The organism is Pseudoalteromonas sp. 5Ae-yellow, from assembly GCF_014077565.1.
Lineage (GTDB): Bacteria > Pseudomonadota > Gammaproteobacteria > Enterobacterales > Alteromonadaceae > Pseudoalteromonas.
Genome location: NZ_JACGWD010000023.1, coordinates 1 through 51,701, shown reverse-complemented (window position 1 = coordinate 51,701; position 51,701 = coordinate 1). Strand labels below are relative to the sequence as shown.

At 39.7% G+C, this 51,701-nt stretch carries 46 protein-coding genes and 1 pseudogene; 28 read left to right on the top strand and 19 right to left on the bottom strand.

Annotated elements, in window-relative coordinates; translation table 11 throughout:
- Window positions 1-161: 161 nt before the first annotated feature.
- From H4J63_RS08485 to H4J63_RS08465, 5 genes and pseudogenes are all read right to left on the bottom strand, one after another.
- A pseudogene (locus H4J63_RS08485) lies at window positions 162-2,002 on the bottom strand (methyl-accepting chemotaxis protein).
- Between the two features lie 177 nt (window positions 2,003-2,179).
- Window positions 2,180-3,460: a glutamate-1-semialdehyde 2,1-aminomutase gene (hemL, locus tag H4J63_RS08480; RefSeq protein WP_165744316.1), complete on the bottom strand. Its 1,281-nt coding sequence runs from the start codon at window positions 3,458-3,460 to the stop codon at window positions 2,180-2,182.
- 33 nt (window positions 3,461-3,493) lie between these two features.
- The gene (locus H4J63_RS08475; RefSeq protein WP_007584862.1) at window positions 3,494-4,510 is read right to left on the bottom strand and encodes an aspartate carbamoyltransferase; all 1,017 of its coding nucleotides are present in this window, start codon (window positions 4,508-4,510) and stop codon (window positions 3,494-3,496) included.
- Window positions 4,511-4,624: 114 nt separating this feature from the next.
- A complete protein-coding gene (locus H4J63_RS08470; RefSeq protein ID WP_007584864.1) occupies window positions 4,625-5,059 on the bottom strand; it encodes a CopD family protein in 435 nt (144 codons plus the stop codon).
- Window positions 5,060-5,074: 15 nt separating this feature from the next.
- Entirely contained in the window at window positions 5,075-6,757 is a 1,683-nt protein-coding gene (locus H4J63_RS08465) for a chloride channel protein (RefSeq protein ID WP_007584866.1), read from the bottom strand.
- 322 nt (window positions 6,758-7,079) lie between these two features.
- Between H4J63_RS08465 and erpA the strand changes: the two genes are divergently transcribed.
- Window positions 7,080-7,418: an iron-sulfur cluster insertion protein ErpA gene (gene erpA, locus H4J63_RS08460; RefSeq protein ID WP_002958911.1), complete on the top strand. Its 339-nt coding sequence runs from the start codon at window positions 7,080-7,082 to the stop codon at window positions 7,416-7,418.
- Between the two features lie 49 nt (window positions 7,419-7,467).
- On the opposite strand, the gene H4J63_RS08455 is transcribed toward erpA, so the two are convergent.
- Window positions 7,468-7,656 (bottom strand): hypothetical protein, encoded by a 189-nt coding sequence (locus tag H4J63_RS08455; protein ID WP_010555198.1) that lies wholly within the window; start codon window positions 7,654-7,656, stop codon window positions 7,468-7,470.
- 452 nt (window positions 7,657-8,108) lie between these two features.
- Between H4J63_RS08455 and H4J63_RS08450 the strand changes: the two genes are divergently transcribed.
- A complete protein-coding gene (locus H4J63_RS08450) occupies window positions 8,109-8,348 on the top strand; it encodes a helix-turn-helix domain-containing protein (RefSeq protein WP_007584874.1) in 240 nt (79 codons plus the stop codon).
- A 70-nt stretch (window positions 8,349-8,418) separates the two neighbouring features.
- Here H4J63_RS08450 and H4J63_RS08445 read toward each other — a convergent pair whose 3' ends face one another.
- Genes H4J63_RS08445 through H4J63_RS08430 form a run of 4 tightly spaced genes read right to left on the bottom strand, consistent with a single transcriptional unit; the run spans window position 8,419 to window position 12,175 of the window.
- Window positions 8,419-9,798 carry an AmpG family muropeptide MFS transporter gene (locus H4J63_RS08445; RefSeq protein WP_182195960.1) on the bottom strand — a complete coding sequence of 460 codons (1,380 nt, stop codon included), beginning with the start codon at window positions 9,796-9,798 and terminating at the stop codon, window positions 8,419-8,421.
- Between the two features lie 50 nt (window positions 9,799-9,848).
- Entirely contained in the window at window positions 9,849-10,469 is a 621-nt protein-coding gene (locus tag H4J63_RS08440) for a peptidylprolyl isomerase (RefSeq protein WP_010555196.1), read from the bottom strand.
- 2 nt (window positions 10,470-10,471) lie between these two features.
- Window positions 10,472-11,032 (bottom strand): YajG family lipoprotein, encoded by a 561-nt coding sequence (locus tag H4J63_RS08435; RefSeq protein WP_182195959.1) that lies wholly within the window; start codon window positions 11,030-11,032, stop codon window positions 10,472-10,474.
- Complete coding sequence (locus H4J63_RS08430; protein ID WP_024598287.1) at window positions 11,033-12,175, bottom strand: methyltransferase; 1,143 nt, start codon at window positions 12,173-12,175, stop codon at window positions 11,033-11,035. It abuts the gene before it with no gap.
- 42 nt (window positions 12,176-12,217) lie between these two features.
- On the opposite strand from H4J63_RS08430, the gene H4J63_RS08425 reads away from it, so the two are divergent.
- The 17 genes from H4J63_RS08425 to cyoE all read left to right on the top strand — a co-directional run bounded on the left by H4J63_RS08425 (window position 12,218) and on the right by cyoE (window position 28,772).
- On the top strand, window positions 12,218-12,844 hold the full coding sequence (locus tag H4J63_RS08425) for an alpha-ketoglutarate-dependent dioxygenase AlkB (RefSeq protein WP_182195957.1): 627 nt from the start codon (window positions 12,218-12,220) through the stop codon (window positions 12,842-12,844).
- Between the two features lie 46 nt (window positions 12,845-12,890).
- The gene (locus H4J63_RS08420) at window positions 12,891-13,202 is read left to right on the top strand and encodes a BolA family transcriptional regulator (protein ID WP_165721276.1); all 312 of its coding nucleotides are present in this window, start codon (window positions 12,891-12,893) and stop codon (window positions 13,200-13,202) included.
- A gap of 107 nt (window positions 13,203-13,309) precedes the next feature.
- Window positions 13,310-14,503 (top strand): enoyl-ACP reductase FabV, encoded by a 1,194-nt coding sequence (gene fabV, locus H4J63_RS08415; RefSeq protein ID WP_007584887.1) that lies wholly within the window; start codon window positions 13,310-13,312, stop codon window positions 14,501-14,503.
- 362 nt (window positions 14,504-14,865) lie between these two features.
- The gene (locus tag H4J63_RS08410) at window positions 14,866-16,209 is read left to right on the top strand and encodes a Na(+)-translocating NADH-quinone reductase subunit A (protein ID WP_024596562.1); all 1,344 of its coding nucleotides are present in this window, start codon (window positions 14,866-14,868) and stop codon (window positions 16,207-16,209) included.
- A 4-nt stretch (window positions 16,210-16,213) separates the two neighbouring features.
- Entirely contained in the window at window positions 16,214-17,416 is a 1,203-nt protein-coding gene (locus H4J63_RS08405; protein WP_002958899.1) for an NADH:ubiquinone reductase (Na(+)-transporting) subunit B, read from the top strand.
- On the top strand, window positions 17,409-18,161 hold the full coding sequence (locus H4J63_RS08400) for a Na(+)-translocating NADH-quinone reductase subunit C (protein ID WP_002958898.1): 753 nt from the start codon (window positions 17,409-17,411) through the stop codon (window positions 18,159-18,161). Before H4J63_RS08405 ends, H4J63_RS08400 begins: the two co-directional genes overlap by 8 nt.
- A complete protein-coding gene (locus tag H4J63_RS08395) occupies window positions 18,161-18,793 on the top strand; it encodes an NADH:ubiquinone reductase (Na(+)-transporting) subunit D (RefSeq protein ID WP_002958897.1) in 633 nt (210 codons plus the stop codon). Before H4J63_RS08400 ends, H4J63_RS08395 begins: the two co-directional genes overlap by 1 nt.
- A 10-nt stretch (window positions 18,794-18,803) precedes the next feature.
- Entirely contained in the window at window positions 18,804-19,412 is a 609-nt protein-coding gene (gene nqrE, locus H4J63_RS08390) for an NADH:ubiquinone reductase (Na(+)-transporting) subunit E (RefSeq protein ID WP_002958896.1), read from the top strand.
- A gap of 18 nt (window positions 19,413-19,430) precedes the next feature.
- On the top strand, window positions 19,431-20,660 hold the full coding sequence (gene nqrF / locus H4J63_RS08385; RefSeq protein WP_002958895.1) for an NADH:ubiquinone reductase (Na(+)-transporting) subunit F: 1,230 nt from the start codon (window positions 19,431-19,433) through the stop codon (window positions 20,658-20,660).
- A gap of 109 nt (window positions 20,661-20,769) precedes the next feature.
- Complete coding sequence (locus H4J63_RS08380; RefSeq protein ID WP_024604966.1) at window positions 20,770-21,801, top strand: FAD:protein FMN transferase; 1,032 nt, start codon at window positions 20,770-20,772, stop codon at window positions 21,799-21,801.
- 101 nt (window positions 21,802-21,902) lie between these two features.
- The gene (gene nqrM, locus H4J63_RS08375; RefSeq protein ID WP_007376137.1) at window positions 21,903-22,115 is read left to right on the top strand and encodes a (Na+)-NQR maturation NqrM; all 213 of its coding nucleotides are present in this window, start codon (window positions 21,903-21,905) and stop codon (window positions 22,113-22,115) included.
- Between the two features lie 1,080 nt (window positions 22,116-23,195).
- Window positions 23,196-23,615 (top strand): hypothetical protein, encoded by a 420-nt coding sequence (locus H4J63_RS08370; protein WP_002958097.1) that lies wholly within the window; start codon window positions 23,196-23,198, stop codon window positions 23,613-23,615.
- Window positions 23,616-23,933: 318 nt separating this feature from the next.
- Window positions 23,934-24,893 (top strand): ubiquinol oxidase subunit II, encoded by a 960-nt coding sequence (gene cyoA / locus H4J63_RS08365; RefSeq protein WP_024603771.1) that lies wholly within the window; start codon window positions 23,934-23,936, stop codon window positions 24,891-24,893.
- Window positions 24,894-24,895: 2 nt separating this feature from the next.
- Window positions 24,896-26,884, top strand: coding sequence for a cytochrome o ubiquinol oxidase subunit I (gene cyoB, locus H4J63_RS08360; RefSeq protein WP_149594194.1), 1,989 nt, complete (start codon window positions 24,896-24,898; stop codon window positions 26,882-26,884).
- Window positions 26,881-27,522, top strand: a complete 642-nt coding sequence (gene cyoC, locus H4J63_RS08355) for a cytochrome o ubiquinol oxidase subunit III (RefSeq protein WP_149615280.1) — start codon at window positions 26,881-26,883, stop codon at window positions 27,520-27,522. The genes cyoB and cyoC overlap by 4 nt, the downstream gene beginning before the upstream one ends.
- Window positions 27,522-27,878 (top strand): cytochrome o ubiquinol oxidase subunit IV, encoded by a 357-nt coding sequence (cyoD, locus tag H4J63_RS08350; RefSeq protein WP_024603769.1) that lies wholly within the window; start codon window positions 27,522-27,524, stop codon window positions 27,876-27,878. Before cyoC ends, cyoD begins: the two co-directional genes overlap by 1 nt.
- A 9-nt stretch (window positions 27,879-27,887) precedes the next feature.
- Window positions 27,888-28,772 carry a heme o synthase gene (cyoE, locus tag H4J63_RS08345; RefSeq protein ID WP_182195955.1) on the top strand — a complete coding sequence of 295 codons (885 nt, stop codon included), beginning with the start codon at window positions 27,888-27,890 and terminating at the stop codon, window positions 28,770-28,772.
- A 101-nt stretch (window positions 28,773-28,873) separates the two neighbouring features.
- Here the strand turns inward: cyoE and H4J63_RS08340 are convergent, their stop codons facing one another.
- From H4J63_RS08340 to H4J63_RS08325, 4 genes are all read right to left on the bottom strand, one after another.
- Complete coding sequence (locus tag H4J63_RS08340) at window positions 28,874-29,539, bottom strand: hypothetical protein (RefSeq protein WP_182195953.1); 666 nt, start codon at window positions 29,537-29,539, stop codon at window positions 28,874-28,876.
- Between the two features lie 158 nt (window positions 29,540-29,697).
- Window positions 29,698-31,680, bottom strand: coding sequence for a phytase (locus H4J63_RS08335; protein ID WP_182195950.1), 1,983 nt, complete (start codon window positions 31,678-31,680; stop codon window positions 29,698-29,700).
- 11 nt (window positions 31,681-31,691) lie between these two features.
- Window positions 31,692-32,666, bottom strand: coding sequence for a metallophosphoesterase (locus tag H4J63_RS08330; protein ID WP_182195948.1), 975 nt, complete (start codon window positions 32,664-32,666; stop codon window positions 31,692-31,694).
- Between the two features lie 61 nt (window positions 32,667-32,727).
- Window positions 32,728-35,031, bottom strand: a complete 2,304-nt coding sequence (locus H4J63_RS08325; protein ID WP_182195945.1) for a TonB-dependent siderophore receptor — start codon at window positions 35,029-35,031, stop codon at window positions 32,728-32,730.
- Window positions 35,032-35,328: 297 nt separating this feature from the next.
- Here H4J63_RS08325 and H4J63_RS08320 point away from each other — a divergent pair, with 297 nt between their 5' ends.
- A complete protein-coding gene (locus tag H4J63_RS08320; protein WP_024605135.1) occupies window positions 35,329-36,249 on the top strand; it encodes a GGDEF domain-containing protein in 921 nt (306 codons plus the stop codon).
- Window positions 36,233-37,234: an AraC family transcriptional regulator gene (locus tag H4J63_RS08315; RefSeq protein WP_182195942.1), complete on the top strand. Its 1,002-nt coding sequence runs from the start codon at window positions 36,233-36,235 to the stop codon at window positions 37,232-37,234. The genes H4J63_RS08320 and H4J63_RS08315 overlap by 17 nt, the downstream gene beginning before the upstream one ends.
- Window position 37,235: 1 nt before the next feature.
- Here the strand turns inward: H4J63_RS08315 and H4J63_RS08310 are convergent, their stop codons facing one another.
- From H4J63_RS08310 to ettA, 4 genes are all read right to left on the bottom strand, one after another.
- The gene (locus H4J63_RS08310) at window positions 37,236-37,739 is read right to left on the bottom strand and encodes a TlpA disulfide reductase family protein (protein ID WP_138489503.1); all 504 of its coding nucleotides are present in this window, start codon (window positions 37,737-37,739) and stop codon (window positions 37,236-37,238) included.
- A gap of 62 nt (window positions 37,740-37,801) precedes the next feature.
- Window positions 37,802-38,710: a histone deacetylase gene (locus H4J63_RS08305; RefSeq protein ID WP_182195940.1), complete on the bottom strand. Its 909-nt coding sequence runs from the start codon at window positions 38,708-38,710 to the stop codon at window positions 37,802-37,804.
- Window positions 38,711-38,763: 53 nt separating this feature from the next.
- A complete protein-coding gene (locus tag H4J63_RS08300; RefSeq protein WP_182195937.1) occupies window positions 38,764-39,132 on the bottom strand; it encodes a PilZ domain-containing protein in 369 nt (122 codons plus the stop codon).
- Window positions 39,133-39,278: 146 nt separating this feature from the next.
- The gene (ettA, locus tag H4J63_RS08295) at window positions 39,279-40,952 is read right to left on the bottom strand and encodes an energy-dependent translational throttle protein EttA (protein ID WP_182195935.1); all 1,674 of its coding nucleotides are present in this window, start codon (window positions 40,950-40,952) and stop codon (window positions 39,279-39,281) included.
- Window positions 40,953-41,174: 222 nt separating this feature from the next.
- On the opposite strand from ettA, the gene metA reads away from it, so the two are divergent.
- From metA to H4J63_RS08260, 7 genes are all read left to right on the top strand, one after another.
- On the top strand, window positions 41,175-42,122 hold the full coding sequence (metA, locus tag H4J63_RS08290; RefSeq protein WP_182195932.1) for a homoserine O-succinyltransferase: 948 nt from the start codon (window positions 41,175-41,177) through the stop codon (window positions 42,120-42,122).
- Entirely contained in the window at window positions 42,112-43,185 is a 1,074-nt protein-coding gene (locus H4J63_RS08285; protein ID WP_024605362.1) for a homocysteine S-methyltransferase family protein, read from the top strand. Before metA ends, H4J63_RS08285 begins: the two co-directional genes overlap by 11 nt.
- 9 nt (window positions 43,186-43,194) lie before the next feature.
- Window positions 43,195-45,825: a methionine synthase gene (metH, locus tag H4J63_RS08280; RefSeq protein ID WP_182195929.1), complete on the top strand. Its 2,631-nt coding sequence runs from the start codon at window positions 43,195-43,197 to the stop codon at window positions 45,823-45,825.
- Window positions 45,826-45,978: 153 nt separating this feature from the next.
- On the top strand, window positions 45,979-47,328 hold the full coding sequence (locus tag H4J63_RS08275) for a Fic family protein (protein ID WP_010555175.1): 1,350 nt from the start codon (window positions 45,979-45,981) through the stop codon (window positions 47,326-47,328).
- 27 nt (window positions 47,329-47,355) lie between these two features.
- The gene (locus H4J63_RS08270; protein ID WP_182195926.1) at window positions 47,356-48,129 is read left to right on the top strand and encodes a hypothetical protein; all 774 of its coding nucleotides are present in this window, start codon (window positions 47,356-47,358) and stop codon (window positions 48,127-48,129) included.
- A 187-nt stretch (window positions 48,130-48,316) separates the two neighbouring features.
- On the top strand, window positions 48,317-48,814 hold the full coding sequence (locus tag H4J63_RS08265; protein ID WP_182195923.1) for a (2Fe-2S)-binding protein: 498 nt from the start codon (window positions 48,317-48,319) through the stop codon (window positions 48,812-48,814).
- Window positions 48,811-51,072 carry a xanthine dehydrogenase family protein molybdopterin-binding subunit gene (locus tag H4J63_RS08260; RefSeq protein WP_182195921.1) on the top strand — a complete coding sequence of 754 codons (2,262 nt, stop codon included), beginning with the start codon at window positions 48,811-48,813 and terminating at the stop codon, window positions 51,070-51,072. The genes H4J63_RS08265 and H4J63_RS08260 overlap by 4 nt, the downstream gene beginning before the upstream one ends.
- A gap of 69 nt (window positions 51,073-51,141) precedes the next feature.
- Here H4J63_RS08260 and H4J63_RS08255 read toward each other — a convergent pair whose 3' ends face one another.
- The gene (locus H4J63_RS08255; RefSeq protein WP_007581220.1) at window positions 51,142-51,339 is read right to left on the bottom strand and encodes a CsbD family protein; all 198 of its coding nucleotides are present in this window, start codon (window positions 51,337-51,339) and stop codon (window positions 51,142-51,144) included.
- Window positions 51,340-51,701: the final 362 nt, after the last annotated feature.

Genomic DNA, 51,701 nt, shown 5'->3' with positions numbered 1-51,701 from the left:
ATGAGTATGTTCGTTAATCATAATGTGCCCTCAAACAAGATTTGAAGATCTGATCATGACATTGAGATTTAGTTCAAAAAAATCCCCGCTAATTTCTTAGCAGGGATTTGTGTATAAGAGACAGCTTATTTAGCGGCTTTGTTGTGAGTTGTAGTTAACGCTTAAGATTTAAAAAACTGCATTGATTTGGTTAAATCATTAGATAAGCGACTTAGCTGCTGTGCATCTTGCAGCGTTGATTGAGCTGATGTTAGCGTTTGATCTGCTAAATTACTCACCTCTTGCGAATCATTCAATGCTTGTGTTGTCGCATTTGACTGCTGTTTAACACGCTCTGCAATAACTTCACCTTGATGTTTAATGTCGCCCATACTTTGCTCTGCACTTTGCAATACTTCATTGGTTTGATTGGCTGCTTTTACCGATTGCTCCATTTTTTCAACACTTGAACGCATTTTTTGCTGAGTGTCGTCAGATGCTTGTTGTAAGGAGCTAATAATTTGGTGAATTTCTTGTGTTTGTGTTTGTGTACGCTGAGCAAGAGTTCTTACTTCATCAGCTACAACGGCAAAGCCTCGGCCATGCTCGCCAGCTCGTGCAGCTTCAATAGCGGCATTGAGTGCAAGCAAGTTTGTTTGATCGGCTATTTCACTAATGCCTTTACTAACTTTGCTAATTTCTTGGCTATCTTGCGCTAGCTTATCGAGTGCTTGTTGGCTCTCTGCAAATTCAATTTGTAGATCTTGCATATATTTAGCAAGCTCCATTGTATTGTCTGAACCTTGTTTTACATGGGCAGCAGCATCTTGCGCGGTAAGCGTTGCTTGATGGGCTGACTCTTCAACTGCAAGTGCGTTTTGAGCCATTTCGCTTAGTGCATTATAAATGGCATTTACTCGAGTTTGCTGTTTTGAAACATCATTGCTTGTTTGGCTACTCGCATGCGATAGCGATTTAGTTGCGCCGCATAGCTCTTCTGTACTTGCTTTAACGTCAAATAATAAGTGTGAAAATGCATTAAGTAATGCGTTGTAGCGCGATGCAATAATACCCATTTCATCATTGGTGCTTGAATCAATCGTTGCATTTAAGTCGCCATTCGCGGCTCTATTTGCCGCATCAGCAAAGCGATTAATGGTATCAACAACCGCAAAATAAAAACCAATCATTAAATAAAATGCAAATAACAAACTAATCAATGAAGCGGCTAAAACAAGATTTCGAGTCCACTGTTGAGTTTGCAGTTTTGCTTCAATAAGGCTCTCAAGCGTTGGAATGCTCTTACTAACAAGTTGATTAATACTGCTGTGAACATTGTTTGTTAGCTTATTAAATTCTGCTTGAGTTAATAAAATATCGTCAGGCTCAAGTAGTTTTTCATCTATTGCTTTTTTGAATGCACCAACAGCACTGTGTAAATTAGTTAACGAAGGCATGAGCGCCTTATTTACTGATTTATCTGCATTGGTGGTGACATTAAGTATTTTATCGAGTTGTTTTTCGTACAAAGGAAGTGATTTACTAAAATTTGAAAGCGCTATAAAGGTATCGGGCGTAAAACGATTACTTGCCAAAACAGTGTTTGCGCTTTGCGCTGTCGAGTTTATTTGCATTATAAGTGCAGGAATCGGCGTGACTAAAGAGCGGTTTACATAAGCACTTGCTAATTGACTATCTAAGGCAAGGTTTGACTGAATAGAAACAAGTTCGAGTACTTCATTTTCTTGATCGTCTTTTATATCAAAACCGAGTGAGCGAGCTATTTTTATATTTTGATTTGCTTCCCCCTGCATTTGATTTGAGAGTATTGACCTGTAGCCTTTTAAGCCTTGTTGCTGCATTTTTGAAACAGCGATACTTTCACTTAATAATGAGACTAAAAAAACAAACTAAGTGCAAGAGGAACGAGTAAAATTCCAAACATTAAGCTGATTTTAGTTTTGTATTTTAAATTTGCCATTAGCTGGATAGCGGGAAAAGAAAATTGGCGTAATCCTGACATAAGGCTCTCTTGTATTTTTGTAATTAGGGTAAAGGTGAATAGACCTTGTTATGCTTAATTATCATTCATTTATAGTACTTTACAAATAAAAAAAGCCCTTTCGGGCTTTTTTCAATCTTTAGTCTTAATTACATACTGTAAAAACAAGCGTTTATAAAATATAAAAGTAATTTTAACTTAAAGTTTAGCAAACGAGCGTTCCGCTGCAGCTATTGTGTCTTTTACTTCTTGTTCAGTATGCGCAGCACATACAAAACCAGCCTCAAATGCTGATGGAGCAAGGTACACGCCTTCTTCAAGCATAAGGTGGAAAAAACGTTTGAAGCGCTCTAGGTCGCATTCAGTCGCTTGTTTGTATGTCGTTACTTTTTCAGCATCAGTAAAAAAGAATCCATACATGCCGCCAGCATAATTAGTTGTTAATGCAATGCCTGCTTTTTTAGCGCCAGCTTCAAAGCCTTCACAAATTGCTTTAGACGTTGCTTCTAACTTATCGTGTAGACCTGGCTCACATAATAGCTCAAGTGATTTTAAACCTGCAGCCATCGCAATAGGGTTACCAGAAAGAGTACCCGCTTGGTAAACAGGGCCCACAGGCGCAATGTAATCCATTATTTCGGTTTTACCACCAAACGCGCCAACGGGCATGCCGCCGCCAATGACTTTACCTAAACACGTAAGGTCTGGTTTAATGTTGTAATAAGCTTGAGCGCCGCCAAGTGCAACACGAAAACCCGTCATTACTTCATCAAAAATAAGTACTGATTTATATTCGTCACACACATCACGCAAACCTTCTAAAAAGCCAGGTACTGGTGGAATGCAGTTCATGTTACCGGCTACTGGCTCTACAATAATACAGGCAATTTCGTCAGCGTATTTTGCAAAAATAGCTTTTACTTCATCTAGGTTATTAAACGACACAGTAAGTGTATGCTTAGCAAAGTCCTCAGGAATACCAGGAGAATTAGGTACGCCCATTGTTAGTGCACCAGAGCCTGCCTTAACTAATAACGAGTCAGCATGGCCGTGGTAACAACCTTCAAATTTTAATATTTTATCGCGGCCGGTAAAGCCACGTGCTAAACGAATTGCACTCATCGTTGCTTCAGTGCCTGAGCTAACCATGCGTACTTTTTCGATTGATGGAACCAGCTCTTTTACTTTTTCAGCCATTAATATTTCGGCTTCAGTTGGCGCACCATAGCTAAGGCCATTTTCTACGGCTTCGTGCACGGCTTGTTTAATTGCAGGGTGGTTATGGCCCATGATCATAGGCCCCCAAGAGCCAACATAATCAATGTAACGATTACCGTCGGCATCAAATGTAAACGCGCCTTCTGCTTTTGTAATAAATAGCGGTGTACCGCCTACACCATTAAAAGCACGAACTGGCGAGTTTACGCCACCTGGAATAGAGGCTTGAGCGCGTTCAAATAAGTCTTGGCTAATTGTCATGAAAAATCCTATAAATTGTCACTTAAAGAGGGTTTAGCTGTCGCGTTTGCGGCTAAACCAAGGTACGTCCACTTCATACTTATCGACTTTATTTTCTACGCCGAGTGTTAAAGCAAACAGTGCCATACGAATTAATACGCCATTTTGTACTTGGCGGAATATTGCTAAATTGTCGTTACTGTTTAAGTCGTTATCAAGCTCGTTGGCTTCTAAGCGGCTATCACGTGGTAACGGATGCATTAATACAGAGTTAGGTTTGCAATGAGCGCTGTAAATAGATTGGCTAATTCTAAAACCGCCACGGTATTTATTTGCTTCTTCTTGCGAAGGAAAACGCTCTTCTTGAATACGTGTTTGGTAAACAATATCGGCTGCTAAATTACCTTCCATTTTGTTTACTAGCTCAATTTTGTGTCCCGCATTTTCTACGGCATCTAAAATGCTCGTTGGCATTTGTAGGCCATCAGGTGCGACCATCGAAAATTTTACGTTTTTATAATGGCACAATAGCTTTGATAGAGAATGCACTGTGCGACCATATTTTAAATCACCCACAAGCGCTATATGCATGCCATCAATATTTTGATCAAAACGGTGTAATTCACGCTCAATGGTTAATAAATCAAGTAATGCTTGAGTCGGGTGCTCATTTGGACCGTCGCCGCCATTAATAACTGGCACAGTACAGCCATCAGCAAATTCACTTACTGAGCCTGCGTCAGGGTGACGCATAGCAACAGCATCGGCGTAAGCTGAAATAACGCGCGCGGTATCGTAAAGTGATTCACCTTTTGCAAGCGCTGAGCTTTGCATACCTGTAGTTTCACGTACACCACCGCCTAGTAAGTTAAAGGCTGTACCAAAGCTAACTCGAGTACGAGTGCTTGGTTCAAAAAACAAATTAGCTAAAATAGCGCCTTTAAGCACTGTTGTTTGCTTTTGTTTTTTAGCATAAGGCTCCATTTTTTTAGCTACTGCAAAAATACGTTCAATACAGTCTCTGTCTAGCTGATTTACAGACAGTATATGTTCGCCTTGGAAACTTAACATGGGGTAATTCCTAATCAATCAAATGGGCGCGATAATCCATAAATGGAGCACGCAATCGCGCGTGTTATAGCAAGTATTGTAAATTGCAGCGCAGTTTAACATGCACCGAAACGCTTATAAATTAGGTTTTATTACCGCAAGTGCCACTATGATGAGCAGCGCAATAACAGGGAGCTCATTAAAAATACGGTAAAAGCGGTCTGTTTTAGTGTTTCGGTCATGTTTAAAGTCACTCAATAACTTAAAACAGTAGCCGTGGTATAGGTATAAAATAATTACCAGTACAAGTTTGTAATGTAGCCACATACTGTATTTAAACCAATCACGACCATATTCAACAATGGTTAATACACCAAATACAGCCGTTAAAACAGCAAATGGGGTTACGAAATAAAGTAGCCTGCGCTCCATAACTTTAAGCATAGAGTTACATGATCTTTCTTCGCTCATTGCGTGATATACAAATAATCGAGGCAAGTAAAAAATACCAGCAAACCACGCAATCATAAAAAATATGTGGAGTGTTTTATAAATCAATAATGCGCTCATAATAGTCCTTATTGCTTAAAGTAAGCTGTTACGAATGGTTAAAATATGATGAATTTGATCCCAGCGTAATAGCCCCATAATTTGTTGATTATCTAAAAGGTTATAAACGTAAAGCGCGCCACTTCTTTTATCTTTTAGTATATCGAATGCATCGGCTAGGGTGGCTTGGCTGCTGATGCCCTGCAAGCTAATGTAATTTATATTTATTGCTTCATCAGACATTAGCGTTAAATCGTATTCAGCGAGGCGATAGCCATTTTCTTCGTCAAAAACAATCAAGGGTGTTTGGCTATCCATGGCATCAAGCGTATTTTTTATTTGCTCTTTATCGTCTGAGTAAAGCAATTTAAAGTCTTCATCCATATCATCCATTATTCCCACTTTTTGTAATGCTTCGGTAGCGGGAGATACATGGTACGGCAATCCCTGAAAATCTAATTGCTGCAAAAATATGGAGCGATTTCCAAAAAATTGTAATGCAGTTACATATGCAGTGGTTATAACTATCATCGCAGGAACGATTATTTCAGGTGATGATGTAAGCTCCATTACTGTTGTTAATGCAGCAAGTGGTGCATGCAGTGTAGCCGCTAATAATCCAGCCATACCTAAAACCCCATACGTGCCCGCAATATCAGTACCCGGGCTAATATATTGAGCAAAAAAGGCCATTAATGTCCCAATTAATACACCAAGCCCAATTACCGGACCAATTAAACCACCAGGAATACCCAAACCAATAGCAAACAATGTGGCAAGTAGTTTAGCTATTAAAATGGTAGTAAGCAGCTTTACGTTATCAGGCGATTCAACCGCGATAGTAATCGCACTCATACCAGAACCCATAGCATGAGGCACCGCGTAAGCTATCAAGCTGGCAATACAGCCTGCGATTAGTAAACGAGGAAACATACTTAAAGGTTTAAATGTTTTAATAATTAGCATTAAGTTTTGATTAAAGCTAAATGCTATAGCGCCCAGCGCCATACCGCATAATATTAAATAAGGGTAATGCCAACCACTTAATGGCGCTATTGTAATGAGTGCAAGTTCAGAGCCTTCACCAAAAACAAACTGCGTAGCGAGTGCACCAGTAACAGCAGCAAGCATGATTGGCACAAATATGTGTACTTTATATTCTCGAAGTACCACTTCCATTACAAAAATAACGGCTGCAAGTGGGGTATTAAACGAAGCGGCTATACCTGCCGCAACGCCGCAACCACTTAAAGTACGCATGGCGTTATGCGGTAAATGTAGTTTATCCGCTAAAATACTCGCACCTGTTGCGCCCATATGTACGGAAGGCCCTTCTCGGCCAACCGAAAAACCGCTAATGAGTGCAAGTGCTCCACCAACAAATTGATTAACCGTATTGTATAAAGGCATTTGCCCGTAATGGCGCTTAATACGATGAATAACAAAAGGAATGCCTAAACGGTAATGTTTAAAGCCAGTAAATGCAGCAAAGCACGCAATTAAAAATGCGGCTATTAATGGCATTAAAACGCGTTCAAGAGTGGGTAGGGTAGTAAAGTCGTCAGGTGTTTCCAAAAATAAGCTTTGAAAAAACAAAATAGTTAAGCGAAATAAAATAATAAAAAATGCAGCAATTAATCCGGCAACTACGCCTAATAAGCATAATTGTACAGATGTTTTAGGTTTTGCCAGTCGACGCCTGAGTTGCTCAAGCCACATGCATTATTTCCTCGCCGCATTTTTCAGCAGCATTTTAGCAAAAGAGTTTAGTTAAGTCCTTGTGATTTTGAATTTTTCGTAACTTATATTAACAATTTGCAGTAAAGATTAAGACCTATTTTTTATAACTAAAATTTTTAATGAATTTATAGTTTACAAGGGTCGCTTTTAGTTTGCTTAAGTATTATTTTAGTGAGCTAATGTTTAGCCACTTTTTTACTAATTTATAGGTATAACTTAGAGTAAAGAGTTGTTTTACTATACTTGATTAAAACACTCGGGTATTAGATAATCACGCCATTGCGATATTGAGGGTTTTAAAATGTCTGAAGAATTACCAATTAAGTTCAGCGATGCAGCTGCTGTTCGCGTTAAACAGTTAATCGACGAAGAAGAAAATCCAGATTTAAAACTGCGTGTTTATGTAACAGGTGGTGGTTGTTCGGGTTTTCAATATGGTTTTACTTTTGATGAAAAAGCGAATCCTGGCGATTTAGAAATTGTAAAAAATGGTGTAACACTCGTTATTGATCCAATGAGCATTCAATATTTGGTTGACGGTGAAGTTGATTACACTGAAGGATTAGAAGGCGCACGCTTTTTTGTATCTAATCCTAATGCAACAACAACCTGTGGTTGTGGTGCAAGCTTTAGCGTTTAACAGCCAAACGCTAGATAGAATGAAGCCGCTTTTGCGGCTTTTTTAATGCCTACAAATCGGTTGGGGCGTATTCGGTTATTTGCATTATCAATACAAAAAAGCCAAGTACAAAAGCAGAAAACGCTAAAATGTATATGAAGCCTTTTTTGCCTTGCTTAATTGGTACGCCGTTGTGGCGCAAAAAAAAGTACCAACCCAAGCACAACACAATCGGTAATAAAAAAAGAAGTCTGAACATTATTCGGCCTTTTTGGTGCTAATTATTGCTTAATCATAAACATGTGACGATAAATTGGAACAAAATTGTTATAAAAATTCATTTAAATATTTTATAACTAGAAATTAATTTATTAATACTTTTTGAGTACTTAGGTCAATATTCAGCGTTTATAAATATTCACTCGTGTTCATATTTGTACCGAGTATGTAATTAGTTATTTAACCAAAGTGTTAATAGTATATAATGTATCCAAGAATGAGACGGGCAAAATTTCATTCTCAATAAAAACAAATCTTTACCACATTATTAGCGTAGTTTTTTAGCTATATTGGTGGAGTGAGTAGCAACACATGCTTTGTTAAGCAATAGCTTGCTATTGAAAATATGGTATGACTGCTTACTTGCCTACAGCTATTGATAGAGACTACTGCTTTAATAGGTACGTCAAATCATCTAGTAGGAGATGTAAAATGATGGGCAAAACAGTTTCTTCTGAAGAAAATGCAAAGCTAACAAAGTGGCTTAAAAGTAAGCGCCACGAAAAGGGTCATACAATGCGAAGCCTAGCACAAGTGCTGGGAACGCCTCATTCGTTTATCGGCAAGATTGAAAACCAAGAACGCCGTTTAGATGTGATTGAGTTTGTTCGTTATTGTACAGCTCTAGAAGTTGATCCACATGAAGCACTTAGTTTGCTAAAAGTAGATTAACTCAAACATTGCTTAGTACACTTTAAGGGGCACTTGATAGTGCTAAGCAATATGTTAATGCAGGGATGCATTAAATATTTTTATGATAATTTTTCTCAAGCTCATATAATTTATGCCTAATCAGGTATAAAAATATCAGCGAAGGTATAACCATCAAGGCTGTTAAAACAAAGAACAGCGACCAATTTCCCATTAACCAATCATCAATTACTACACCACTGTAGCTCGAAAGTAACGTTCGTCCTAAATTCCCTAATGACGCCAGTAATGCATAGTGTGTTGCACTAAATGCTCTATCGCATAACATCGATATAAAGGCCACCATAGCGACCAGCGACCATGCTTGCGTAAACCCATCAATAACAATAGCAAAGGCATACAGTCTTAAATCAGGGCCAACTAAAGCAATCCACGAAAAGGCTAAGTTTGAGGCCGCCATCGCAATGCCACTAACAAATAAACCCTTAACAATGCCATATTTTTGATTAAATAAACTGCCAACAAAGGTGAATATGATTGTAAGTACGGCAGTACCTACCTTTGAAAATGTAGCTATATCGCTATTGCTAAAACCAATTTCTTTATAAAAAACAATCGACATTCGCCCTAAAAACGCTTCGCCTATTTTAAATAAGAAAATAAACGCAAGTAATGCTAGTGCCGTTTTAACGCCATTTTTAGTAAAAAAAGCTCTAAAGGGATCAATAACGGTTACCGCGAGCCACGCAACAGTTTTTGTAAGAGGGGTTTGTTTTGTAGAGGACAGTTTTTCAAGGTACACACGTTCAAGCTCGGCATGTACCGCTTCTCTATTTGATTCAGGTTCTTTTGCAAACAATGATCCACTCATTAGCAGCAGCATTACAGCAGCTAAAAAGTAATAAATTTGTGGCCAGTCGAGCGAGGGGATATCAGCCATATAAAATGGAATTGCACCTAAAAGCGCATAACCTGTCCACCAACCAGACGTTGCCATAGCGGCTGCCGCTGTTGCTTTGTGAGATTCGTTTGCTTTAAGTGTGTCTATTCTGAATGCATCAATAGCAATGTCTTGCGTAGCAGAAGCAATGGCAATTAACAAACAAATTGCAGCAACAATTGCTAAATTAGCTTTTAAATTAAGCCCTGCTAATAATAAGGTGCCAATAAAAATAAAGCTCTGGCAAAATAGTATCCAACTACGACGTTGGCCTAGCCATTTATATAAAATAGGGAGTTTTGTACGATCGATTAAGGGCGACCATAAAAAATTTATACTGTAAGCGCCAAATACAATGCCGAATAGGCCAATCATACTGCGGCTTAGCCCTTCATCCTTTAGCCAAGCCGACATAACAGAGCCAATTAATACCCACGGAAAACCGCTACTCATACCAAATATAAAAATATGGATTAAGCGTTTGTCTTTAAAGTAAGAAAAATATTCGCTAATAGAGAGAGATTTGCTCATAGGGCCTTCATTGGCTTTGATGCAGAGCAGCTAAGCTGCTCTTAAATAAATTACAGTGGAACTTGTTCAAGCATTTTAATATTTAAGATGATCACCGGTTTTTTAGGAACAAAATCGTAACCAATCTTTTCATTAAAGCCCGTTTCTACAGCCATGATCTTATCAAGGGTATCGTAGCCATCCATTACATTACCAAATACTGCAAAACCCCAATCTTTCCCTGGATTTAAGTGATCATTATTATCCATGTTAAAAAAGAATTGGCGTGTTCCCGAGTGCGGTTCACGGTCCTGATACGCCATAGCAATGCTATACATATCGTTTTTTAAACCGTTACCGCTTTCATTAAAAATAGGATCGTTTTCGTGTAAGCCGTCGTAATCTTTATCGTAACCACCACCTTGAATAACAAAGTCGCGATCATTTTCTACATCGCGCTCAATACGATGAAAAACACTGCCTTGATAGCTCTTATCTGACACGTAAGTTAAAAAGTTATTGACCGTAATGGGTGCTTTTGAACGGTCCAGTTCAACAACAATACTGCCCATCGTTGTTACGATTTCGACGCGTGGAAAAATATTGTCTTTTTGCACAAAGCGGCCTTCTTGGGCTGCCAAGCTACTTACACTAAAAAATAGGCCTAAGCAGATTAAAAAAAGTCGTTTCATAGTTAACCTTCTAAAAATTCTATTAATTCAGGGTCAGATACAATGCGGGTAATAACTTGCTCAGTCAACTTATTGAGCTGACCTTCTATTTTTGCTTGCTCATGACTAAACGGGCCTTCTAAATTCGCACTGCCTCTATACACTTTACTAAAATTGCTTGAGGCGCGAATAACTCTTACACCAAGCTCTATATGCGCTTCACTGGTATGGCTCACTAGTTTTTCGGTTACCACCGCTTGCAATGCATGAATATCTACTTCAAAGCGAACAGTTGCTAAGTTAGAAATACTGGCTCCATTGCGGCTAAGGGCGCTGTCTAACACACTTTTAATAGAGCTGGTAATGCCTTGGCTTGCAAAGGTTTTAGTTTTGTCTGATTCAATAAGTTTAAGTGTTGACGAATCGCCACGTAAATCAATTACACTGGTGCTTAAGCTACTATTTATAGTGCTTATTTGACCACTTTTATAAACAGGATTGAGTATTACTTGGCTAGGCTGATTCGCACAGCCACCAAGTATTAGTAATACACAACACCCAATTATAATGTTTGTTAATTTCATTTATAGCATTCCACTATTTTTAGTTGCACTTAGAACGACAAACTTTTTGTTTGAACCTAACAACTTACAGTTTCCGAACATACGGTTTAATTTATCGTGATAATCTAAATGACGATTACCAATAATACGCAGCTCGCCGCCTTCTTTTAAAGTATCTTTTGCTTGTTTAAACATTTGCCAAGCAATGTGATCGGTAACAGCTTGAGCTTGGTGAAATGGAGGATTACAAAGCACCATATCCACACTGTCTCTTTCAAAGCCTGTTAAACAATCGTTTTCGATGAACTCACAGTTATCAAACTTATCGCCTAGGTTAATTTCTACATTTAACCGGGCTGACTCTACTGCCATGTAAGACTCATCAACAAAGGTAACTGATGCATTAGGGCAACGAGCAAGCGTCATTAATCCAACAACTCCGTTACCACAGCCTAAATCAATAATGCTTTTAGCTTTTGGTGTTTCTGGTAAGTAGTTAAAAAAGAAGCGCGCACCAATATCCAACGAATCACGCGAAAACACATTTGCATGATTTGTTATATTAAACTCAGTACCTTCAAGTTCCCATGTTGTAGGGAAGTCTGCTGCTTTATATCCGCCTTTAGCATTGCTTAATATTAGACGTGATTTTTTAACTGCTAGGCTTGTTGTTGTTTCACCAATAAATTGCTCAAATGATTTTATTGTTGAATTATGAATTTCTTTTGTTTTACCTGCGGCAATTACTGGCGTACCAGGTGCAAGTACTTCACTAAGTTCACTTAATTGGAACTGTAAAAAACCCACATTACGAGGGATTTTAATAAGTACTAAATCAACATCCTCTGGTAATGCCGACAAACTATCTACTTGCGTAAACTCTGCTGTAGGCAGCTTGTTTTCTTGTAAGTTATAAGCCGCAGCTTGGTGGCTAATATAAGAATCATTAACTGAACAAACCGTTAACTTATTAAAATAACAAGCAAGTGCACCAAAGCTATCGTTTAAAATAAGCAATGAGCGACAATCTGGGTGATGTTCGTTAACATAATTGATAAGGTACTCATCTGCCGAATCCCACGCTTGTAAGCTGCGGTTTTTTTGATCCAATGGAAAGCGTTCAAGAGTAAAGGTTTTATCGCCTAGCTGGGCTTGCGTCGTCATAATGGTTCGTTGATCAGTAATCTAATGTAGGTAAATTCTAACATGCAACGGCAAAACGCCAACCCCCAACAGTTACCAAATGGCTTTTCTTATCAAAGTAGGGCACTTAGTGCACAAAAAAGCCTCGATCTATTTTATTATTTGCAAAAAAACCTACGTTGGCAGCAACCCGATGTAACCGTTTATGGCAAAACGGGGCCTATTCCACGACTGCAATGTTTCATGAGTGATCTAAATATTGAATACGGCTATTCAAGTAGTAAGCAAATAGTAGAACCATGGGATGAATTGTTACTCAATATGCGAAAGCGTTTAGAAGCACATTTAAACCAGCCTCTAAACTCATTGCTCGTTAATTATTACCGAGATGGTAATGATACGATGGGATGGCACAGTGATGATGAAATAGAGCTTGGTGATAAACCAACAATTGTATGTATCTCTTTAGGAGCTGATCGGGTTTTAAAGTTAAAGCACAAGGCGAGCAATAAAGTAACCGACTTAAAGTTACAAAGCGGTAGTTGTTTGATTATGAACGATCACAGCCAACGAGATTATCAACATGCAATACCTAAGCAAACCACGCTTGGGCATCCGCGAATAAGTTTAACTTACCGATTTATAAAGCACATTAAGCAAAGTAATTTAGTTAGCCAATCGCTGCTTTAAATTGTTATAGTAAGTGTATAAATTAGCTAATTAAAACGGTCTTTTTATGTCAATGCAGCAACAGATCCAAGAAAAAATAAGCAACGCCATTGCGTGTAAACATTTAAACGTGATTAACGAAAGCCATATGCACAGTGCTGGCACTGAATCACACTTTAAAGTAGTAGTGGTTAGCGAAGATTTTGCGGGTAAGCGTTTATTACAACGTCATCGCGAAATTAATGAAATTTTGAAAGATGAGTTAGCAAATCATATTCATGCACTCGCTATTCATACATATACACCCGATGAGTATGCAGAGCAGGGTGGCGAAGCGCCTGATTCACCCAATTGTATGGGTGGCTCTAAAGTTAGCTAAGTAATGTTTTAGAGTATTTGATGAGTGTTTAACTGATCAGATCAGTGTTTTTAGTATTAGCCTTTAAACTAGCGCTAATTTTTATTGTAAAAGATATAGGATGATCAATGGTCATTAAGCCTAAAATTCGTGGATTTATCTGCACAAACGCACACCCAGCTGGTTGTGCAGAGCATGTTCAAGAACAAATTAACTATGTAAAACAACAAGGCGCATTAAAAAGTGCACCAAAAAATGTATTAGTTATTGGCGCATCAACAGGCTACGGCTTGGCATCGCGCATTACTGCTGCGTTTGGTGGTGGTGCTAAAACATTAGGTATTTTCTTTGAAAAAGAAGGTACAGATCGTAAAACAGGCTCTGCTGGTTGGTACAATACCGCTGCTTTTCAAGAAGCTGCAGACGAAGCGGGTCTTTGGTCTAAAAATATTAATGGCGATGCGTTTTCTAACGAAATCAAGCAAAAAGCAATCGACACTATTAAAGCAGATTTGGGTAAAGTAGATTGTATTATTTACAGCCTAGCGTCTCCTCGTCGTACTGATCCAAATACAGGTGAAGTGTTCTCATCTACACTTAAGCCAATAGGTAATGCAGTAACCACTAAAAACTTAAATACATCAAAGCGTGAAATTGATGAAATTACGGTTGAAGCTGCAAATCAAGACGATATCGACAACACTATTAAAGTAATGGGTGGTGAAGATTGGGAAATGTGGATTGATGCATTAAAAGAAGCCGGTGTACTTGCCGATAACTTTAAAACTACAGCGTATACTTATATTGGTAAAGAGCTAACATGGCCAATATACGGACACGCTACTATTGGTAAAGCTAAAGAAGATTTAGACCGTGCAACGGCTGCTATTAAAGAATCAACAAAAGATTTAAATGGTGAGGCGTATGTTTCATCACTTAATGCAGTAGTGACACAAGCAAGTTCTGCTATTCCTATAATGCCGTTATATATTTCTGCTTTATTTAAAGTTATGAAAGCAGATGGCACATATGAAGGCACCATTGAGCAAATTCACGCATTATTTAGTGAAAACCTATATGGTGAATCGCCTCGCTTTGATGACGGTGGGCATTTATTCCAAAACTATAAAGAGCTAGAAGACGATGTGCAAGCACGCGTTCAAGCTGTATGGGATAGTGTTGATACAAGCAGCATTGATGAGCTAACAGACTATGTTGGTTACCATAATGAGTTTTTACGCTTATTTGGTTTTGGTATAGACGGTGTTGACTACGATCAAGACATAGATTCAGTTAAGCCAATTGCTAATATGATTGACTAACAGAATTTAGATATAAAAGCCGCAATAGCGGCTTTTTTTGTATTATGCGATTTGTTTAATTTGCGATGAAATCAGGAACGATAATTGCTTAGGCTACCACTTTGGTCTACCTTGATTTTTATTTAAATCACTTAACAAAACTAAATAAGTGTTTCTGTCGTATAATTTTCATAAATACACTCGCATAGTCATCTAAAATGATGTTAAAATCTCGACAATATGTGATGAGTTTTACTACGTTGCTTGTTTGATATTTCTAGTAAGCTGCTCTTTTGTACCTTGATATAACTTGGAATAACTCAAATGGCGACGTGGTTGATACGATTTTTCAGTTTCTTTCCTTTAATGTAATGCAAGTGCGTATGATCAATATAAAAAAAGGTCTGGATTTACCCTTAGAGGGCGCGCCACAGCAAGTTATACATGACGGTTCTGCTGTCAAACGTGTAGCTGTGCTTGGCGAAGAGTTTATCGGTATGCGTCCAACCATGCATGTTCGTGTGGATGACCAAGTCAAAAAAGGCCAGGTACTTTTTGAAGATAAAAAGAACCCAGGCGTCCTATTTACTGCTCCAGCTTCTGGTACAGTAAAAGAAATAAATCGTGGTGCTAAACGTGTGCTGCAATCTGTTGTTATTGAAGTAGCAGGCAGTGAGCAAATCACCTTTGACTCTTTCAAAGCAGACGAGCTTCCGAGCTTAGAGCGCGAAAAAGCCAAAGAAGTACTTATCCAGTCTGGTCAATGGACAGCACTTCGTGTTCGCCCATTCAGCAAAGTAGCGGCTGTGGATGCAAATCCTAGTTCTATTTTTGTGACCGCAATCGACACAAACCCATTAGCTGCAGATCCTGCAGTAATTATTGCAGAAAATGCGCAAGCATTTGAAGCGGGTCTTGCAGTTGTTTCGCGTTTGACCGATGGCAAAGTATTTGTGTGTAAAAAAGCAGGCAGCCAAGTTCCTAGCTCATCTATAGCTCAAGTAGAAGTACATGAGTTTGGTGGTGTGCATCCGGCTGGCCTCGTTGGCACTCATATCCACCATCTTGATGCAGTTTCTGTTAGCAAACAAGTTTGGCATATTGGTTACCAAGACGTTATTGCGTATGGTCACTTATTCCTTACTGGTGAAATTTACACAAATCGTGTTATTTCGCTTGCAGGTCCTCGCGTTAAAAACCCACGTTTAGTGAAAACACAATTAGGTGCTTCATTGGATGATTTAGTGGCTGGTGAGTTAGAAGACGGAGATAACCGCGTTATTTCTGGTTCTGTTCTATCGGGTTCTATTTCAAACGGTGTTCATGCATTCTTAGGTCGTTACCACGTTCAAGTATCTGTTTTACTTGAAGGTCGCGAAAAAGAATTGTTTGGCTGGATTGCACCAGGTAGTGATAAATTCTCTGTAACGCGTACGTTCCTTTCTCACCTTGCACCAAGTCGTTTATTTAAAATGACAACGTCAACAGGTGGTTCAAAACGTGCCATGGTACCAATTGGTAGCTACGAGCGCGTAATGCCGTTAGATATTTTGCCTACTCTATTATTACGTGACTTAATTGCACGTGATTTAGACAGTGCAATTTCATTGGGCGCGCTTGAACTTGATGAAGAAGATTTAGCGTTATGTACCTTCGTTTGTCCAGGCAAATACGAGTATGGTTCTATCCTACGCGATTGCTTAACTACGATCGAGAAGGAAGGCTAGAGAGATGGGTTTAAAAAAATATCTAGAAGATATCGAGCCGAATTTTGAAGCCGGTGGTAAATATGAAAAGTTTTATGCTCTGTATGAAGCAGCTGCAACTATTTTTTATACACCAGGCTACGTAAATAAAGGCGCGACACACGTACGCGATAACATCGACCTAAAACGTATGATGATTTTAGTGTGGATGGCGACGTTCCCAGCTATGTTTTTTGGTATGTTCAATATTGGTCATCAGGCCGCTGGTGCTTTAGCACAAGGTTTTGAACTAGCAAACACGTGGCAAGTTGGTTTGTTCCAGTTATTCGGTGGTGAGTTAACCGCTGATGCAGGCTGGGGCGCTAAGATGTTCTATGGAGCATGTTTCTTCTTACCTATCTACGCTGTAACATTTGCAGTAGGTGGTTTCTGGGAAGTTATATTTGCTTCAGTGCGTAAGCATGAAATTAACGAAGGTTTCTTCGTTACTTCTGTATTATTTGCACTTATTTTGCCAGCAACTATTCCTTTATGGCAAGTTGCGTTAGGTATTACGTTTGGTGTAGTAATCGCTAAAGAAATCTTTGGTGGTACTGGCCGTAACTTCTTAAACCCTGCTTTAGCCGGTCGTGCATTTTTATTCTTTGCATACCCAGCTCAAATCTCAGGTGACACAGTATGGACAGCAGTAGATTCTTTCTCTGGTGCAACTATGCTAGGCCAAGCATTTGCTGGCACACTTGACTTTGCAAACATGGAATTATGGTGGAATGCGTTTTATGGTTTCATTCAAGGTTCTGTAGGTGAAACATCTACACTTGCATTATTAGTAGGTGGTTTGTTCTTAATTTACGTTCGTATCGCTTCTTGGCGCATCGTACTAGGTGTATTCCTAGGTATGGTAGCAACTGCATTTTTATTAAATGCTGTTGGCTCAGAAACTAACCCTGTATTTGCAATGCCTTGGTATTGGCATTTTGTACTTGGTGGCTTTGCGTTTGGTATGTTCTTTATGGCTACTGACCCTGTATCAGCTGCATTTACTGACAAAGGTAAATTAGCATATGGTCTATTAATTGGCTTTATGGTGGTTATGATACGTGTTGTGAATCCTGCTTTCCCAGAAGGCATGATGCTAGCAATCTTATTTGCTAACTTGTTCGCTCCACTGTTCGATCACTTTGTAGTGCAGGCTAATATTAAGCGGAGGTTGGCACGTAATGTCTAGTAATAACGAATCAATCGGCAAAACGTTATCAGTTGTTGTAGCACTATGTTTAGTGTGTGCAATCATTGTATCGTTTGCTTCTGTACAGCTTCGTCCTTTACAGCAAGCTAATAAAAATAAAGATATTCAAAGCAATATCTTAGCTGCTGCGGGCATCGACAAAGTTGAAAATGTTCTTGAAACATTTGATGCAAAAATCGAAGCGCGCGTTGTAAACATGACTACAGGTGAGTTTGTAGATACAGACCCAACAATCTTTGACTTTGAAAAAAGCAAATATGATGCAGCGCTAAGTGTTTCTCTTCAAGAGAAAGGCGTTAAAGATATTGCTGGTATTCAACGTGTGACTAAAGAGTCACCGGTGTATATCTCTAAAAAAGAAGATGGCTCAGTTGATGCAATCATTCTTCCTATCCAAGGCTACGGCTTATGGGGCTTAATGTACGGTTTTATCTCGCTTGAAAGCGATGGTGAAACAGTTAAGGGCATTATCTTTTACAAGCATAATGAAACCCCAGGTCTTGGTGGCGAAATCCAAAATCCACAGTGGACTGCTACATGGGAAGGTAAAGAACTTCCAATTCAAATTGTTAAAGGTACTGCGGGCAATGATGAGCATAAGATCGATGGTCTTTCAGGTGCTACATTAACGTCTAACGGTGTTGATCATGCAGTTGACTTTTGGACTGGCGAAAATGGCTTTGGCCCTTTCCTTGCGAAAGTACGTAAAGGAGCATTGAAATAATGGCTGATACTAAAGAAATGAAGGCGGTCCTATTTGGCCCGGTTTTAGCTAACAACCCAATCGCACTACAAGTACTTGGTATTTGTTCTGCGCTAGCGGTAACGTCTAGCTTAAAAAATGCGTTAATTATGTCAATCGCATTGACACTTGTAACTGCGTTTTCGAGCTTCTTTATCTCGCTTATTCGTAACCAGATCCCATCATCTGTACGTATCATCGTACAAATGACAATTATCGCATCATTGGTAATCGTTGTTGACCAAGTATTACAGGCATTTTCTTATGCTACTGCAAAAGAGCTTTCTGTATTCGTTGGTCTAATCATTACTAACTGTATCGTAATGGGTCGTGCTGAAGCATACGCGATGAAGTCGCCACCACTTATGTCATTCCTTGACGGTATTGGTAACGGCTTAGGTTACTCTGTAGTACTACTTACTGTTGGTTTCATTCGTGAGCTATTTGGTAAGGGTTCACTATTCGGTGTTGATATTATCCCATTAGTACAAGATGGCGGTTGGTATCAGCCAATGGGTCTATTGATCTTACCACCGAGTGCATTCTTCATCATTGGTTTATTCATATGGGTACTTCGTACTTATAAGAAAGACCAAGTAGAAGCTAAAGCGTAAGGGGCAAATAGTGGAACATTATATTAGTTTATTTGTAAAAGCCGTTTTTATTGAGAACTTAGCGTTGTCATTCTTCTTAGGCATGTGTACTTTTTTAGCAGTATCTAAAAAAGTAACTACATCAATTGGCCTAGGTATAGCGGTTATAGTTGTATTGGGTATTTCGGTACCTGTTAACAACTTGGTTTATCATGCGGTACTTGCACCAGGTTCACTTACTTGGTTAGGTTACCCAGATGCGGATCTTAGCTTTTTACGTTTCTTAACTTTCATTGGTGTTATTGCAGCACTTGTGCAAATTCTTGAAATGGCATTAGACAAGTTTTTCCCTGCACTATACAACGCGTTAGGTATCTTCTTACCACTTATCACAGTTAACTGTGCAATATTTGGTGCGGTATCATTCATGGTTGAGCGTAACTATAACTTCGGCGAGTCTGTTGTTTATGGTATTGGCGCTGGTGTTGGTTGGGCACTTGCAATTACATTACTTGCAGGTATCCGTGAGAAACTGAAATACTCAGACGTACCTGACGGCTTACGTGGTTTAGGTATTACCTTCATCACTGTTGGTTTAATGGGACTTGGCTTTATGTCATTCTCTGGTATTTCACTGTAAAGGTAGCGAGGATAAATCATGGATTATCAGATTTTCTTAGGCGTTGGTGTTTTTATCGCTATCGTTGTACTACTGGTTTTAGTCATCATTGGTGCTAAATCTCAGTTAGTTGCAAGTGGCGATATTATCATCGGCATTAATGGCGACCCAGATAAAGCCATTAAAACATCAGCAGGTAGTAAGCTTTTAGGCGCACTATCTGAGTCAGGTATTTTCGTATCATCTGCATGTGGTGGCGGTGGCTCTTGTGGTCAGTGTCGTGTACACATTAAAGAAGGTGGTGGTGATATTCTGCCAACTGAGCTTGATCACATATCTAAAGGTGAAGCCCGTGAAGGCTGTCGTTTAGCGTGTCAGGTAAATGTTAAAAATGACATGGAAATTGAGCTTGAAGAGTCAATTTTCGGTGTTAAGAAGTGGGATTGTGAAGTTATCTCTAATGATAACAAAGCAACGTTCATCAAAGAACTTAAGCTGCAAATTCCAGATGGCGAGTCAGTGCCGTTTCGTGCGGGTGGTTACATCCAAATCGAAGCTCCACCTCACCATGTTAAATATGCAGATTTCGATGTTCCTGAAGAGTATCGTGGCGACTGGAACCATTTTGGTTTCTTCGATCTGGAGTCAAAAGTAGACGAAGAAACAATTCGTGCTTACTCAATGGCTAACTACCCAGAAGAAGAAGGCATCATTATGCTTAACGTGCGTATTGCTGCTCCACCTCCAAGAAACCTTAGCTTGCCGTGTGGTAAAATGTCTTCGTACATTTGGTCACTTAAAGAAGGCGACAAGGTAACTATTTCGGGTCCATTTGGTGAGTTCTTTGCTAAAGACACTGACGCAGAAATGGTATTTGTTGGTGGTGGTGCTGGTATGGCGCCAATGCGTTCTCATATCTTTGACCAACTTAAACGTTTGAACTCTAAACGTAAGATGAGCTTTTGGTATGGTGCACGTTCTGAGCGTGAAATGTTCTACGTAGAAGATTTTGACGGCCTAGCCGCTGAAAATCCTAACTTCGTATGGCATACAGCACTTTCAGATCCACAGCCTGAAGATAACTGGGAAGGCTATACTGGCTTTATCCATAACGTGTTATTTGAGAACTATCTTAAAGATCACGAAGCGCCTGAAGATTGTGAGTACTACATGTGTGGTCCTCCAATGATGAATGCGGCAGTTATTACTATGCTTAAAGATTTAGGTGTTGAAGACGAAAATATCTTACTAGATGACTTCGGTGGCTAACACTAATACCAAAACAGTTTAGTTTTGGTTAAAATACCAGCCTCGTAGCACTTGTGTTACGAGGCTTTTTTTATTCTTTAATTTTATCAATCTATTAAGTAGAGCTGTTATGAATCGAGTAAGTACTTCACAGGGCATAATGGCCTTTTTACTAATTACACTGACTTTATTATTGTCTGGGTGTGGTGAAAAGCCAGAGTTAAAAGAAACCTTTTTAGAAGGTAAGACTATGGGTACCACTTATCATATTAAATATTATGATGAGCAAGCCCAGCTATCGGCTTCACAACTACAGCTGCAAATAGACGCTGTTTTAAAAGATGTGAACCAATCTATGTCTACTTACATAGAAGACTCTGAAATAAATACATTTAACAGATTACCTGCAAATCAAGTCATGCCAATTAGCGAAGATTTTAGGGCTGTTATAAGCGAGTCTATTCGCTTGGGTGAATCAACTAAAACACTCGACGTAACAATGGGGCCTTTAATTGATTTATGGGGCTTTGGGCCTGATAAAAAACCAACTAATCGCCCAAGTGATGAAGAGCTTGCAAGTATGGTTGAAAAAATAGGCATTGATAAACTTATCTTAAATGAGCAAGGACTGGCTAAAACAGTTAATGGACTGGAGCTTTCTTTTTCGGCAACAGCTAAGGGCTATGGTATTGATAAAGTTGCCCAGTTATTAGAAAGCCACGACATTACTAATTACATGGTTGAGATTGGTGGTGAGCTGCGTATAGCAGGTGAAAAGCCAAATAATCAGGATTGGAAAATCGCGATTGAGCAACCAGATGCGCAACCTGGAGAGCGTAAGGTACACCGTGTTTTATCGCCAGGTACAAGTGGTATAGCGACATCGGGTGATTACCGTATTTTTTATAAAATGGATGGCGAGATCTATACCCACTTAATTGATCCAGCAACAGGTATGCCTATTAAGCACGACTTAGTGTCGGTAACTGTGCTTCATCCAAGCGCTATGACAGCAGATGGTTTAGCGACGGCACTTACTGTAATGGGGATGCAAAAAGCGCAAGCTTATGCTGAGCAACATGATTTACCGGTTTATTTAATAGGTAAATCAAAAGAGGGTTTAATTACCTACTCAAGCCCAGCATTTAAGTCTTATTTATAGTATGGTGCTGACTTGTTTATTTCCGTGTTATTTGGGTATATAATAGCAGTCGCTCAAAAATATTTGAGTTTAATTTATTGCTGATCAATAGGGGCTAAGCAATGTCACTTTTTCTTCTTACTTTTGGCTTACTAATTTTGATAGTTTCGGCTATGGCCGTTGGTATGATCGTGCAAAAAAAATCTATGGCAAGCAGCTGTGGTGGTTTAGGTTCGGTTGGTATTGATAAAGCCTGTGATTGCGATGATCCATGTGATAAACGCAAAAACCGTTTAGCAAAAGAGCAAGCCTGGAAAGAAAACCAAATTATTTAAGCCTGTCTTAAATATTAAAAAGCGCTTTATAGCGCTTTTTTTGTGCCTGTAAAACGCCTTCGCATCATAGCTTCCAAAGCAATCCAATCTAAATGTATTAGACAAAGGTATATAGTTTAGTTTTTTTCACCTATTAGGTTTATTTTTCTCGTTTGTCAAATTGGAGCTAACACTCTAAAGTTTAACCATAGACAAAGAGCAAGGCTCTCGTCATAAGCTTGAGGCATAAGTTAGCCTCGCTTAAAAGAATCTTTATATTGTGTGTGAAGATGTTGTCAGTGTGAAAGGCAGCTCAAGTTCGGTGGATTTACTTCCATAAAGAACGAGTTTGAGTTGTTTTTATTCCCTACAATTGCCACGCAGTGTAAACCAAGAATCTTTATATTGTGTGTGAAGATGTTGTCAGTGTGAAAGGCAACTCAAGTTCGGTGGTGACTGAATTTGGGTTGTTTTTATTTACTTTCAATTGCCACGTAATGTAAACCAAGAATCTTTATATTGTGTGTGAAGATGTTGTCAGTGTGAAAGGCAACTCAAATTCGGTGGATTCACTTCCATAAAGAACGAGTTTGAGTTGTTTTTATTCCCTACAATTGCCATGCAGTGTAAACCAAAAATCTTTATATTGTGTGTGAAGATGTTGTCAGTGTAAAAGGCGGCTCAAGTTCGGTGGTGACTGAATTTGGGCTGTTTTTATTTGTGCGACACAATTATTACTCCCTCCTAAAAACCTATAATCCTATTAAATATTTCTCTTTAAATCGTTTTTTATTTGAACTAACCGAATGTTTTTTATCGTGTTATTTTTTATTAACAAAATAGCTTCGAAAGCTTAACTCAAATTAATTGATTTTTAGTTGAACAGAAAATTCTCTTTGTTATACTCAAGTTCGAACTTTCAGTAAGTTTTGAAAGTTTGGTTGATACGGATCAATTTTCGCTAGATAAATATGTGCTAGCTGGATTTGATTGTATTTAGCACCTGGTTTTAGGGCTTACAACAGCAATGTTTTTTAAATTTTTCCATTGCGAACTGTATTACTCTAATTTTGTTATAGTCATTTTAGTAGGTTAATGTCTTTGAACACACTTTCTTTGCATCATACAGCTACGGAACTTGCCTCTGGCGAGCCGCAGACGTGTGAGCGCTTGAATAAAGCAGGCAAGGGCGTGTGTGTAGCTATAACTTTATTAGTGTTTAATACTGTAATGTTGCTAAGCGGTGCATTAGAGGATGCCTTCAAGCTTGAAGCGCTATTAAGTGATGGGTTTATTGTAGAGCCACTGTTACTTAATCTTGCGCAATTTTTAGCTCATCCGATCATATCAAGTCAGTTACTTATTGGCCTTTGTTGGTTATTGTTCCATATTTGTCCAGCGCGTCGTGCTGGCATAATCCTCCGTAAAGCAGCCTTTGCTTTTAGCGAGGCTAAAGTTCTTCAGCCTGTGATCTCTTCACACGGTTGTCGTGCTCCACCTAGCTTTACAGGTTGCCTGTAACGCTGCATCTTGTTGCTGGTTTTAATTATTTGTTCTTGCTGTAAATAATTAAGGTTAGCTAAAACAAAGTAGCTCCGTGTTTTTTAAACACATTTCAGCCAACCACCACTCACCCAAGTTAACTTTTATTACGTTATATAAATGCGTTTAGAAAGCTGGGTTTGTTGCTAGGTCATTAATGGCATGAGCTTTAGGTTTTGAATAGCCCCCTTATTTTTATAATTTAATTCTAGTTAACTTGGGTTTTTATTGAAAAATCGTTGCTTTGGTTTTTATTTTAAGCAGCAAATTGAAACTCTAGGTTTGTAGGATACTCCCTTGTTAATTCGTAACCTTTGTAATATTGCTTTAGCTAGTACAGTGCTGGCGTTGTCAGGCTGTAAAGGCGGGATACTCGATCCAAAAGGGCAGATAGGCATTGATGAGAAAAATTTAATCATCATCGCAACCGTGCTTATGTTGCTTGTAGTCGTTCCCGTTATTGTGATGACTTTGTATTTCGCTTGGAAATATAGAGACACTCAAAACCAAGAAATTTATGCTCCAAAATGGGCTCATTCAAATAAAATTGAAGCCGTTGTTTGGGCTGTTCCTATTGTTATTGTAATCATTTTAGGTGTTATTACCTGGCAGTCTACCCAAGAGCTAGACCCTTACAAACCAATTGAAGGTAAAGGTAAGCATCTTACTGTTGAAGTGGTTTCATTAAACTGGAAGTGGCTGTTTATATATCCTGAGCAAGGTATTGCTACGGTTAATGAATTAGTGTTCCCAGCAAATGTACCTGTTGAATATAAAATCACTTCAGAGAGCACAATGAACTCCTTTTTTATTCCGCAATTGGGTAGTCAAATATACTCAATGGCTGGGATGGAAACCAAGCTTCACTTAATTGCAAATGAGCCAGGTACGTTTAAAGGCTTTTCTGCAAATTACAGCGGCGCAGGTTTTACTGGCATGAAATTTAATGCCATTGCTACACCTACCCAAGCTGGTTTTGATAAGTGGGTGAGTGATGTGAAAGCGAATTCAAGCGCTAACAACCTGACTCATGCAAATTATGTTGAGCTTGCAAAAGCAAGTGAAAATAACCCTGTAGCCTATTACGGAAAAGTTGATGACGGCTTATTTCATACCATTGTTATGAAGTATATGCAGGCGCATGGCGATATGAACAAAAAACACCATGCAATGGGCGAACATGGGCAAATGAGTAAAAAGCATCATGAAATGAGTGAGCACTCAATGCCTTCATCTCACAGCCAAGGCGAGGAATAATAATGTCGTTATTAGGTAATCTTTCACTCGACGCAATTCCGTTTCATGAGCCAATTCTTGTGTTCACGATGTCGGTTATTGCGATAGCTGGGCTTATTATTGCCGGGCTTATTACAAAGTATAAAAAATGGGGCGTGCTTTGGCGCGACTGGATCACGTCTGTTGATCACAAACGCTTAGGCGTAATGTATATTCTTTTAGCACTAATAATGCTGTTTCGTGGTTTTTCAGATGCAATAATGATGCGTGCGCAGTTGGCACTTGCTACCAGTGGTGCGCCAGGTTATTTACCACCAGAACACTACGACCAAATATTTACTGCCCACGGCGTAATCATGATCATATTTATGGCAATGCCATTTATGATTGGTCTAATGAACATTGTATTACCACTTCAAATTGGTGCTCGCGATGTTGCTTTCCCATTTTTAAATAATTTAAGTTTTTGGTTTACAGCCAGTGGTGCAATTTTAATTAACTTATCACTTGTGTTTGGTGAGTTTGCAAAAACAGGTTGGGTGGCATATCCGCCGCTTTCGGAGCTGACCTTTAGCCCTGGGGTGGGGGTTGATTATTATATTTGGGCCTTGCAAATATCCGGGCTCGGTACACTTCTAACAGCCGTAAACTTTTTAGCGACTGTGTTTAAAATGCGTGCACCAGGTATGACCCTAATGAAAATGCCAATTTTCACATGGGCATGTACATGGGCAAACATATTAATTGCAGCATCATTCCCAATTTTAACTGCTGTACTTGCAATGCTAACGCTTGACCGTTATCTCGACTTCCACTTCTTTACCAATGAATTGGGCGGTAACGCCATGATGTACATCAACCTGTTTTGGGCATGGGGTCATCCTGAGGTATACATATTAGTATTACCAGCGTTTGGTATTTTTTCTGAAATTATTTCGACCTTTGCCGGTAAACGTTTATTTGGTTACAAGTCGATGGTTTACGCCAGCGGTGCAATCTCAATTTTAGGCTTTATTGTTTGGCTACATCACTTCTTTACGATGGGCTCGAGTGCTAACGTTAATGCGTTTTTTGGGGTAATGACCATGGTTATTGCCGTACCAACTGGGGTTAAGTTATTTAACTGGTTATTTACCATTTACCGAGGTCGTTTACGTATTAGCGTACCGGTACTTTGGACACTTGGCTTTATGGTTACCTTTACCGTAGGCGGTATGACCGGTGTATTACTTGCTATTCCTGGCGCCGATTATGTACTGCATAACAGCTTATTCTTAATTGCACATTTTCATAACACAATTATTGGTGGTGCTGTGTTTGGTTACCTGGCCGGTTTTGTATTTTGGTTCCCTAAAGCAATGGGCTTTAAACTTAATGAAAAATGGGGCAAAGCATCATTTTGGTGTTGGATTATTGGTTTCTTCGTAGCATTTATGCCGCTGTACGTACTTGGTTTCTTAGGTATGACACGTCGCTTAAACCACACTAACAACCCAGATTGGAACATATGGTTATACATTGCCGCAGGCGGTGCTGTAATTATTATGTTTGGTATTATCAGCCAGGTAATTCAATTATATGTGAGCTTTAGAGACCGTGAAGCGCTTGACGATACAACAGGCGATCCGTGGAACGGCCACACACTTGAGTGGGCTACAAGTTCACCTCCGCAAATTTATAACTTTGCAACAATTCCACATATTGATGATATTGATGCATGGACCGATATGAAAGAAAAAGGTCAAGCATATCAAGATAAGGCAAACTACAGCCCTATTCATATGCCTAAAAACACATCAGCTGGCGTGTTAATGGCAGCAAGCTTAACAGTATTTTGTTTTGCAATGATTTGGCATATTTGGTGGTTAGCTGTTGTTGGGCTAGTAGGCGGAATTGCCATTTTTATCAAACGTTGTTACACCAGCGATGTAGATTACTATATACAACCTGATGAAATTGCACGCACTGAAGCTGCATATAATTCAAGTGGCATTAAGGAGCTAAAAGCGTGAGTACACTTTCTGCAAATTTAGAATCAGCAAATTTAGACTCTGTATCACATGATGATCATGCCCACGCGCATGATCATCACGATACTTCGGGTGACACGATATTTGGCTTTTGGTTATACCTAATGACCGATTGCCTATTATTTGCCTCGTTTTTTGCCACCTACGCAGTGCTGTTTATGAACACTGCCGGCGGTGTATCGGGTAAAGATATTTTTGAGCTCGACTTTGTAGCAGTAGAAACTGCTGCACTACTTATTAGTAGTATTACCTTTGGTTTTGCCATGATTGCCGCTCAAGGGCAAAAAAAGGCACTAACACTGACTTGGTTATTTGTTACGTTTTGTTTAGGTGCTGTGTTTATTGGTATGGAAGTATACGAATTTCATCACCTAATTGTGCATGGCAATGGCCCACAACAAAGTGCTTTTTTGACATCATTTTTCTCATTAGTTGGCCTACATGGTTTACATGTAACTGCGGGTCTAATTTGGATGACCATAATGATGATTGAAGTTGCTAAACGCGGCTTAGGTAAAGCAACCGTAACGCGTTTAAGCTGCTTAAGCCTATTTTGGCACTTCTTAGACATTGTTTGGATTTGTGTATTTACCGTTGTTTATTTAATGGGAGCAATGTAATGAGCCACAGCGAAACGCATGCGTTAAAGCAAACGCAAAGTGATCATCATGATGAATCTCATGGCAGTGTTAAAACTTACTTAATTGGCTTTGTGCTATCGGTAATTTTAACTGCTATACCGTTTTACATGGTAATGGAAGGTGACTTTTCAAAAGCAACAACGCTTTGGAGCATTGTTACTTTAGCAATCGTACAAATTTGGGTGCATTTAAAATACTTTTTACACCTTAATTTTACCACCGAAGATGGCCGTGCAAGTACTTTCACATTCCTATTCAGTGCTCTGATCATCGTAATGGTTGTTGGGTTATCTGTTTGGATCATTTATGAATCTAACGCAATGATGATGTACTAGGAGTTGAAGATGTTTCGTCGTTATTTATCAGTGACAAAGCCGGGTATTATTATGGGCAATTTGATCAGCGTAGCGGGCGGGTTTTTACTTGCTTCGCGCGGTGATATAGACCCATGGTTAATGATTGCCACATTAATTGGTTTGTCGCTAGTGGTTGCATCAGGTTGCGCTATCAATAATGTTATAGATAGAGACATAGATGTGGCCATGGCGCGTACTCGTACGCGGGTTACAGTAACGGGCGAAATGTCGGCCTTTGCTGCACTTAGTCACGGTATTTTATTGGGTGTTGTGGGCTTTGGTTTACTTATCGCCTACACCACTCAAGCCGCGGTATTTTTTGCAGCCTTTGGCTACGTAATTTATGTAGGGGTTTATACCCTCTACATGAAACGCAACTCAGTATATGGCACTTTTGTAGGCAGCCTTTCTGGCGCTGTACCGCCAGTAGTAGGTTACTGCGCCGTAACAGGGCAGTTCGATATGGGCGCATTAATACTGCTAGTCATGTTTAGCTTGTGGCAAATGCCGCACTCTTACGCTATTGCTATTTTTCGCTTTAAAGATTATCAAGCTGCAGGTATTCCTGTATTACCAGTAGCGCAAGGTATCGACAAAGCAAAACGCCATATCGTACTTTACATTGCTGTATATGCCCTAGTTGTGATGTTACTGCCAATTACTGGCTACACAGGAGCTGCTTTTATGGCTGTGGCGTGTATTACCAGCTTTTGGTGGTTGCTAATGGCATTGCGTGGTTATCGTCGTAATATTGATATGAGTAGCTGGGCACGTAAAGTGTTCGCATTTTCAATCATTAATATTACAGCGTTAAGCATTGCTATGGCTGTTGACTACCATAGCGTTGCTCCACAGCTATTAACGCTTACCTAATTTAAAAATTTTTAACTATTCCAAAGTTAATCCAAAGGCTCGAAAGAGCCTTTTTTTATGCCTGAATATTGAAATGATTTAGCATTCGTATAATCGCTATTTTATTTTTTAAAATCATCAGCATTGTAATAAAGTGGTTTAAGGGTGCCGCAGTTAATAAACTTATAGGTAAGCTCATTTTCAGCTGGGACACGTTTTGAGGTACGAAGCTTTTGCATACATGCATTAACTAAATCAACAAAAATAAGATGGTTATAGCTCGGCGCTTGTTGAATTTTATGAATATAAATACGCTCACTCCCGCCCAGATTAATCATGTCGTAGTCTTGCCATTGCGATGATTCACTTAAATCTTTTAGATCTCTGGCATACAGTTGCTTACTCAGTTCAAGCTCTTTTTTTGAGTAAATTAAACTACCACCTTGTTGATAATCACCCTCGTAAATGTCGGCAATAATCGTAATTTCTTCACCACGCATTAAATGTTGAATATTAAACGCTTGTGGCTTAACCGTGATTAGTTCAGCATTTCTAACAAAGTTTAAGAGTGCGACATCGGGGTTTCCTATTTTATAAACAACTTGCACATCATCTGGAGAATTATAACTAGGTAAGTTAATCGCAATTATAGATGAGCCTTGATTAACCAAAGCCATAGGATGCTCAGCATTGTAAGCGGGGTCTACCGGTGGAAGTTCTGCTTTTTCTTCTTCAGCTGCGGCAAAGCCACTTAAAGTAACTAGTAATAAAGTAAGTAGTAGGCGCATTATAATCTCAATTAATTTATGAGCTTAAATTGTAGTATAAAATATATATTACATTGAGTTAATTACACTTAATACTTAAATGCCAAGCATTGTATAAAAGGCTCAAATGAGCCTTTTATACAATTTCAGGTAATCTTAAAGCGACATTAAAATAAGCACTATTTAATTGCTTTTTTTACTTCTCGCCAATCTATTATTTTAAAGTTTTGAGGTTGCTGTGGCATACGATTATAACCATCTTGTACAACTAAAATACCTTCAGGATAACCCGGTAGGGACTTAGATGTTACTGTTAACCCGTCGGTTTCTGATGAGCCATCAATACCATTAACCAAATCACTTATTACATTAAACTTACCCGTAAACTCTAAGCTAGGTGTTTTAATGCCCGCAGTATCATTATTTATTTTATACAGTACGTAGCTGTTATCACCTTGGCTCGAAACAACTAAATAACGTGTTTTGTCGCTGTGGTAAATTTCCATACCTTCAACATCATCAACAAGTTGCTCATTTATACCTTGCAGCATAACCGGTGTACTGCCTGCCGTTGGCTCTGCACCTATAAACCAAATACCGGCATCTTCTTCGCCTACAAATAATTGTCCCAGTTCATCATCTGCACTACAGCCTTCTGGTTGGCTTGGTAGGTTAAACTCGCGAACAAGTTTGCCTGTTATTTTTTCGTTATCCTCACTGATTTTATATTGCTGATACAGCCCCGATTTATCATTTACAAATACATAGTTCCCCGTATTTGACGAGTACATACATAAGCCATAAATTTCATCAAGATTGGTAGGAATATCAGCAATGTACTTCACACTATTATTAGCTTGTACTGTAAATAGACTAATACCGTTAAGCGTTCGGTTACTAGCAGTTATTAATGTATTGGTACTGTTTTTAATCGTGCTATTTTGTCGCAGGTCTACGTTATTTAAACGACCAACTTCAAGTGACTGTTCAAGCTTGCCATTTAGGCTGTATACCATTAGTCCACGGCGTTTATCGGTGCCTAAAATTAAGCTGTTTGCTGCATCTTTAGGGTTAACCCAAATTGCCGGATCGTCTGCTGCATCACCAAATGCTTGAACGGGGGCCGTTTGTGCACTTGCCTTTATTTGAGTGATTGATTGAGTGTTGGTTTTTAATGGTTTTTTGATAGGTGTTACAGGTAATGTACTTTTAATATAAGCGCCTGTTTCGTCGTTATACAGCACTGCCGTTGCCGCGTTGTTACTTGTGTAATTTACCGCTACCGATTCCAAGCTCAAGTCACCATTTAACATCCAGTTATTAAGCATTTTACTAATTGGATCATAAGCATACACAGTATTGTTTTTGGTACTAGTAAACCAGATAATACCATCTTGCGAAGCTGAAATAGCTCCTAGTTCACTGTGTAACTTTCCAAAGGGGGCGACTAAAGCAATCGGTTTTTTATCTGCTTGCGATTCAGCGTTCGCGTTTATTGCCCAAATGCCTACTTCGCTTTCACTTACATATAAGGTATTTGTTGTTGTACTTACAGCACAACCCGACGCCTCACTAACGCCAGAAAATTCACGTACATTTACGTTAACCGCTTTATTATTCGCTGTATCAAAAATAATAGTTTCGGTAATTAGCCCGCGTACATCAGGTACAAATGCCGATATTGATTCACTCGCTTTATTAGCAAATAAACACACCGTATCGGGTTGTGCTTGTGGTGGGTTAATGCGGGTTAGTTCAATTGTATTCCAGCCACTTTGAGTGTGCTCAAGCTTAAATATAACAACGTTATCTTGATTGTTATCAATAGTTGCAACCAAAAATGAGTGTGCTGTTAGCTTAGTGACAGCAAGCGCTTCAAAGTTACCTTTTTTTATAATGCGGCTTTGTTGCGTTTCACTTTCAACTAACACTAAGCCTTTGCTTTCGCTTGCTAGCAACCAATTGTTATTATTTAACCATGCCGCTTGTGAGCCTTGCATGTTATCTGTTGGACCAAATTTAGTACTATTAATGACTACTTTATCAGGTGTGTTTTTTACTGCCGTATTTGTAGCCACGTTACTATTGCTACATGCACTTAATGTGCTAAGCACTAAGCTACTTACAATTAAGCTAAGAGATGTTTTTAATTTAAATTTCATGTTGTAACCTTTTATTGGTCAAAGCGCTTTTGAGTGCTGTAACGCACTTCGCCTTTATAGTTAATAGCCGTTGCTTTTAGTGCTTCATTGTTAATCGAAAAGCTCAAAAATCCTGGAGTAGCTTCTGCAAAACGCGTAAATTCACGTTGTTTTACGTAACGCGCTTCGCTACCACCACCAGATACAAAGTGGTCGAGTTTACTGCCATCTATTTGGTTATGTTGCAGGTCATGTTCGTGTCCTGCTATGTATGCTTGCACACCATTTTGCTCAAATATGGGCTCGAGTAAATTACGTAAACCTTCAGTAAGTCCATAACGTTTTCCACTGCTATAAAGTGGGTGATGACCAACCACTATTTTCCATCGAGCTTGGCTATTTGAGAGTTGGCTATTTAACCATGTTAATTGCGCTTGGCTGTTTTGCCCTTGAGTTGCTTTGTATTTTTCGCGTGTTTTGTATTCAGGGTTTAAAGTATTAGTGTCTAAAAACACCATTAATATCTGCTCGCCACCTTTTAAAGTAAAGGTTTTGCTGTAATAGCGTGCAGGTAAATTCCAGCGCTGACTTTTTTTACTGTAATCAAGTTGTGCTTGCGCATTACCTAAATAATCATGATTACCCAGTACTACATACCAAGGCTCGAATGTATGTGGACCATGGTAAATATCTTCATAGGCACTTTGCCAAAGCGGGTCGTTAACACTTGCTACCCCATTGGGATAAAAGTTATCGCCCGTTGAAATAGTAAAATCACCATCCGTTTGAAACATCGCTATTTCTAACTGGTGTGCTACGTCTTTTTGATAAAAGTGCCCGTTATGACCCCAATCACCAATAACCGTAAAATTTAAGCTCTTAGGCAGCACCGTCAAGTTGGCAATTTTTTGTTGCTCGTATAATACATCGGTGTACGTTACGTTTGCCAATACGCTTTGTATACTGCATAAGCCAAGTGTTATTAGCAGTAATGTTTTTTTTATCATTATAGTTCTCTCATGTTTGGCAGCGCTAAATAAAGTGATTAGCACTACCTCATAAACTTATTTAAAACGCGTAACGCAGCATAAGTTGATAAACCGGTCCGGCTTCTTCAGATTCAATTTCGTACTCATCAAAGCTTCTACTAAATTGATCTTCAACGGTATCAAATTTATTAAAGGTTTCGTCTTTACTTGCATCAAGTAGGTTTGAACCCACCAAGCGTAGCGTTACATCTTCCCAACGCTTCTCTATAAACACTTCAAAGTCGGCACTGTAAGATGTAGTTATTTCTTCACCTACAATACGTCCATAGGCATCACCTTGCTTGCGGTAAGTTGCGCCAAATGCAGCTTTGAGTTCGGGTAAGTCTTGAATAAACCCAACGTTATAAACGTAGTCTGATTGGTCGTTAAATTTGCGAGTTCCAAAAAAATCGGTTACTTCACTATCAAGCCATGAGTAGTTTAAAAATACACCCGTATTAGGCATGCTAAATGCGCCAAGTGGAGTAGATAAATCAAGCTCAACTCCTTTAACATTACCATCGCCGGTGTTGCGTGGTTGCAGTACAAATGTACCTTCGCCCTCAGAGCCTTCTTGTCCTGTATTTGCTATTTCTATTAGGTCATTTACTTTGCGATAAAATAAATTAATACCTACAACGCCACTTTTTCCTAAGCGATACTCGTAGCCTAAGTCCATACCCCAAGCTGATTCTGGTTTTAATTCAGGGTTCCCTAGTTGGTCGTTATCGCCAAGCTCTTTTTCGATAAGTGCCGGCGTTAAAAAATCAAACTCAGGGCGGCGTAAACTACGCGCAATCGATGCACTTATACGCCCATTTTCGCTAACGTTATAACGAAAGTGTGCCGAGGGGAGGATAAAGTCGTAACTATTATTTTCGCTCACGCCAATTGTTTTATCATTAATTTTAGAATCGGTAGACTCCCAGCGAACGCCCAGCTCCCAAGCAAATAAATCATCTTTGTGCTTAACAAGGGCAAATAAGTCAAAGCGATCTTCTTCTAAAGTATTTACACCACCAGTAACCGCTTCGTACTCGCTATTAAATGTAGCAAGCGTTAAAGGTGTTGCTGCGTATTGCTCCCAACTGGTAAGTGCAAGTTCTAATTCGTTTTGCGATTCTAAAATTTCACTGTCGCGTTTTTTATTTTGTAAAAATGCACCAAACTGAATTTCTTTGCTGTCACCCCAAGGTTGGCTGTGTTGCCACTGTAGAGTCCATTCTTTATCATCTATTTCACTTTTAGTTTGCTCTTCTTCAAATACCATCGGCAGCTCTGAGGTATCTAATTCGACTTCTTCCTCATAAACAGACTCTTCAAACCGAGCAAAGCCAAATTTAAACTTACTTGTGCCACTTAGTAGTGGAAATTCATAAGCGGTATTGATGTTGTAATTAGTTTGGTCAATATATTTAACATTCGCATTATCTGTTTCTAAGTTACCGCCATTTACAATATCGTTATTGGTTGCAGTTGGGTCGTTGTATTCAAATGAACGTTCATCCTCAGTACGCTCTGTATCAACCCACATAGCGCTAATATTAAACTGACTATCGTCGTCAAAAACAATTTCGTAGCTGGAGTTAAGTGACGTGTCGTCGCCATCGCGAGTGTCAGATTGGTCTTCGCGGTTATCAAATTCTTCTGTTTGAAAGTTTATATTGTTTTCAGGGCTATCGCCGTAGCGCAAACTATTTTTTTGTTTTGGGTTATATCTGCCTTGTAAATTTGCACCAAGTAATAAGCGCCCACCAGCCAATTCAGTACCGTACACTGCAGCTAAGCTTTCTTTAAATTCACCATCGTCATAAAGCAAGCCACCAGCACGCAAGTAACCGCCATCTAAACTGTAACCATCGCGCAATACAATATTTAATGTGCCCGCAATAGCATCGGCTGAGCGGTTAGCACTTGATGAGCGAATTATTTCAACGCGTTCAATTAACTCAGCCGGAATTCGGTCAACAAAAAATGAACGATCGGCACCAGCGCCAGGTACTTCTTCACCGTTTATAAGCACCTTTGTATAAGCAGGGCTTAACCCTCGCATACGTGCACCATCCGATTCAAGCACATCCGATAAAAATGTAACACTGGGTACTCGTTTTAATGCATCGCCTGCGGTCAATGGTTCAAAACGTTGAAAGTACTCTTGTGAATACTCCAAGGTTGGTGCGAGTTCGTCTGAGCGGTTTCTGTAGCCAATTTCACCGTATACAACAATTTTGTCAGAAACTTCGATATCTTTTTTTGCGGTTTCTTTTGCATCATCTTCTGCATAAGCCGTCAAATTACATAAGGCTAATGCGGCTACCAGTGCTTTTATTTTAAAGTCTTTCATTGTATTTGCTCTTGGTTATTGCTGGTTTGTTTCTTGGTATGGCGAGCAAGCTAAAGATATTTGGTTACGTAAATGTGACAGTGTTTAGGTTAAATACATGTATTTAGAGGTGTTTGAGCAATATATAGAGTGTATTGAGCTTTTATCACTCCTCGTAAAGTCAGGTGTTATGTACCGTGCAGGGCTGTTTTTAAAGTAGGTATCATCTCGTTGTCATATAGCTGAGCTAATATGACCCTGCTAACAAAAACTTGTATGAACTAACTTTAAAACTCATTTATAAACGAGATACCGCACATGCGATTTAACCCCTTTATCAGCCACCGATTATTAATAAACGCTATTATTGCGATGTTTTTTAGCGCTGTGTTTTTAAGTAGTTATTTAGGTGTATTAAAAACTTACGCCAGTATTCAGTGGCTCGATATTATGGGGGAGGGCGGTATTGTATTAATGACCCTTGTATGGATTGCCGCGTTATTAATTTCAAGACCACCGAGTAAAGTAACCACTTACTTAGTGATAGGTGTTGGGCTATTTATGTTCTCGGCAACCCTAGATTTACTTGATGAATGGCTAATGCATCCCGCCCATCAATGGCTCAGTTGGATTGAATCTCTGCCAGCCCCTTTAGGCATGTTGTTAACGAGTGTGGGTTTGTATTATTGGCATCAAGAGCAGTACGTATTAAATCGTCAGCTACGCCGCCGTGAAGCGCATTTACGTGAGCACGATAAGGTGTGCTCAGTTACAGGTCTTTATAAGGCGCAGTACCTAGATTCTGCAATTAAAGAGCAACTTACGAGCAAACAACCACTCTGGCTTGGCGCGATTGATATTCGTGATTTTTCGCATTTTAATAGTGAGTTTGGCTTTAGTGAGGGCGACCGGTTACTGCGTGAAATTAGCGAGCTATTGTTAATGAATTGCCGACTAAGTGATGTAGTGTGCCGCTACGCAGGAGATTGCTTTATGGTACTAATGCCAGCTACTACAGAGCAGCAAGCTAAAGAGCTAATGGCACAAATTAAAGGAGCTCTAAAGCATTGTGCATTTAAAGTTGAAGCATCTAAAAAAGCAAAGTTTCAATATGTCACTACCGCCTTAATACAAGGTAATAAGCATAGCAGTACAGATAAACTAACAAGCCAACTGCATAGTCAATTACAACAAAAAAAGCATCAACAAAAAGTAGCGCACCGTGCACACGTTTGTTAGCCAAGACGATAAATATTTAAGCGCTCAAGGGCTTATTACGTCAGCTGTAGAGCTTGCTCAAAGCCGAAACATAAATTTACATAAGTTGCTACGCGGTACCGGTATTTTTGAACAAGACTTACTTAATTTTCAGCATACATTTAGTGTGTCTCAGCAGGTGCGTTTATTAGCTCAATTTAAGTTGTTGATGAAAAGTACTGACAGTAGTTTTTTACTCGGTAGCCAACTTATTAACGACACTCGAGCCGAAGCTCAGGCATTGATATATAGCGATAATTTAGCTCAAGTATTAAAGCAATTATCACTTTTAAGAATGCAATTAGCGCCTTTGCTGTTTAGCCAAACGTATATTAAAAACGATAATGTTTATATTTACATTCAGCCAGCACATGGGCTTGATGAAAGCCTTTACCACTATGTGCTAGAGATATACAGCACTGCATTTTATAGTTTACTTAAACGAGTGAGCGAAAGTTACCCGCATTGTCAGTTCGACTTTGCTTTTAAACGCCCTCGGCATATTCAAGAATACGAGCAAAATTTAGGGCTAAAGGTAAGTTTTGATAAGCCATGTACTCGCTGGGTATTAAATAAAACCATGTTAAGGGCTAAAAACCCGCATGCGAGTGAATTACGATTTATGCAAGCGCAGTCGCAGCTACATAATAAAAGCGTAGTTAGCATGACTTTTATTGAAGCCGTTTGCAGATACTTATACTCTCACCCAAGTGCTAATTTAGAGTGTACCGCGAAGCACTTTGCTATGAGTTCAGCTACATTTAAGCGCAGGCTCAAACTCAATGGGGTACGCTTTTCAGCGTTAATAGATGAGCAAAATAAGCACAAAGCTATTTACCTACTTACTCTGTGCGCTAAACATAACGAACAAGTCGCTGAGCATTTAGCTTTTTACGATATACCTAACTTTCGGCGCGCCTTTAAGCGCTGGACAGGCTTAACACCTAATCAGTTAAAAGCGCAATAAGTTACTCAGTTGCCATGTCGATGGAGTGCAACAATGTTCGTGCATTTAAATGAAGGTTTGGATCTTCTGGATTTGACGTATTAGTCAGCCAAATTACATTGCCTTCTTTATTTACAAACAATGTAGTAGGTGTGCCTCGTATACCTAATTGCTGTGCTATTGCATCGGCTTTTACAGCTGTTTTAAAAGTATAACCTCTTTCGCTAAGTGCTTTAGCGGGGGTAGCATCGTCATCTTCTTTAAAGCTCACGGCAATAACTTTTAAGCCCATATCATCAATTTTTTGAAGTGCTGGCTGCAGCTTTTTACAGTACGGACACCACGTTGCCCAAAAGTGTAAAACGTAAGGTTGACCTAATAAATCTTGAGTGTTGAGCGGCGACCCATCAGCCATTTGTAAATTTAATGTAGGCAATTTAGGATATGTTGCTTCTGAGCTTGTATCTTGTGCGTAAGCTGTAAAGCTTAATAAAATTAGCGTGATGGTAATAAATAGCTGTTTCATAATATGCTCTTTTTTATTTTACATATTAAACAAGAACGATAATTTAACATTTTTCTTTCAAACTAAAAGCCAGCAGCTTGTTCAACAACAATAGCGTGGCGTTTAGCGAGGCGTAGGTGATCTCTATCGTAACCACCACCTATTACTGTGGCAACAGGTGTGTTGTGCTCAAGGCATCGTTTTAGCACTAAATGGTCGCGCTTAACTATGCCATCCCAGCTTATATCTAATTTACCCAAGCCATCACCTTGCCAAATATCAACGCCTGCATCGTAAAGTACCAAGCTTGGGTTTAGCTCTTTAAGTAAATAACTCAAGGTTTCGTCAACTATGGCAAGGTATTCGTCGTCTTTCATGTTGTCGGCTAAACCAATATCTAAATCGCTAGCGGACTTTCTAAAGGGGAAGTTTTTTTCACAATGGATAGAACAAGTATAAGCGTATGCTTGATGCTCTAACATTGCGGCTGTGCCATCACCTTGGTGCACGTCTAAATCAAAAATAAGTACGTTAGTTACTTCACCCGATTCAATTAAAGTTTGCGTAGTAAAGGCTAAATCGTTAACCATGCAGTAGCCTGAGCCAAAATCGGTATGCGCATGGTGTGTACCACCAGCTAAGTGGCACGCTATACCATGTTTAAGTGCTAAACGAGCTGTTTGCAGCGTGCCTTGAGGTGCAGTAAAGGTACGTGCCATAAGCTCTTTTGACCAAGGTAGGCCAATGCGACGCATTGCTTTTTCATCTAAGCGGTTATTCCACAAGTCATGTATATAGTTTTCGCAGTGTATTAGCTCAAGCGGCTCTGGCGTACCGAGAATTGGTTCTACCAAGTTACTGCCGATTAAACCAAGCTCTGCAACATGCTGATATAAATGTGCAAACTTACTCATTGCAAAACGATGCTTTGGATCAAAATTAAACGAGTAGTTAGGGTGATACACCAAAGGTAAATGTGGATTTAAAGTCATGTTTGCACAAGTTAAAAAGTTTGTTCTATGGTAATCAACTAATCCTAATGAGTCTATTCTTGCGTGTCGTGAATCAACATGGCGAGTTCGCGATGTAATAGTTCGTCATCAGCTAAGTTTAACTCTATTAACCGCTTTAAATAAGTAATGCTGTCTATATCAATATGGTGGCACTTTAAACCAATATGATCCGCTTCTATATGGCACACCACAACCTCCATATTTATTTCTATTTCGCTTTGAGGAGGTATAAAACGCAGTATTGCATTAGTATCAGTATTGCTTATAAAAGCATCACACTTAGTGATTAATGCACCATGTAAAGATACATCAAGTAATTTACATGGGTATTGGTGATCATTAAAAATTACTTGTACATCGGTTGAAAATAAAACACGAGAAAACTGACGACGATTTTGCATAACCTAATTTAGCCTTACTGTTTTTATAATAAATTAAGCATAGCGGGTAATTCTCTACATGCTAGCAGGATATGCTCCTGTAATGCTGGTGGCATAAAAAAGCCCCGCATAAATGCAGGGCTTAAGAATTTATCTAAAATCAGCTATTAACCAATTTTTTTGTACTTAATACGTTTAGGTTCAGTTGCTGCTGCACCAAGTGTCTTTTTAAGCCACTCTTCGTATTCAGTATAGTTACCATCAAAGAAGTTAATTTGACCTTCGTCGCGGTAATCTAAAATGTGCGTAGCAATACGGTCAAGGAACCAACGGTCATGCGATATACACATTACACAACCAGGAAACTCTAAAATAGCGTTCTCTAGCGCACGTAGTGTTTCAACGTCCAAGTCATTGGTTGGCTCATCGAGTAGTAATACATTGCCGCCAGCTTTTAATAACTTAGCAAGGTGTAAACGGTTACGTTCACCACCTGATAGGTCTTTAACAAACTTTTGCTGATCGTTACCTTTAAAGTTAAAGCGACTTACATACGCACGACTTGGGAACTCAAAGTTACCAATTTTTAGTACGTCTTGACCGTCTGATATTTCTTGGAAAACAGTTTTGCTTTCGTCCATACCATCACGGAACTGATCAACGGTCGCAAGGTGTACAGTTTCGCCAACGGTGATGCTACCGCTGTCTTGCTCTTGCTCACCGCTTATCATTTTAAATAACGTTGATTTACCCGCGCCATTCGCACCGATAATGCCCACAATGGCACCTTTTGGCATGCTAAAGCTTAAATCGTCAATTAAAACGCGATCGCCAAAACTCTTACGAAGATTAGTTACTTCAAGTACTTGGTCGCCTAAACGCGGGCCAGGTGGAATAAACATCTCGTTAGTTTCGTTACGTTTTTGGTAATCAGACTGCTGCATTTCAGTAAACTGAGCCATACGTGCTTTTGACTTAGCTTGACGACCTTTAGGGTTTGAACGAACCCATTCAAGTTCTTGCGCAATTGATTTTTGACGTGCTTTTTCAGATTTTTGTTCTTGCTGTAAGCGCGCATCTTTTTGTTCAAGCCAAGAAGAGTAGTTACCCTCCCATGGAATACCTTCACCACGGTCAAGCTCCAATATCCAACCAGCTACATTATCAAGGAAGTAACGGTCATGCGTTACTGCCACAACAGTGCCTTCGTAATCGTGTAAGAAACGCTCTAACCATGCAACCGACTCAGCATCCAAGTGGTTAGTTGGTTCATCGAGAATAAGCATGTCTGGTTTTTCAAGCAGTAATCGACATATAGCAACACGACGACGCTCACCACCTGAAAGGTGCTCAATTTTAGCATCCCATTCTGGCAGGCGAAGTGCATCAGCTGCGCGTTCTAAAACGTTGTCGATGTTATGACCATCGTGCGCCTGAATAACAGCTTCAAGCTCGCCTTGCTCTTTTGCAAGTGCGTCAAAGTCAGCGTCTTCCATGGCGTATTCGTTATACACTTCGTCAAGACGTTTAAGTGCATGTTTAACTTCGCCAACAGCTTCTTCAACAGTTTCACGTACTGTTTTACTTTCGTCTAAAATAGGTTCTTGCGGTAAATAACCAATTTTAGTACCAGGCTGAGGATGTGCATCACCTTCAAAATCTTGGTCAACACCGGCCATAATACGTAGTAACGTAGATTTACCAGAACCGTTTAAACCAAGCACACCAATTTTAGCGCCAGGAAAAAAGTGCAACGAAATATCTTTTAAGATAGTGCGCTTAGGTGGCACAACCTTAGATACTCGACTCATCGAGAATATAAATTTATCAGGTAAAACCATGGAGGAAAGCCTTCAAATAATAATAAAAATTTCAATGTTGTATTGTAGTGGCTGACGGGTGAAACAGTCAACGAATGGCGGGTTTTAAAGCACCAAAGCATGCTTGTAAGTAAAATATAAAATCATGAATAAATTTCATTTGGACATCTATACATCTAGAGGTTGATATTTTTTACTTTCAGTTCATAATTAAGCTTCGGTTTTTATGAGCAGGAGTAAAGTATGCCAATTACAGTAAAAGACGAGTTGCCGGCAATTGCACGTTTACGTAAAGAAAACGTATTTGTAATGCCAAAAAGTCGTGCAAAAACGCAAGAAATACGCCCAATGCGTTTGGCTATTTTAAATTTAATGCCTAATAAAGTAGAAACCGAAGTTCAGTTTATTCGCTTACTTGCCAATTCGCCTTTGCAAGTAAACGTAGAACTACTGCGCCTCGACACTCACCGCAGTAGCAGCAATTCAGAAGAGCACCTTGATACCTTTTACCGTTATTTTTCTGAGGTTAAAGACAACAATTACGATGCATTAATAGTAACCGGTGCGCCACTTGCGCATTTAGAATACGACGATGTAGCGTATTGGGATGAGCTAAAAGTCATTATTGATTGGGCTGAGCAACACGTTACCTCTACGTTGTTTTCGTGTTGGGCAGCACATGCAGCGTTATATCACCGTTACAACTTAAAGCGTGATTTAAAAGACGACAAACTGTGTGGTGTATTTACCCACCAATGTTATTTTGATCACGGTGCACTGACTCGCGGATTCGACGACACCTTTTTAGTACCGCACTCACGCTACGGCCACATTGATATAAATAAAATAAATGCCTGTGAAGAGCTAGTAGTACTGGCAGGTTCTGAGCGAGTAGGGGCTTACTTACTTAAAAATAAATCGGGTAGCCAAGTGTTTATAACCGGCCACCCAGAGTACGACGCCGATAGCTTAAAAGCTGAATACGAGCGCGATTGTAAAAAAAGCCCTAATGCACCTAAGCCCGAAAATTACTTTCCGGATGACGATGCAACCAAACAACCTTCAAAAACGTGGCAAAGCCATGCTTTTTTACTTTTTTCGAACTGGTTAAATTACTACGTGTACCAAACCACACCGTATGATATTAATTTAGTTAGCCAAGATGTGAGGACTAACAACTATGCCGAATAACGCGCCTACAAATAATAAGCAAGCCGAAATAAGTGCCGCATTAAAAGAACGCATTTTAATTTTAGATGGCGCTATGGGCACCATGATCCAAGATCATAAGCTAGAAGAAGAAGACTATCGCGGAGAGCGTTTTAAAGACTGGCATGTATTAATTAAAGGCAATAACGATTTATTAAGCCTAACCAAGCCCGACTTAATCACTGATATTCATCGTGGTTTTTTATCAGCGGGCGCCGATATTATTGAAACCAACACGTTTAACTCGACCACTATTTCGATGGAAGATTACGACATGGCAAACCTAAGCCGTGAAATAAACCTAGAGTCGGCTAAATTAGCACGCGCAATTTGCGATGAATTTACGGCTAAAACGCCAGAAAAACCACGCTATGTAGCCGGTGTTTTAGGGCCGACATCTAAAACGTGTTCAATTTCGCCAGATGTAAACGATCCGGGTTACCGAAATGTCACCTTTGATAAGCTAGTTACTGCGTATGTAGAGTCTACCCTTGCATTAATGGAAGGCGGCGCCGATTTAATACTAATCGAAACTATATTCGACACGCTTAATGCAAAAGCCGCCTCGTTTGGTGTAGAAGAAGCCTTTGAGCAAGCAGGGCGCACATTACCAGTTATGATCTCGGGCACTATTACCGACGCTTCAGGGCGTACGCTTTCTGGGCAAACAACCGAAGCATTTTATAACTCTATTCGCCATATTAAGCCTATTTCGATTGGTTTAAACTGCGCGCTTGGCCCTGATTTACTGCGCCAATATGTAGAAGAGCTTTCGCGCGTGTGCGAAACCTTTACGTCGGTACACCCTAATGCGGGCTTGCCTAATGAGTTTGGTGAATACGACTTAGAAGCGCCTGAAATGGCAGCCGAAATTATCGATTGGGGTAAATCGGGCTTTATTAATATAGTAGGTGGATGTTGTGGCACCACGCCTGCGCATATTCGTGCTTTTGCAAAAGGTTTAGCAGGCGTTAAACCACGCCAACTGCCAGAGCTTGAAGTACGCATGCGTTTATCAGGCCTTGAAGCCTGTAACTTAAATTAAGGAGCCAACATGACCCAACAAATAGCAGTATTTACTAATGTCGGCGAACGTACCAATGTAACCGGTTCTGCAATGTTTAAACGTTTAATCATGGAAGAAGACTTTGAAGCCGCGCTAACAGTGGCCCGCGAGCAAGTAGAAAATGGCGCACAGGTTATTGATATAAACATGGACGAAGCCATGTTGGACTCAAAAGCCGCCATGGTTAAGTTTTTAAACTTAATAGTCTCAGAGCCTGATATTTCACGCGTACCAATTATGGTCGACTCCTCAAAGTGGGAAGTAATAGAAGCCGGCTTAAAGTGTATTCAAGGCAAGGCAATTGTTAACTCAATATCGTTAAAAGAGGGCGAAGAGCCGTTTATTCGCCAAGCTAAAATAATAAAACGCTTTGGTGCAGCCGCTGTTGTAATGGCGTTTGATACCGACGGGCAAGCCGACACGGCAGACCGTAAGTTCGCAATATGTGCGCGCAGTTATAAAATATTGGTAGAAGACATTGGCTTTGCGCCAGAAGATATTATTTTCGACCCTAATATATTTGCCGTAGCCACAGGGATAGAAGAGCACGACAACTACGCCGTAGAATTTATTGAAGGTACACGCCGCATTAAGCAAAATTTGCCGCACTGTAAAGTGTCGGGCGGTGTATCAAATGTATCGTTTTCGTTTAGAGGTAATAACCCCGTACGTGAAGCCATTCACTCGGTGTTTTTATATCACGCCATAAAAGCGGGTATGGATATGGGCATTGTAAATGCAGGGCAACTCGCCGTTTACGACGACATCCCAGAAGAGCTTCGTAAAGCCGTTGAAGACGTAATACTTAACACAGACCCAGGTGCAGGCGAGCGTTTAGTAGAGCTTGCACCAAAATACTCTGGTATGGCACAAGCCGAGCGAGTAGAAGATTTAGAATGGCGCACATGGCCTGTTGAAAAACGCCTTGAGCACGCGCTTGTAAAAGGCATTACTACCTTTATAGATGAAGATACCGAAGAGTGCCGCGCTGCTGCCGATAAACCTATTCACGTAATTGAAGGGCCGTTAATGGATGGCATGAACGTAGTAGGGGATTTATTTGGCGCAGGTAAAATGTTTTTACCACAAGTGGTTAAATCGGCGCGCGTAATGAAACGAGCCGTAGCCTACTTAGACCCATTTATTGAAGCCGAAAAAGAAGAAGGTTCAACTAACGGTAAAATAGTGATGGCGACCGTAAAAGGTGACGTACACGACATAGGTAAAAATATTGTGGGTGTTGTACTGCAATGTAATAACTATGAAGTAATCGACTTAGGTGTAATGGTACCGGCTGATAAAATACTGCAAACCGCCATCGACGAAAAAGCTGATATTATTGGATTATCGGGCTTAATTACCCCATCGCTTGACGAAATGGTACACGTAGCAAAAGAAATGAAACGCCGTGGCTTTGAACTGCCGCTGTTAATTGGTGGTGCAACTACTTCTAAAGCGCACACCGCAGTAAAAATTGAGCCGCAATATGACAAAGGCGTAGTGTATGTAAGTAATGCCAGCCGTGCGGTAGGTGTAGTATCTAATTTATTATCAAAAGAGCATAAGCCTGGTTTTTTAGAAAAAACCCAAGCTGAATATGTAAAAGTACGCGAGCAACAAGCGCGTAAAAAACCTCGCTCTAAGCCTGTTACAATCCAGCGCGCACGCGATAACGCAGCACAACTCGATTGGGATAACTACACGCCACCAGTGCCTAAAAAGCTCGGCGTGATCGAGTTTAAAAACGTATCCATTGCCACTTTGCGTAAATACATAGATTGGACGCCATACTTTATGACGTGGTCAATCGCCGGTAAATACCCGCGCATAATGACCGACGAAGTAGTAGGCGAGCAAGCGCAAAGCTTATTTAAAGACGCTAACGATATGTTAGATGACCTTGAAAAAGCAGGTAGTTTGCAACCACTTGGCGTAATTGGTTTATTCCCTGCTAACCGCGTAGGGGACGACATAGAAATATACACCGACGAAACACGCAAAGAGTTATTAACGACCTCATGCCATTTACGCCAGCAAACCGAAAAAACCGACTTTGCTAATTATTGCCTAGCCGACTACATAGCACCAAAAGGCACGCCTGATTACTTTGGCGCGTTTGCAGTAACGGGCGGCCTAGAAGAAGACGACTTAGCAAATGCGTTTGACGCACAGCAAGACGACTACAATAAAATAATGGTAAAAGCCGTAGCCGACAGGCTCGCCGAAGCGTTTGCAGAATACTTACATGAAAAAGTACGTAAAGAGTATTGGGGTTTTGCACCAGACGAAAACCTAGCAAACGATGAGTTAATACGCGAAAACTACCAAGGTATTCGCCCAGCGCCAGGTTACCCAGCGTGCCCAGAGCACACTGAGAAAAAGAAAATTTGGCAGTTGCTCGACACCGAAAAACGCATTGGTATGCAGCTAACTAGTTCGTACGCCATGTGGCCAGGTGCTGCTGTTTCGGGTTGGTACTTTTCACACCCCGAAGCTAAATACTACGCAGTAGCAGCGGTACAACGCGATCAAGTAGAAGACTACGCTAAACGAACTAATATGACGCTAGCAGAAGCTGAAAGATGGCTATCGCCTAATTTGGGGTATGATCCGGAGTAATAGAACAGCTGTCAGTTAAAATAAAAGCGAGCCTAATTAAGCTCGCTTTTGGTATAAAGTTATTTACCTAAACTTAAATTTGTTTTTTTACGTTGACGAGTTTTTAATTATAAGTAAACTCATTATATAAAAATTAAGTTTAGGTGTTTTACTATGGCAAGAATTAGAGTTCCCAAACCATTAAACGAGTTACTATCTATTACACCTTCTGATGAGTTTATTCCACTTTTAGGGCAGTTTGGTCCTACAAATTCAGAAGGGAAATATCTCCACTGGGATAAATTTATATGGCGTATACCTAAAGATATATCAGAACAAGCTGCTTGGGTAGCTACGAAGCTGTCAAGGAAAACTATATCAAAAAAAATATCATTAGTTGCAGAAAAAAATAAACAATTCACTTACTGTATTCCAGATTCACTTCATGCATTACTTCATCAGATCGATAAATTATCTGGTGGTGGGCATGCAATTGGTGATGGTTCATTTATTACTACAAAAGAAAAAGATAGGTACCTGGTTAAGAGCTTAATGATGGAAGAAGCAATAACATCTTCTCAACTCGAAGGCGCATCTACAACGAGGAAAATAGCGAAAGAAATGCTTGAAACAAAAAGGCAACCTATCGATAAATCTGAACAAATGATTTTCAATAATTACCTTTTGATGAAAAAAGCACTAGAGAGAAAAGATGAAGCTCTTTCTATAGAGCTAATACTAGAGCTTCATGCAATTGCTACATATAAAGCTATTGATAATGATGCGATTTCAGGAGCTTTAAGAGAAGACAATGATATAGCAGTTTCAAACCTCTACAATGAATTAGCGCATACACCTCCATGCTTCTCTTCTTTAAAGGAAAGGTTATTATCTTTATGTGATTTTGCAAATGAAAAGCATGATGGGGCTAATAGCGACACGTTTATACATCCATTAGTTAAAGCGATTATTTTACATTTCATGATCGGTTACATTCATCCTTTTGGGGATGGGAATGGAAGAACTGCCAGAGCTATTTTTTATTGGTATATGCTCAGTTCTGGTTATTGGTTATTTGAATATGTGTCAATTAGTAAGCTAATCCAAGAAAAGAGAAGTGATTATGATGCAGCATTTGTTTACACAGAAACAGACGAATTTGACTTAACTTACTTTATTTATCATCAAGTTGATGTTGTCATGAAAGCGGTTAATTCATTAAATACTCACATAGAATCTAAAAAAAGTGAATTTTATCAATTCATGGAGTGGATCGAAAAAAGCCCTCTATCAAAGAACTTCAAGCGAGGTCAATTAGAGTTGCTCAAAGAAGCTGTAAAGCATCCAGGTAAAATATTTACTACTAAACAGGTTTCCATAGAATTTGATATTAATGAGAACACAGCAAGAACATATTTAAATGGATTAGTTGATGCAGATCTTTTAATTGCTACGAAAAGTAAAAAAAGCAAAGCTATTAGATATCTATCTCCTGCAGGGTTAAGAGAAAAACTAAAAATATAATTAGTTTCGTTATATTAGAACCTTTAAATGAAGATCAGGTTCAACTTTGAAGGGCATTACCACATAGTATTGTGGTTATGCCTACTTTTTACATCTAGCACATTTGCTCTTGAGCAAAAATATCACGAGTTCGTTTTACCTGTTATTGCAGCCTTTGCAGATCACGATAAACCTGTAATTGCTGCACTTATTCGTTACCCGCTAAAACGACGATATCTGATACCTGACATTAAAAATGAAGCTGAGTTTATCAACCGCTTTGATGAAGTGTTTAATGATGAGTTAGTAGCAGTTATTGCCAGTTCAAAAATTGATACTGATTGGGATAAAGTAGGTTGGCGCGGCATTATGCTAAATAACGGCGTTATGTGGGTAGATACCGACGGTAAAATTATTGCTGTAAATACACAAAATACTAAAGAGCAGGCACTTGCTAAAAGCTTAATCGAACAAGGTAAGCAATTTTTGCATTCAAGTATCAATACTTTTAAAAAACCAATACTCGATTGGAAAACGGCTAACTACCATATTCGTGTTGATGATTTAGGTGATGGAAATTACCGTTATGCAGTGTGGGGTATTAATAAGAAGCCAAGTGACAAGCCTGATATGGTTTTACTAAATGGCGATATTACATTTGAGGGCAGCGGCGGAAATCATCATTATACGTTTAAAAATGGTCGCTATAGTTATGTGCTACACGTAACTATTATTGGCTGCGATACATCACCACCAGGTTGGCTTGAAGTTTATAAAGACGATGAGCGATTACTATTTGAAGATGTTATAAGCACTCATTAATGTATGTTTTAGTATGCTTGATAATGTAGATCTGTTTTCAACAGTTAAACGTTCTAATAATTAGTATTTTTGTAAAATAGATCTAAGTGGTAGGCTAAAAGTAGTAAGTATAAAATAGTAAGTAATTAAAAATAGTTCTCGCGCAACAAGGAACCCTCCTGTAAAGCGCTTTGCCAAGGAGTTTAGTATGATCACGCTTACCATTAATGATAATAAACATGAGTTTTCTGGCGATCCGTCAACGCCAGTATTATGGTATCTCCGAGACGAATTGAATTTAACTGGGCCTAAATTTGGCTGTGGTATGGCGCAGTGCGGTGCGTGTACTGTGCATATAGATGGGGTAGCTCAGCGCTCGTGTGTATTACCTGTAGCGGCAGTAGCGAGTCTTTCAATTACAACAATTGAAGGGTTAAGCGAGCAGGGCGACCATCCAGTACAACAAGCATGGATAGAGCATAAGGTACCGCAGTGTGGTTTTTGCCAGTGCGGCCAAATGATGCAAGCTGCAAGCTTATTAGCTGCAAACCCAACCCCAACCGACGATGAAATAGTAAGTAATATGTCGGGAAATATTTGCCGTTGTGGTACATACCCGCGTATTCATAAAGCAATTAAATCAGCTGCTAAAACAATGGCGAGTGTTCAGTATTTTGACCCAAATGAACAAGGGGAAGAAGTATGAACCAAAATAATAAATATTTTGATTTAAACCGCCGTAAGTTTTTAAAAACCAGTGCAATAGGTGCGTTGGTACTCGGTACCTATTTTGTAGGCAGTGCGCCAAGAGCATTTGCGGGTGTGTTAGAGCAGCCATCTGAGCTGGCAAAACGCGCAAACTTATTTATTGCACTGCGCCCAGACGGCATGGTTGAAATAACGTGCCATCGCTCTGAAATGGGTCAGCAAATTCGCACCGCGATTGCACAAATAGTTGCCGATGAAATGGAAGCCGCGTGGGATAAGGTTATCGTTATTCAGGGTAAGGGCGACCCTAAATACGGCGATCAAAATACCGATGGCTCGCGCAGTATCCGCTACAACATGCAGCGCCTGCGTGAAATGGGCGCAAGTGTACGTTACATGATGCAGCATGCTGCCGCTAAGTATTGGAAAGTTGACCCGCAGACCTGTACAGCCAATCAACACGTTGTTACACACAGCTCAGGTAAATCGCTTACTTATAAAGATTTAATCGACTTAGCGCTTACAATAACGCCACCAGAAGCTGACAAACTAACACTTAAAACACGCAAAGAATGGCGCTACATTAATACTGGCATGGCGCACATAGATTTAGCCGATTTAGTAACAGGTAAAGCAATATTTGCAGCCGATGTACGCGAACCAAAAGCGCTGGTGGCTATAATTGAACGCCCGCCGGTAGTAGGCGGTGTTGTTAAGTCATTTGATGCCAGTGCTACAAAAGCGATAAACGGCGTTATAGATGTTATTGAAATACCTGCACCAAAAGGCGCACCGCAGTTTCAGCCAAAAGGTGGCATTGCGATTATAGCTAAAAACACATGGGCTGCATGGCAAGGGCGTAAAGCATTAAAAGTGGTGTGGGATGATGGCAAAAATGGCGATTACAATTCAGAAGAATTTAAAAAGTCATTATTACAAACAGTACAAACTCCACAGGCAAACATACGTGATAAAGGCGATGCCATGGGCGTGTTGGCTAAATCGAGCAATAAATTGGTAGCTGATTATTACGCACCGCATCTTGCTCAAGCACCAATGGAGCCGCCTTGTGCAACAGCTATGTACAACAAAGACAGTGTTGATATATGGGCTGCTACGCAAAATCCACAAGCCGATATGAAAACAGTGGCTGCAATGCTTGGCATGGATGAGAGCAAAATTAATGTTCACGTTACCATGTTAGGGGGCGGCTTTGGGCGTAAGTCAAAACCTGACTTTTCAGCAGAAGCGGCTTACCTTTCAATGAAAGTAGGCAAACCTATTCGTGTGCAATGGACGCGTGAAGACGACATACAACATGGTTTTTACCATGCTGTTTCGGCTCAGCACATTGAAGCATCGCTAGATAAAAATGGCGCAATAGAATCGTATTTACACCGCACCGCGTTTTCACCAATTACCTCTACCTTTTCAGAAGGGGCGACTACGCCGGGAAGCTTTGAACTGCGCTTAGGATTTACCGATAACCCTATTAACACACCTAACATGAAGTTAGAAAACGGTGATGCGCCTGCTAAAGCACGAATTGGTTGGATGCGTTCTGTATCAAATATTTTTCATGCCTTTGCTATTCAGTCATTTATTGGTGAAGCAGCGCACAAAGCCGGTCGCGACCAAAAAGACTATTTACTAGACACTATAGGTCCGAGTCGTATTGTTGATGTAACAGAGCAAAATGCTACATACGATAATTACGGTGGCGATAAAGCGGTTTATCCTTTAGATATTGGCAGGCTGCGCCATGTTATTGAAAAAGTAGCTGACATGAGTAAATGGGGTCGAGAACTTCCTAAAGGTCGAGGTTTAGGCATAGCAGCGCATAGAAGCTTTTTAACTTATGTAGCTACGGTAGTTGAAGTAGAAGTGTCGGATGCTGGCGATTTAAACGTAATTAAATCGTGGGTTGCCATTGATGCGGGTACGGTTGTAAACACCGACACAGTTAAAAATCAAACCCAAGGTGGCTCTATTTATGGTATTACCACTGCAATCAGCGATGGTATTACCTTTGATAAAGGGCGCGTACAGCAAAGTAACTTTCATGATTATCGTGTACCGCGTATGAGCGACTCACCTCTTGAGATTGAAGTTGAAATTGTACAAAGTGATGCACCACCAGCAGGAGTAGGCGAGCCGTCTACACCAGTTTATGCGCCAGCATTATGTAATGCTATTTTTGCAGCGTGCGGAAAGCGTATTAGTCAGTTACCGATTGGTAACCAATTAAAAGCGTAACTAAATAACCTACAGCTTAAACAAAAAAAACCGCCAAATGGCGGTTTTTTTAAAAGCGGTTAACGCGGTTTAACGACCTTTTTCAAACTCATCAACTTCACGCTCTGCTTCTTCTTTAGATTTACCGTATTGCTGCTGAATTTTACCAACTAGCTCTGTACGGCTACCTTCAATTTTATCTAAATCGTCGTTGGTAAGATCGCCCCATTTTTGTTGAGCCTTACCTTTAAGTTCTTTCCAATTACCTTCGATACGATCGCTGTTCATAAGTTTATCCTTACTTTAGGTTAGTGAATTAACTGTCAGTTATAAAGTAGCAAGCCTTGTACCAATGAATAATAATGGTTTTATTGCTTTTATTATCAGTTGGTTATATTTTTATGTTGAGCGATTTTGTTTTTAATATTGCGCTATTTATTAAAAAATATACATAGCAGCCTGTAATTATTGCTGACATAAGTTACGCCGCTTTGATGTAACTCATTCTTAAATTTTTGTTTTAAGCTAGGGCGTGTTGATCTTTGTGGTATGAAAAACAAACAGCATGAAGATAAGGTATAATTGAATTCGCCAGAAAACTTTACACCGAACCTACATGCCAAGATTAATGTTAACAGACGGGACATGGA

Excerpts from the sequence above, each read along its gene's own strand:
- H4J63_RS08420 (WP_165721276.1), top strand. The coding sequence starts at position 12,891 with ATGTCAATGCAGCAACAGATCCAAGAAAAAATAAGCAACGCCATTGCG.
- H4J63_RS08450 (WP_007584874.1), top strand. The coding sequence starts at position 8,109 with ATGATGGGCAAAACAGTTTCTTCTGAAGAAAATGCAAAGCTAACAAAG.
- H4J63_RS08445 (WP_182195960.1), bottom strand. The coding sequence starts at position 9,798 with ATGAGCAAATCTCTCTCTATTAGCGAATATTTTTCTTACTTTAAAGAC.
- fabV (WP_007584887.1), top strand. The coding sequence starts at position 13,310 with ATGGTCATTAAGCCTAAAATTCGTGGATTTATCTGCACAAACGCACAC.
- H4J63_RS08455 (WP_010555198.1), bottom strand. The coding sequence starts at position 7,656 with ATGTTCAGACTTCTTTTTTTATTACCGATTGTGTTGTGCTTGGGTTGG.
- H4J63_RS08275 (WP_010555175.1), top strand. The coding sequence starts at position 45,979 with ATGGCAAGAATTAGAGTTCCCAAACCATTAAACGAGTTACTATCTATT.
- H4J63_RS08440 (WP_010555196.1), bottom strand. The coding sequence starts at position 10,469 with ATGAAACGACTTTTTTTAATCTGCTTAGGCCTATTTTTTAGTGTAAGT.
- hemL (WP_165744316.1), bottom strand. The coding sequence starts at position 3,460 with ATGACAATTAGCCAAGACTTATTTGAACGCGCTCAAGCCTCTATTCCA.
- H4J63_RS08300 (WP_182195937.1), bottom strand. The coding sequence starts at position 39,132 with ATGCAAAATCGTCGTCAGTTTTCTCGTGTTTTATTTTCAACCGATGTA.
- nqrM (WP_007376137.1), top strand. The coding sequence starts at position 21,903 with ATGTCACTTTTTCTTCTTACTTTTGGCTTACTAATTTTGATAGTTTCG.
- H4J63_RS08330 (WP_182195948.1), bottom strand. The coding sequence starts at position 32,666 with ATGATAAAAAAAACATTACTGCTAATAACACTTGGCTTATGCAGTATA.
- H4J63_RS08380 (WP_024604966.1), top strand. The coding sequence starts at position 20,770 with ATGAATCGAGTAAGTACTTCACAGGGCATAATGGCCTTTTTACTAATT.
- H4J63_RS08265 (WP_182195923.1), top strand. The coding sequence starts at position 48,317 with ATGATCACGCTTACCATTAATGATAATAAACATGAGTTTTCTGGCGAT.
- H4J63_RS08340 (WP_182195953.1), bottom strand. The coding sequence starts at position 29,539 with ATGCGCCTACTACTTACTTTATTACTAGTTACTTTAAGTGGCTTTGCC.
- erpA (WP_002958911.1), top strand. The coding sequence starts at position 7,080 with ATGTCTGAAGAATTACCAATTAAGTTCAGCGATGCAGCTGCTGTTCGC.
- H4J63_RS08405 (WP_002958899.1), top strand. The coding sequence starts at position 16,214 with ATGGGTTTAAAAAAATATCTAGAAGATATCGAGCCGAATTTTGAAGCC.
- metH (WP_182195929.1), top strand. The coding sequence starts at position 43,195 with ATGACCCAACAAATAGCAGTATTTACTAATGTCGGCGAACGTACCAAT.
- metA (WP_182195932.1), top strand. The coding sequence starts at position 41,175 with ATGCCAATTACAGTAAAAGACGAGTTGCCGGCAATTGCACGTTTACGT.
- H4J63_RS08260 (WP_182195921.1), top strand. The coding sequence starts at position 48,811 with ATGAACCAAAATAATAAATATTTTGATTTAAACCGCCGTAAGTTTTTA.
- H4J63_RS08255 (WP_007581220.1), bottom strand. The coding sequence starts at position 51,339 with ATGAACAGCGATCGTATCGAAGGTAATTGGAAAGAACTTAAAGGTAAG.
- H4J63_RS08475 (WP_007584862.1), bottom strand. The coding sequence starts at position 4,510 with ATGTTAAGTTTCCAAGGCGAACATATACTGTCTGTAAATCAGCTAGAC.
- H4J63_RS08470 (WP_007584864.1), bottom strand. The coding sequence starts at position 5,059 with ATGAGCGCATTATTGATTTATAAAACACTCCACATATTTTTTATGATT.
- H4J63_RS08310 (WP_138489503.1), bottom strand. The coding sequence starts at position 37,739 with ATGAAACAGCTATTTATTACCATCACGCTAATTTTATTAAGCTTTACA.
- H4J63_RS08400 (WP_002958898.1), top strand. The coding sequence starts at position 17,409 with ATGTCTAGTAATAACGAATCAATCGGCAAAACGTTATCAGTTGTTGTA.
- H4J63_RS08325 (WP_182195945.1), bottom strand. The coding sequence starts at position 35,031 with ATGAAAGACTTTAAAATAAAAGCACTGGTAGCCGCATTAGCCTTATGT.
- cyoD (WP_024603769.1), top strand. The coding sequence starts at position 27,522 with ATGAGCCACAGCGAAACGCATGCGTTAAAGCAAACGCAAAGTGATCAT.
- H4J63_RS08320 (WP_024605135.1), top strand. The coding sequence starts at position 35,329 with ATGCGATTTAACCCCTTTATCAGCCACCGATTATTAATAAACGCTATT.
- H4J63_RS08430 (WP_024598287.1), bottom strand. The coding sequence starts at position 12,175 with ATGACGACGCAAGCCCAGCTAGGCGATAAAACCTTTACTCTTGAACGC.
- H4J63_RS08270 (WP_182195926.1), top strand. The coding sequence starts at position 47,356 with ATGAAGATCAGGTTCAACTTTGAAGGGCATTACCACATAGTATTGTGG.
- H4J63_RS08435 (WP_182195959.1), bottom strand. The coding sequence starts at position 11,032 with ATGAAATTAACAAACATTATAATTGGGTGTTGTGTATTACTAATACTT.
- H4J63_RS08335 (WP_182195950.1), bottom strand. The coding sequence starts at position 31,680 with ATGAAATTTAAATTAAAAACATCTCTTAGCTTAATTGTAAGTAGCTTA.
- H4J63_RS08410 (WP_024596562.1), top strand. The coding sequence starts at position 14,866 with ATGATCAATATAAAAAAAGGTCTGGATTTACCCTTAGAGGGCGCGCCA.
- cyoB (WP_149594194.1), top strand. The coding sequence starts at position 24,896 with ATGTCGTTATTAGGTAATCTTTCACTCGACGCAATTCCGTTTCATGAG.
- H4J63_RS08425 (WP_182195957.1), top strand. The coding sequence starts at position 12,218 with ATGCAACGGCAAAACGCCAACCCCCAACAGTTACCAAATGGCTTTTCT.
- H4J63_RS08285 (WP_024605362.1), top strand. The coding sequence starts at position 42,112 with ATGCCGAATAACGCGCCTACAAATAATAAGCAAGCCGAAATAAGTGCC.
- cyoE (WP_182195955.1), top strand. The coding sequence starts at position 27,888 with ATGTTTCGTCGTTATTTATCAGTGACAAAGCCGGGTATTATTATGGGC.
- H4J63_RS08465 (WP_007584866.1), bottom strand. The coding sequence starts at position 6,757 with ATGTGGCTTGAGCAACTCAGGCGTCGACTGGCAAAACCTAAAACATCT.
- H4J63_RS08395 (WP_002958897.1), top strand. The coding sequence starts at position 18,161 with ATGGCTGATACTAAAGAAATGAAGGCGGTCCTATTTGGCCCGGTTTTA.
- H4J63_RS08305 (WP_182195940.1), bottom strand. The coding sequence starts at position 38,710 with ATGACTTTAAATCCACATTTACCTTTGGTGTATCACCCTAACTACTCG.
- ettA (WP_182195935.1), bottom strand. The coding sequence starts at position 40,952 with ATGGTTTTACCTGATAAATTTATATTCTCGATGAGTCGAGTATCTAAG.
- nqrF (WP_002958895.1), top strand. The coding sequence starts at position 19,431 with ATGGATTATCAGATTTTCTTAGGCGTTGGTGTTTTTATCGCTATCGTT.